The sequence below is a fragment of the Terasakiella pusilla DSM 6293 genome (genome assembly GCF_000688235.1).
Classification (GTDB): Bacteria; Pseudomonadota; Alphaproteobacteria; order Rhodospirillales; family Terasakiellaceae; genus Terasakiella; species Terasakiella pusilla.
Map to the genome: position 1 here is coordinate 1 of NZ_JHYO01000030.1, position 48,061 is coordinate 48,061.

The window sequence follows — 48,061 nt, forward strand, 5'->3', positions numbered from 1 at the left end:
TGAGAATAAGCTTGTCCAGCGTTAGTTCCGCAACCGCTTTCTTCAAGCGGGCGTTTTCCTGTTCTAAAGCTTTCATCTTTTTGGCCTGAGACGTTTTCATGCCGCCATATTGGTTGCGCCAACGATAATAGGTCTGTTCAGTCACACCGATTTTGCGAGCTGCGATAGCAATCGTATTGCCTTGGGCAATGATAACCTCGGCTTCTCGAAGCTTCGTGATGATCTGCTCAGGCGTTGGTCGTTTCAGTTTTCCCATGTCTTTTCTCCTTATCCATGGATTTGAATAAGCCAGAAAAACTAACATTTCGTGTGGATCACTTTTTGGGGGCTACGCCACCATGCCTATGTATGTCCCGTTTGGGATGATTATACATAATTGTATAGCTAATTTATTTACATAAATGTAGCGCAAATTTCTCCTGAGGTCTTAAAAAAGACGTTTTAGTGATAGAGGCTGCGTAATTTCTCACCATATTGAGCTTTGATGATGTGCCGACGGATTTTAAGGGTCGGCGTCATTTGCTCGTTTTCGATGGTGAAGGGATCGGATGTCAGCACGAATTTGCGCACTTTTTCAATGTTGGACAGGTGGCTGTTGACCCGACTAACCGCTTTGTTGATGTCTTTTATAAAGTCCGGGTTTTTGACAATTTCGGCATAGTCGGCAGGCAAGTCGCGTGCCTGTGCCCAATTCTGGCAAAATTCTTCATCCGGCACGATCAGGGCGACAAGGTGAGGGCGTTGGTCACCAAAGACCATGGATTGTGCGATTTCCGGTTCCAGACTGAGGAAGCCTTCAATCCGTTGCGGGGAAATATTGTCACCACCGGAATTGACGATGATATCTTTTTTACGATCGGTAATTTGCAGATACCCATCGTCATCCAGAAATCCGATATCACCCGTATGTAACCATCCATCCTTGATGGCTTCGTCAGTGGCTTTTTTATTGTGCCAGTACCCCAGCATCACCAAGTCACCGCGCACCAAAATCTCCCCGTCAGAGGCAATTTTGATCTCGGTATTCGCAAGGGCGGGGCCAACGGTATGCATTTTGATTTGTTTGGGGGAGTTAACGCTGATGACTGGTCCGCTTTCCGTTTGACCATAGCCTTGAAAGATATCAATCCCTAGCCCTTGGAAGAACAGGCCGACTTCTGTATTTAACGGACCACCGCCAGACACCATGGCTTTCAGGCGACCACCGAAGCGTTGTTTCACCTTGCGACGCACAAGTATATCCAGCAACTTGTTCTGGATCGTGCCTATCAGACCAAGCGGTTCCCCCAGATGGGCTTTGCTGCCCAGTTCCACGGTTTTATAAAACATTTTGGCTTTCAGGCCGCCTGCTTTTTCCACACCATTGAGGATACGCAGCCGCATCATTTCATAAAGGCGCGGAACAGCGGTCATGAGGGTTGGATGACATTCCGCCATGTTATTGACCAGTTTGTCGGCCCCTTCGGCATAGTAAATCTGCGCCCCCAACATTATGGGCCACATCAAGCCGGCTGTATGTTCATAAGAATGCGAAAGGGGCAGGAAAGAGAGAAAAACTTCGTCATCCAGCCCGATATCTTCCAGTACCTTTTTTGCGCCGAAGCAGTTGTGAAGGATGGAACGATGGGGCAGCAATACCCCCTTGGGCGTGCCACCTGTGCCGGAAGTATAGATGACGCAGGCGGCCTCATCGCGGCTGATCTCGCGCGCGGTTTCAACGATTTGATTGCCTGTCGTTGTGGCTGAGGCGATCAGCTCATCCCATTGATAGACCGGATGGGACAGTTCCTGGCGTAGGTCAAGGGGTTCAACAGACAAAACAAATTCAATGTCAGAGGCTTCGTGGGTTGCGGGCAAAAGCTGGCGGGCAAGGCGCTGGGTGGACACAATCGCCGCTTTGGCCTGCGAGTTGTTGAGGATATGCTTATGATCGCTCAATGTATTGGTTGTGTAGGTCGGCACCGTAATGGCACCCGCCGCCATGATGGCGAGGTCAGCCAACGCCCATTCTGATCTGTTTTCGGAGACAAGAACAACACGGTCGCCTTTATTGACGCCTTTTTCCTGTAACGCACAGGCGAGGGAAATGACCGTGGAGGCAGCATCTTGCCAGTTGATCGATTGATAGTTGCCATCAACTTTCTGCCAGAGAAAGGGTTTTGTCCCCAATCGCTCTGCCTGATCGAAAAACATGGTCACAAGATTTTCTGCCATTAGATTTCCCTTAACGCGGTTGACATCATTGTGTTGAACGGACAATTCTAGCCTCAAACCTGTTTAATCAGCAAAGTGAAAAGATAAAAAATGACAACACAATCAGCAGAAAACCTCCCTACATGGGATTTGACGCACCTTTACAGCGCACCGGACGGCGAAGATCTGAAAGCCGATCTGCAAAAAGGTCGCGCGATGGCGGAAAGTTTTGCGGCCACCTATCAAGGGAAACTGGCTGAACTGGACGGTAAAAATTTTGCACAGTCCTTAAAAGATTTTGAGGCGCTGGAAGATGTGCTCGGCCGCATTGTGAGCTATGCACAATTGCTGTATGCGGGGGACAATACGGATGGCAAAATCGCCCAGTTTTACCAAAATATGCAGGAAGAGATCACCAACCTGTCCAGCTTGATCCTGTTTTATACGTTGGAGATCAACAAGTTAGATGATGCGGTTCTGGAAGACCTGTTGAAAGACGAGGCGGCTGGGGCGTATCGTTCTTGGATCATGGATGTGCGCGTCCATCGCCCTTACCAACTAAGCGACGAGATGGAAAAGCTGTTGATGGAAAAATCCGTCAGCGGCAAACGTGCCTGGAACCGCCTGTTCGATGAAACCATGGCGGGCTTGCGTTTTCCCTTTCAGGGGGAAGAGGTTACGAATTCTGAAATCCTCGATAAAATGTCTTCCAGTGATGGGGCGGTTCGTAAAGAAGCCGCAAAATCTTTCGGCAAGGTCTTGGGGGATAATATCCGTTTGTTCTCCCTGATCACCAACACCTTGGCAAAAGACAAAGCGACGGAAGATCAATGGCGTGGGCTGGAACGTCCAATTTCGGCACGTAACCTGTCGAACCTTGTGGAAGACGAAGTGGTGGACGCGCTGATCACGTCGGTGAAAGAGTCCTATGGGGATTTGTCTCACCGTTATTATGCGCTAAAGGCCAAGTGGTTTGGCGTGGATCAAATGGATTATTGGGACCGCAACGCCCCCCTGCCGGAAGATGATGATCGCCAAATCCCGTGGTCGGAAGCACAAGAAACCGTGTTGAAAGCCTACGGCGCGTTTGATGGCAATATGGCTGATATTGCCAAACGCTTCTTTGAGGAAAGCTGGATTGATGTCCCTCCGCGTGCAGGTAAGGACAGCGGTGCGTTTGCCCATCCGGTGACACCCTCTGCACACCCTTATGTTTTGCTGAACTATCATGGCAAAACACGTGACGTCATGACCTTGGCGCACGAACTGGGCCATGGGGTGCATCAGGTCTTGGCGGCAAAACAAGGGGCCTTGATGGCTGACACGCCGCTGACCTTGGCAGAAACAGCTTCTGTTTTTGGGGAAATGCTGACCTTCCGTTCCATGCTGGATAACGAAACCGATGAGAAACGCCGCCGCATCATGTTGGCAGGCAAAGTCGAAGATATGCTCAACACGGTTGTGCGTCAGGTGGCTTTCTGTGATTTTGAACGCCGTGTGCATGACGAGCGTAAAAAAGGTGAACTTACCGCTGAACGTCTGGGCGAAATCTGGATGGAGGTTCAGAGCGAAAGCCTAGGCTCTGCCTTCCGTTTTGATGAGGAATATCAGCATTACTGGGCCTATATTCCGCACTTTATCCATACGCCGTTTTATGTCTACGCCTATGCCTTTGGCGATTGTCTGGTGAATTCCCTGTATGATGTGTTCCAAAACGGTCATGAAGGTTTCCAACAGAAGTATCTGGATATGTTAAGCGCGGGCGGCACCAAACGTCATAAGGAACTGCTGGCACCTTTTGGTCTGGATGCATCCGATCCTGACTTCTGGAAGCGCGGCTTGAAAGTGATTTCCGGCTTTATTGATGAGTTGGAAAACGTGCTTTAAAAGCTCATAAAAGAAAGGGGAACCAGACGGCTCCCCTTTTTCGTTTATCGTTATCCGTCCCAGAGGTTCTCCCCACCGGGTAGCGCGCGGCGCGCGCGGATGACATCTTCCGGGGCGATTTTAATTTCCTCGCAGAAATCCAGCAGGCTCCCTTCGTCTGAGAGCAGAAAGTCCAATATCCCTGCAAGAAAGGCCGGGTCACCGATTTGTTCTTTGAGATCATCTACCCCCATACCGCTTTGCGCCATGAGGGCGTTTAGGCAATAGTCATGGGCACCGATATAGGTGATCCCTTGAAGGGCGATAATCTCGGCTTGTTCTTGCTTCACGAATGGGCGCTTTCGTCGGTTTCCAGCTGATCTTGGTGCTGTTCACGGATCGACAGGACCTGCGGCAGAATTTCAAGGAAGATGGGCACAAGCTTTGGGTCAAAGTGGGACCCCGCATTGTCTTTAATGTATTCGATAGCTTCGTCAATCGACCATGCGTTTTTATATGGGCGCCATGAGGTGAGCGCATCAAACACATCACAGATGGCAGCGATGCGACCTTCGATGGGGATGTCTTCACCTTTTAAGCCATTGGGGTAGCCGCTGCCGTCCCATTTTTCATGGTGGCTTAGCGCAATGGTGCGGGCCAGCTGAACCATTTCAGACTCGTTATCCGCCAGAATATCGGCACCCAACTTAGCATGGCTTTGCATTGTTTCCCATTCTTCCGGTGTGAGTTTACCGGGCTTGAGGAGAATATTATCGGGGATGCCGATTTTACCCACATCATGCATGGGGCTGGCGTACAGGATCAGTTCTGCACGGCGCGCCGAGAAACCTGCTGCCAAGGCCAGGGCCTGACAGCTTTTGGACATGCGGATGACATGTTCGCCGGTTTCGTTGTCGCGATATTCGCCTGCGCGCCCCAGACAGCGGATGATATCAAGCTGGGATTTGCGTAATTCTGCAGTGGCTTCGTTGACTTTTTCTTCCAACAGGTGACTGTAGTCTTTCTGCTGTTTATAGAGGTAACGGATTTCCAGTGAATTATGGATACGTTGCAGCACTTCGGCATGTTGAAAGGGTTTGGTGACGAAATCACGCGCACCGAGATCAAGGGAGCGCAAACGTGTTTCCATATCCGTTTGGGCGGTCAGGACGAGGACGGGCAGATAGTCATCTGCGTCGTGCAGTTCCTTCAATTGTTCCATGACCTGAAAACCGTTGAGGCGTGGCATCTGGATATCCAGCAAAATCAGGTCATATTCATTTTCCTGATGAAGTGGCTTTACCTGCGTCGGGTCGGTGGTGCTGGAAACGTTGTGATAATCTTCCTGCTGGAGCAAGGCTTCCAGCAACAAAACATTTGAGGGGTTGTCGTCAACGACAAGTATGCGTGATTCTTTTAGTATTTTTACGTCAACAGCCATTATTAGGCTCCCCGCCATAGTCAACTTTCACAAGGTTAACATGTTTTTAGCATATCTCTATTCTGTTTGACAAAGAACTTTATGAGATTTTTCACTACTTTTGATTTAGGCAATGTGCTGATTAATTTAACTTTTGCGCCTATTTAGGGAGGGAACAAGAAGAGGAGTGCTTTCATCGGTCAGGGGAAATTCGATCCAGAACTCGCTGCCTTCGTCCTCAATACTGCTAAAGCCGATCTCACCGCCCATTAAATCACAGAGGTGTTTCGACAACGTCAGTCCAAGGCCCGTGCCTTCTATCCCTTCTGTATGGACACTCAGGCGGTTGAAGGGTTCAAAGACCCGTTTGCCTTCAGATTGGGAAATGCCGCGCCCGGTATCGCGTACCCGCAAGCGGGCGCGCTGATGGGGCGCTTCTTCACACAGGATAAAGATGCGGCCGTTGTCTTTATTGTATTTTACCGCATTTGATAGCAGATGCAGGACAATTTGTTGTAGTCTGGCGTGATCCACAATGATGTAAAGCGGTGTTTCAGATGTGGTCTCAAACGTGATGGAGATGTTCTTTTCGTCCGCATGGGATTGGGTCAATTGAATGCAATTATCAATAATGTCACGTAAATCGATGGTTTGCAGGGATAGGGTAATTTGCCCGTTTTCGATTGCAGATATATCGATTGCCTCGTTCACCAGTTTGAGCAAGTGGTCCCCTGCTTTAAACATATGATCAATAAAGGTGAGCTGTTGATCGTTCAGATTATCTGTGCGGTTTTGCTTCAGGATTTGGGCAAAGCCTAAAATCGCGTTGAGCGGAGTGCGCAGTTCATGGCTCATGATTGACAGGAACCGTGATTTGGCACGGCTTGTTTTTTCAATATCGTTAATGGCCTGATGCAAGGCAGCTTCGGCAGCGACACGGTCGGTGATGTCATCAAAGACGATCACTTTATGATTGCGACCCGTGTTATCTTCAATGTTGTTGACGTTATATTTGACGGGGAGGGGAAGACCGGATTTTGTGACCATTTCAGTTTCTCCACTGGCTTTGGTGGAGTGTAACAGGTCGAGAGCGTCCGTTTTGTCCAGCATGAGGTCGCTGAAAGGGGTTTGGACCAGTTCCGTTGCATCAAACCCCAGCAGGCGGGCGGCGGCCGGATTGATATATTCAATCAGATTATCTTCGTTCACTTCAAGGATACCAGCACCGGCGGAGCTGAGGATCAATTCATTATGTCTGCTGAGCTTTTCGATCTGGGCTTCGGCTTTGCGCAGTTTTGTCAGGTCGTGGACCCAACTGAAAATGCGTTCTTTTTCTTTAAGCTTGATAATTCGGGAGGTGACAAGAACGGGAAAGGCGCTCCCATCTTTGCGCTTTCCCCAAAAATGGAAGGTGGACGTTGTATTGGCAGCCTTGAGAGTCTTGATAAAAAAACTGCGGTCATTGATGTCGAAGTAAAAGTCCGTGGTGTGGATTGACTGCATGTCGTCTTTATCGTAGCCGAACATTTCGATCATGCGGGAGTTAATAAAACGGAGTGTCCCGTCCATATTCACCAGCATAGCCCCGACAGGGCTGAGTTCGAGAAAGCTTTTAAATTCCTGGTCTTTGTCCTGCAGGTCGACCTTGGCTTGATGGGCTTCGGTGACATCGCGGTAGGTGGACATGAAACCGCCTTCAGCCAGCGGTGTATCGGTGATGGACAGGACTTGACCGTTGGGACGTTTACGCAGGAAGGTGCGGGCCTTTATGTTGCGAGCATCATCAAGGCGTTCTTGTAATCGGGCAGCTTTATCGCCGGGACCGTATTCTTCCCGGTCAATGTTATATTCAACTAGGGCGGCAAAGGCCAGTCCGGGTTGGACGAGATCGGGCGGGTAGTCGTACAGATCGCGGAAGGTCTGATTGACATACGCCAAGGTCAGGTCTTTGTCAAAAATACAGATCCCTTGGTCAAGACTGTCAAGAGCTTGCACAAGAAAAGGGCTATTTTGCAAACTTAGGCTGTGCAATGGCGCGTTGGTCATGTCTGCCCACTTATATTACTTTGATCGTTTCCAAGAAGGTAATCAAGTTTATATAAATGGGCAAGTTTGAAGACAAAACAAGCCGGGTTAAATTAATTCACTGAGCTTAGGCCGGATCAATATATGTGCCTGATCGGACCTGTACATGCGCCGTTGACTCGCCATTGTTGTAACTGTAGGTCGTGTAGCCTTCGCCGGATTGGCTGATTTCCCATAGCTCTGAATCTGCGAATGTCAGGCTGTCATTATCACCGATGGTGATGGTCAGATGGTTTTCGTCGGTCATGTCCCTCACGCTGTCGCCAGACAGGATAAGATCGTTTGCGGACAGGTCGCTTAATAAATCGATTTTTTCAATGGAGCTAAGGGTCAGATTATCATTGATCAGATCAGGGTCGAAACCTGCTTCAATCAACAGCGTATCATATCCTTCACCACCATCAATTGTCAGGTTGCCAGACTGGATGGCAATGATGTCATCCCCGTAATAGTCAAAGGTATATTCAGGCACATTGACGGTTTGTGTTGTGGTTGCTGTATCCTGCCCATCGGTGGAGGTAACAGAGGCCGTCAGGTCGAAGTTGTCCTGATCCTCTGGCACACGCAAGGTGATACTTTCCAGACTTTTGCCAGACAGGATTGCCGTGCCGTCCGTGACAGAATAGGACTCGTTATCAACCAACAGGATGACACCATCGGGGATACCGGACAGGGTGACGTCAGACAAAGATTCTGATCCATCACTGTCGGCAGTGCTGGCATCCAAATTAACCGGGATATCAACATAGTTTGCCGATGCGGTCGGTTTTTCGAAGGTGACAGAGTTAATCAAGAAGTCATCGTCTTTTGAATCCGCGGAAAAGACGATACGGTCAAAACTTACGTTGTCATCCGCTGTGATGGTATAGGCCGGATCAATCTTGTCTGTGAGGCCGTCTTTGGTCCCGACACCTACAAGCTGATCACCTTTATATAAAGCATAGGCTGCTGTCTCACTTTGTGCGAGCCATGAGAAAGCGACATTTACTGACGTTATCGGGTTGTCAAAGTCGATCACTAACAGTTCTTTGAAGCCATCGTGACCAATTTCCTTTGTATCGCCGGAGGTTGCACCACTGACACCAAAGCCGATGGGGTCTTTATCATCGGTCTGCAGGGCGACGTTATCTACCGTTTCCGTCGGTGTTTGTTGGGACACGCCGGTGACAGTATAGCCATTGCCCGTTTGCGTGGCGTTATCGACGGTGATCGTCACTTGTGTCCCGCCTTCGATGGTTTTGGCCGACCCTGTACCTAAGGATAAAGTCAGGTTTGGGGCGTCTGCATCGGGTGTGACTGTCATAGTGACGGTGGCGGTTGTGGTTGCCCCATCGTCGTCTGTGACGATGTAGGAGAAGGTATCTTCCCCGCTGTAATCATCATCTGCGGTGTAGACGATCTGGTTGTCGACAATGGAGATATCGCCGATATATTCCCCAAAGATGCCCGTAATTGTGCCGCCATCAAGGAGGGTATCGTTGGCGAGGACATCGATGGTCAGGCTGTCACCTTCCACAACGCTTGCGGCATCATCCGTCAGACTGTTGTTCGCATCACTAAAGTAAATCCAAGCAGATGCGGATGTGCTGTCTGTTCCGTCGGTGACGCTAAAGGTAATGCTTTGACCACCGTCTTCGCTGGAGTTAATGATCCAGCGCCTTTCGCCGGTTTCGGGATCATCCGTTGTCGCTGTTACGGTGACAATATCATTGCTGATGATGCTTTCAATACTCAGGCTGTCGCCGTCAATATCACTGGCGTTGGACAGGAGCTGGCTTTCTGTGATGATATAGTCAGTGCCTTCTGTGCCAGATGGCAGCTCGGCCCCCCCGACATCAGGTGCGTCATTCACGGGATTGACCGTTAGGGTTGCGGTTGTGCTTTTGGACGTATTCCCGTCAGAAATGTCATAAGAGAAGACGACGTCACCATTGTAGTTATCGTCCGGCACATAATACCATGCTGGTTCTCTGGACTCGCCTTGCATGAGTTGGACAGAGCCGCCACCGGATAGAATGATCAGGTTTTCAATGGTCATGGGATCATTGTCAGGATCAGAAGCATTCCCGAGCAACTGGCTGAGCGTGATTTCAATCGGTGTATCTTCGTCGGTTGAAAGGGTCACGTCCGCATCGGGGATCGGAGTGTAGTTGATATCCTCAACCAGTTGGTCATTTTCGATCGCGTTTTTAGCCGTTTCAGCAAAATCGGTTGCTTCACGTTGGGTTTGTGATGTGACGGCAAACAGATCATCGCCCGTTTTCCCTGCGTCAATGGCAGCATCAATTTTACTATTGGACTGACTGATCTGTGCGGCAGCGGCATCCACGTTATCGGTGACTTTACTGGTGTCGATGACAACGCCAGTGTTTGCCGTAATCTGGTTAGCAGTGTCTGTAATGACGGATTTCAGGTCGTAAGGGTCGCTCAGGTCAAAGGTGACTTGAGGATCATTGTCGGCAGCAATGATTTTCTCAGCGATGGTTTTGAAGATCTCTTTCGCCGCATCGGAACTGTCGAGATCCGTCGAGGCCCCTTCCAGGATATAGCCAGCCTGAATAATGATGTTTTGAATTTGCACGCCGACAGCCGCTAGCTCAGAATAGATGGTGGTGTTGCTTCCACTTGTCGCAAGGGCAACCGGGTCATCTTCTAGCAGGTTGATACTTTCATCTAGCCCAAATATCGCCTTTAACTGGCTTTCGCTTACACCGTTTGCCATGAGGGTGGTCAGGGGCGAGATAACACTGGCGCCACCGCTTAACGGGGCTTGCAGGGAGCCATAGAAGGCTTCGCCTGTGGATTTATCTGTCCCGCCAACAACGGAAATGATGTAATCGGTTTCTGATGCGGGTATATCAACACTGAGGGTGAAGTTGCCGTTTTCATCAGTTAGGGTAACGGTATATTCCTCATTAGGATCAAGGACGCCGTCTTTATTAAAATCAACAAAGACTTTGGCATTTTGCAGATAGCCGTCAACAGCGACCCCGTTGTAAGAGACTTCGACGGGGGTAGGATCTGTGCCTAGGTCGTTTGGAGGGGTATCGTCATCATCTGACTGGGGTGGTGTGTCGCCAACTGTGGTGTCGGTGCCGGTACCGGAGGGTGAACCGCCGGTGTTGATATTGGTATAGTCGTTGGTGTTATTAGTGTCATTGCCGTCATTTACAGTAACGTTATCATCGTTATTGTAATTTTGGTTGCTGGCCGTATCGGTTTCTTCTTTATTCGGGTCATTTGTGTTCGCGCTATAACCGTTATACTCGGTTGCTTTTTGCAAGGCGGCGAGGGATTCTTCATGTGCTTGGCGTGCGGCTTCACGGGCAAGGCGCTCAGCTTCTTGGGCGCGTTCGGCCTCGGCCAGTGCCTGCAGGGCCAGTTGTTCGGCTTCCAGCGCTTGTTGATGTTCCAGTTCAGCTAAGCGTTGGGCTTTTAGGGCTTCATCAAGTAACGTTTCGTCGCCTTGGGCTTCTGCCAGCAGGCGTTCGGCTTCCAGTTGGGCAAGGCGGGCTTGTTCTTTAGCGAGGGCAGCTTGTTCTGCTGCTGCTTGGGCATCTTCGGTGGCGGCGGCAGCTTCCGCTTCGGCGATTTTCGCAGCTTCAGACAGGGCTTGTTCCAGCTCGCGGGCCTCGACGGCTTTTTCGATCAGGCTTTGGGGCAGGTTGCGAAGGGCATCACGTGTCAGTGTTTCAAGCTGACTTGGGGTAAATTCGATACGGGCGGGCAGACCGCCTGTGTTTTGATCCCAGCTCCAGCCCACATTTGCAATGTTGGTAGATCCAATGGGGGTGCCACTGGTGTCATAAATGACAATTTCGCCCGGTTGTTCGCCGTTTAGGGTGGTTTCAATCAGGTTGACGGCTTTAAATTCGCCGTCGACATATTCCACAAAGACCTTGGTGCCGCGGATGCCGATGGTCGCAACAGGGGTGGTGATGCTGACGGCATCCGGATTGATCTTGGCGATTTGTCCACTGATGAAACTTGCCGTTCCTTCCACCAACGAGATGACAGCGCTGCCTTCCTGCGTACCGGGATCATAAACCAGTTCATCCAGGACCAACTCGCCTTCTTCACCAAGGGAAAAGACGGACGTATCGGCAAGGGTGATGCCCACGCCGGATCCGGTCTCCGTCACGAGTACGTCCCCTTGATAAACCTTGTCCCCGACATTAAGAAGTTCCGTTGTGCCGTCCACGTGGGTGACGCTGACACTGCCTTCCAGATTATCGACGGTGCCGATCGGTTCGCCGACAAGCTGGGCTGTCGGTTGGTTGGGGGAGGCGATTTCAAGGCCGGGAATTTGAGCCTGTGCGAGTTGGTTGGTTGCGTTTGTATCGGGCATGTTTTCAAAAATGTTGCTGGTGATGGAGGTGCCATCTGGAAGGGTTAAGTCGGCGAGAGGGGAATTTTGGAAATAGTTATCTGAGACATAGGTGGTACCGTCAGGATCTTTGATTAGAAGATCTGAGCCATCACGCACAAAAACAGCGGACTGAAGATCAAGTCCGTCCGGTATGTTTACGTGGTCCGCGCTACCGTGCAGTGCCATTTCTGAATCTGGCATATTGCCGTTACCATCGTATCTCATAGACAATCCTCACATTGTCTATGTCCAACTTGCTGGCGCGAAGCTTATAGTTCTGAGTTGCCTCAAGCGAGGTCTGTTTCCGACCCATTGCTTCTCGTTCCTGTCAGTGTCGTTTGACATAGAAATAAACCGAATTTGGCTAACCGGTAGTATAAGGGATAAGTACTAAAGAAGGACGTAAAAAATTTGCCAGCTAAACCAAGGTGCTTATTTAACTGGTTTGGAACTGATGTAAAGCTCCGTAAAGGCCTGAAGGTTATAATTATTCTCAATTTGCATATTTGTGATTGCGGAACTTAAAGGTTAATCCATTTAGTGGCAATTTTATGCTGGGTTACGTATTTTTCCGTACGAATCGAATTGATAAAATTTTATGTATTTTGATTTTTGATGTTTTCTAAAAAGCTCACTTGTCTTTTGAAAAGGATAGGATACATCCTTCATTAATGATCGCTTGAGAAGCCGTTAGGCCAGAGGTACGCATGGAACTCGATCCCGCCTTATTGTCGCGCATTCAGTTTGCGGCAAATATTTCTTTCCACATCATGTTTCCGACCATTACGATCTCATTGGGTTGGATTTTGCTTTTCTTTAAACTGCGGTTTAATGCCACCGACAATCCGGTCTGGATGCAGGCTTATTTCTTTTTTACGAAAGTTTTTGCTCTTAGCTTTGCCATCGGGGTCGTCACTGGCCTGACCATGTCGTTCCAATTTGGCACCAACTGGCCGGGGTACATGGCAACTGTGGGCAATATCGCAGGCCCCTTGTTGGCGTATGAAATTTTGACGGCCTTTTTCCTTGAAGCGACCTTCTTGGGGATCATGTTGTTTGGTTTTCGTAAGGTGCCGAGCTGGGTTCATACCGGGGCGACCTTACTGGTGGCTGTTGGGACGACCATCTCGGCATTTTGGATTTTGGCCCTCAATAGCTGGATGCAGACCCCTGCTGGTTTTGAAATGATCGCCAATGATCAAGGTCAATTGCAGGCCCATGTCACCAGTTGGATGGACGTGATCTTTAACCCGTCCATGCCCTACCGACTAACCCACATGTTATTGGCGTCTGCGGCGACCGCTGCTTTTGTGGTGGCAGGCGTGTCGGCGTATCGGTTGTTAAAAGGGGATCAGGCGGAAAGTGTCAAAAAGACGCTCAAGACCGGCTTGATCTTGGCGTCTATCGTGTTGCCTTTGCAAGTGCTGGCAGGTCATGAACATGGCATCAACACCAAGGCCCATCAACCGGCAAAGCTGGCCGCGATGGAAGGCGCGTGGGAGACACATAAAGGTGCTCCCTTGGTGTTGTTTGGCTGGCCTGATGAAGACGCGCAGAAAAACCATTTCTCGATTGAAATACCGGCACTTGCGAGCCTGATCGTTACCCATAGTCTGGATGGTGAGATCAAAGGGCTAAAGGAATTTGATGTGCACCCGCCTGTGAAACCCGTCTTTTTCAGTTTCCGCATTATGGTGGGGCTGGGCTTTTTAATGTTGGGGACGGCATGGCTTGGCAGTTATTTTCTTTGGAAGAAGCAGACCATGCCAAACTGGTATCTGATCGGCCTGACAGGCATGACCTTTTCCGGGGTGTTCGCAACCCTTGCAGGCTGGTATGTGACGGAAATCGGGCGTCAACCGTGGCTGGTGCAAGGTGTCTTGTTGACCAAGGATGCAGTCGGACCTGTTGGCGGTGAAATGGTGCTGGGCACTTTGCTGGTTTACTTGTCGATTTACGTTTTCCTTGGGTTTGGATATGTAAAAACCATTTTCTATCTGGCGAAAAAAGCCAGCCTTGGCAATGATGCGGTGACAACACAGGGGGCAAAGACATGATGGACCATTTTTTGACAGATCAAAACTGGCTGCCTTACCTGTTCGCCCTGCTCATGGGGCTGACCATGTTGATTTATGTGGTGTTGGATGGGTATGACCTTGGGGTCGGCATGTTGACGATCAATAGAGGCGATGCCCATAAAGACCGTATGATTGCCTCCATCGGTCCCTTTTGGGATGCCAATGAAACATGGCTGGTGTTGGGGGTTGGCATTTTGCTGGTCGCTTTCCCGGTGGCGCACGGGATCATCTTGACGGAGCTTTATTTGCCTGTCGCCTTGATGATCTTTGGATTGATTTTTCGCGGGGTTGCGTTTGATTTTCGTGCGAAAGTCCCAGCGGAGCGTAAAGCGCGCTGGAACCGCTTTTTCTTCCTTGGTTCGCTGCTGACGACACTGGCACAAGGTTATATGTTGGGCAGTTATATCTTGGGGTTTGCAACCGGATTGGGGCCGTTTCTCTTTTCCATCCTGATCGCGCTGGTCTTATGTTCGGCCTATTGTCTGGTCGGGGCGTGCTGGTTGATCTTGAAGTGTGAAGGCGAGTTGCAGGAAAAGGCGGTTGTCTGGGCAAAGCGTCATTTATTTGGCGCGGTTGTGGGCTTGACGGCTATTTCGGCAGCGACCCCCTTGTTTAGCCCGCGCATTATGGAGAAATGGTTCAGCTATCCTGAAATTATATGGCTCGCCCCGTTACCGATCCTATCGGCGGTGTTGGTTATCGCGCTTTATATCAGTTTGCAAAAAACGCCACGCCCACAAGATCGTAAAAGCGGTTTGCCACTGGCCTTGACCATCGGGCTATTTATCCTCAGTTTCGTTGGGTTGGCGTATAGCTTTTTCCCGTATGTAATCCCGGATCAGATGACGATTTTGGATGCATCTACCTCGCCAGAAGCCTTGACCATTATGTTGTGGGGGGTGGCAATTGTCTTTCCGGTGCTGATTTCTTACACGGCTTTGTCTTATTATATTTTCCGTGGGAAGGCGCAGGACCTCAGCTACGATTAAACCACAGGGGCCCCGTATCCATAGCTATAGGGGACGGGGCCGGAAAAAGCGACGATATCACCGTCTTCAATTTCCCGACTGATGTTGAGGTCCCCGACGCGACCTGAGGAGATATCGCGTCCGTTAATCAGAATCAAAAACAGGTCTTTTCGCGGTAGGGAAAGGTCGCGTACCACATGATCTATGGTGGTGCCGACCGGGTAGGTTCGTTCAAGTTGGGCTGCAGGTGCGGTGAGTTCATCGCGACTGAATTGAACAGGCGAACGGTGATCTGAACGCTACGATCCTTTGAGTTGTGACCGATTTGTGCGGGGTGTTCCATTATCTTCCCTTCCTGCCTGAAAGCTGTGGCTTTAGGGTAAAAGAAAATTTGGCGCAAAAAATTGACTTTAGACAGGTTGCCTAAGCAGTATTGGGTATAGCTTCTACCAATTCTTTGTCGTGAGGTGAGGAGCCAAGCTGCTATACTCCCTCATCGACTGTTATTTAGGGGAAGTTGAATATGTTGCCTGCGCCATATAACCAATTGTTAGAGAAACTAAGCCGGACTTTCCCCAAGGAAAGATTGGTGACGGACCCTTTGCGCACATTGGCTTATGGTACGGATGGCAGCTTTTATCGCTTGATCCCTAAAATCGTCGTCGTTGTGGAAAGTGAAGACGATATCCAACAGTTGTTGACGCAGTGCCGTGCCCTTAAAACTCCTGTGACTTTTCGTGCGGCAGGCACCAGCTTGTCCGGTCAGGCGGTGACAGATAGTGTGCTGGCCCTGTTGGGGGATAATTGGAACGGCTTTCAGCTTTCAGTGGATCACAGCAAAGTCAGCTTGCAGCCCGGGGTGATCGGTGGACAGGCCAATGCCAAGCTCGCGGCCTTTGGGAAAAAGATCGGCCCCGATCCGGCCTCCATCAACGCAGCGAAGATTGGTGGTATTGCGGCGAATAACGCGTCCGGCATGTGCTGTGGGACCGCGCAAAACAGTTATCGCACCCTTTCCAGTATGCGCGTGATCCTGCGTGATGGCACCTTGTTGGATACGGGCAATGCAGCTTCGGTTGCTGCCTTTCGTGAGAGCCATGCTGAGTTGTTGCGTGAACTTGACCAACTTGCCAAAGCCACGCGGGAAAATACGGTTCTCCATGAGCGGATCGCGCAAAAATTTAAGATCAAAAATACCACGGGCTATAGCCTGAATGCCCTGATCGATTACACCGACCCCGTCGACATCCTGCAACATCTGATGATCGGATCTGAAGGGACGTTGGGCTTTATTGCCGAAGTGACGTTTGAGACCTGCATTGAACATGCCTTTAAAGCATCTGCCATGGTGTATTTCGAGACGTGTGAGATTGCGGCAAAAGCCGTGCAATGCCTAAAGAAAGCCCCTGTCGCCGCCGTGGAATTGGTGGACCGTGCGGGCTTGAAATCTGTGGAAAGTCAGGCGGGCATGCCAGACTTTTTAAAAGACTTACCATCCGACGCAACAGCCCTGCTGATTGAGGTGCGCGGAGAAACGCACGACGAACTCAGCGGTTTGATCGCTCAGGTGACAGGATCGATTACTCATATCGAGACCGTGCATCCGGTTGAATTTTCCGAAGATCCAGCGGTGTGCGCACGCTATTGGGGGATCCGTAAAGGCTTGTTCCCGTTGGTGGGGGCGATGCGCGAAACAGGCACAACGGTGATTATTGAAGATGTGGCCTTCCCGATTGAGCATCTGGCAGCAGGTGTGGTTGACCTGCACAAGCTGTTTAAAAAGTATCAGTATGACGAGGCCATTATCTTTGGGCATGCGTTGGAAGGGAACCTGCATTTCGTCTTTACGCAGGACTTTAACACGCAAGCTGAGATTGACCGCTATGCCGCCTTTATGGATGCCGTCTGTGACATGGTGGTCCATAAATATGATGGATCATTAAAGGCCGAACATGGCACGGGTCGCAACATGGCCCCGTTTGTGGAGATGGAATGGGGCGCGGATGCCTTTGCCTTGATGCAGCAGATTAAGGCGCTGTTTGACCCCGAAGGGCTGTTAAACCCCGGTGTGATTATCAATGACGACAAAGACGTCCATCTTAAAAACCTAAAGCCTTTGCCAGCGTCGGAAGAGATGGTGGATAAATGTATCGAGTGTGGTTTTTGTGAACCCAAATGCCCGTCCAAAGGGCTGACCCTGTCGCCGCGTCAACGCATTGTCGGCTGGCGCGAAATCTCGCGGCGCGAAGCCTTGGGCCAAACCACCAAGGGCTTGCGTGACCTTTATGACTATCAGGGGATGGAGACTTGCGCGGCCTGTGGCTTGTGCGCGACGGCCTGTCCGGTGGGGATTGAGACGGGTGCCTTGATCAAGATGCTGCGGGGGCGCCAATTGAGTACCGGTGCAGGTAAGCTGGGCCAGTGGTTTGCAGACCATTACGGCACCGCCATGAACGCAACCGCCCTGGGCTTAAAGGCCGCGAACCTTGCACACGGTGTGCTGGGGTCGAAAATGATGGGCACCGTGATGGAGGGGGCGCGCAAACTGTCGGGCGATCGTTTGCCGCGTTGGACACCTGCCATGCCGGATGGGGTGCGCTTTAAGCCGGAAAATACCCACAGTCGGGATAATATCGTGGTCTATCTGCCAAGCTGTGCCAGCCGGACCATGGGAGCCGCACGCGCGGATGATCAAAAGACACCGTTGCCCGTGGTCACACAGCAGGTGCTGGAACGCGCTGGTTTTAGCGTGCGTTTTCCTGAGGGGCTAAACGATCTCTGTTGTGGGCAACCGTTTGACAGCAAAGGGCTGGCAGAGGTCGCCGATCAAAAAGCGCGCACGTTGGAAGATCGCCTGATCGAGGCGACAGAAGGCGGCACATATCCGGTTGTGTTTGATACCTCGCCCTGTGCTTTTCGGATGAAGACACTTCAGGATGCCAAGGTGAGCGTGCAGGATATCACGGAATTTTTACATGATGCGGTTCTGGATAAATTGTCCCTAAAAAAAGTGGCGCGTAAGGTTGCACTGCACACAACCTGTTCGACACAAAAGATGGACTTGCAGGCAAAGCTTAAGCATCTGGTCGAACAATGCGCAGAGGACGTGGTGATCCCTGATCAGGTCGGGTGCTGCGGTTTTGCAGGGGATAAAGGCTTTAACACACCAGAGTTGAATAGCCATGCGCTGCGTCATTTAAATGACGCGCTGGAGGGGGTGACAGAAGGCTATTCCACATCTCGCACCTGCGAGATCGGACTGTCAGAAAAGTCAGGTTTTCCCTACCGTTCTGTCGTTTATTTGTTAGAGGAATGTTCCCGCTAAAAAACTATGGATATTGTTCGCCTTTGACGTTTGGAAGTTGCATGTTCTGTGGTAAGCTTTGTCCAGCCGATTGATCTTAAGCCTAAAAAATAAACGGCAGGGTCTGTTGGGGAGTCTTAAACAAAGGGACGACTAATATGCAAAAAGCGCTAAATATCAATGCAGACAAGTGCACAGGCTGTCTGCAATGCGAGGTTGCCTGTTCGTTTGAACATACGGGCACCTTCAATCCGTCAAAGTCACGGATCAAAGTCTTTAAATTCCACGATGAAGGTCGTTTTGTACCTTACACCTGCACCCAGTGCGCCGAAGCATGGTGCCTGCAGGCCTGTCCAGTGGAAGCCATTTCTTATGACGCAGAAACCGGGGCCAAGGTTGTGGCTGACAGTGCCTGTGTGGGCTGTAAGGTCTGTACTATCGCCTGTCCGTTTGGCACGGTCAACTATGTGCCGGATACGGGCAAGGTTGCGAAATGTGACCTCTGTGGGGGTGATCCGAAATGTGCGACAGCCTGTCCGACAGATGCCATCACTTATGTTGATGCATCCATGACAGGTCTTGAAAAAATGCGGGCATGGGCGGCAAAGACCGACGCAGGCCTGCAAGCAGAAGCATAGGAAAGGGAGCACTGTTATGTCTTGGACACGTAAACTATTGCGAGTGAACCTTTCTACAGGGACTTGCACTGCTGAAGACTTGAATATGGAATGGGCGCAGAAATATCTGGGCTCACGTGGTCTGGCGACCAAATATTTTATCGAAGAAACCGACCCGAAGGTGGACCCGCTGTCACCGGACAATAAACTGATCATGTCCACCGGACCTTTGACGGGGACCTGTGCGTCTACAGCTGGTCGTTATACGGTTGTGACCAAGGGGGCGTTGACGGGGGCGATTGCCTGTTCCAACTCCGGTGGTTTTTTTGGCAATGAATTGAAAAACGCCGGATGGGATATGATCATCTTTGAAGGCAAAGCCGAAAAGCCGGTCTACCTGAAACTGATCAACGAAAAGGCCGAGCTGGTGGATGCGTCCAAATATTGGGGCAAATCCTGCTGGGATACGGAAGAAGGCTTAAAGGCCGACTTGCAGGACCCGCAAGCGCGCGTGGCTTCCATTGGTGTGTCGGGCGAGCAGGGCGTTAAGTATGCCTGTATCGTCAACGATATGGACCGCGCCGCTGGTCGATCCGGCGTCGGCACCGTTATGGGGTCCAAAAACCTGAAAGCGGTTGTCCTGCGTGGGACGCGTGGGGTTCGGGTTGATGATCCGATCGCCTTTATGGATGCCACAAACGCCGGTAAAGCGGTGTTGGCAGAAAACCCGGTGACAGGCCAAGGCTTGCCCACCTACGGCACTCAAGTCTTGATGAACGTCATCAACGAAATGGGCGCCATGCCGACCCGCAACTTCCGTGATGTGCAGTTTGAAGGTGCCGCCAACATTTCCGGCGAAAAAATGCATGAAGTGCGCGCGGATGGCACCAAAAATCTGGTGACCAATGCGGCTTGTTATGGCTGCACCATTGCATGCCAGCGTGTCTCCACCGTTGAGCGCACCCATTATACTGTAAAAGATCGTCCGCAGTATCAAGGCGCCTCAGGTGGTCTGGAATATGAGGCCGCTTGGTCCTTGGGGTCGGAATGTGGTGTTGATGATATCGAAGCCCTGACTTTTGCCAACTTCATCTGTAACGAACAAGGCTATGATCCGATTTCGTTCGGGGCGACGGTTGGTGCTGCGATGGAACTGTTTGAAATGGGTGTGCTGACCCTTGAGCATACCGGCGGAATTGAGCTGAAGTTTGGCAACGCGAAAGCGCTGACCGACTGTGCGGAACTTGTCGGCAAGGCTGAAGGGTTTGGCGCAGAACTTGGCTTGGGCTCAGCACGCCTCTGTGAAAAGTATGGTCACCCGGAACTGTCTATGTCGGTTAAGAAGCAGGAATTCCCGGCCTATGATGCCCGTGGTATTCAGGGGATGGGCTTGACCTATGCGACCTCTAACCGTGGGGCCTGTCACTTGCGTTCTTACACCGTTTCTTCCGAAGTGCTGGGGATCCCGGAAAAGACCGATCCGCTGGCGACAGACGGCAAGGCGGGGCTGGTTATGGCATTTCAGGATGCAACGGCAGCGGTGGATTCTTCTGGTCTGTGTATCTTCACCACCTTTGCGTGGTCGCTGGAAGATATCGCCCCGCAGGTCAACGCGGCTTGTGAAGGCGACTGGACGGTAGAAAGCCTGCTGGAATGTGGCGAGCGCATCTGGAATATGGAACGTCAGTACAATCTGGCAGCAGGCTTTACGGGCAAGGATGACACTCTGCCAAAACGCCTGCTGAAAGATGCAGCCAAGACCGGCCCTGCGAAAGGGAAGGTGAGTGGTCTGGATAAGATGTTGCCGGAATATTATGAAATTCGCGGCTGGGATGCCAATGGCGTGCCAAAGGCGGAGACATTAAACCGACTTGGTCTGTCCTAAAGCGACTTATTAAGGCTCAAGAAAAAAGCGGCTCCTTGAAAAAGGAACCGCTTTTTTTGTGGTGTGTTTTTATTCTGCACTGACAGGTGCCGGACCGTCTTTGGGCAGGTCTGTGTTTTCATCCCAGTTTTCATGCTCCAGAGATTCTGCCTTGGCAACAACCCCTTTCGCAATCCGCTTGGTGAAATAGTAAATACGTTGCAGGCGTTCTACCGTTTCCATTTCGCGGGTATAGGTGTGATGACGGTTGTCCCCTTCTGCCAGCAGGCGTTTAGCCCCATGTTCAGAGATGGCTTTGGCTTCTTTAGTGATCGGAGCCTTCATGTCGATCACTTTCTGTGCCAAGTCGCGGTCTTCGTTTTGTAGGGCTTCAAGGGCAAGAAGAAGAGACTGGTCGACTTTTTCATGTAGTCCTTTTAACAGATGCATGGTTTGTGGACTGACGGTGACTTTTTCGCTGATCCGGCGTTTACCGATTTGCACCATATCCGTTTCAATCAAATCGCCGATATTTTCTAGGTGGTTGGCTGCTGACATCAAGCGCACCATTTCGCGCATGTCTTCTTCCCCTAACGGTTGGGCACCGACCTGACGGACATATTTGAGAATGGCCATGTGCAGCGTGTCCACATTGGCGTCCATTTCTGCAACCTTGTCCAGATTGCTATTGGTGCCGGTCAGGGTGGCCGGCAGGATCGCGGTCATCATTTTTTGAACATGTTTGCCCAGCTCGCCAATTTCGAGTCTTACGGCGTTCAGCGCGATAGGAGGCGTGCTGATCAGCGGCTCGTTCAGGTATTTAGGTTTGGCAGACAGGGTGCCGTCATCTTCTTCCAAGGGGACCAGTTTTTCCACAAGTCGGGCAAAGGGCGTCACAAACCAGATAAAGATCACCGCATTGGCGACGTTGAAGATCGTATGGGCATTCGCGATGTCGCGTGCAGTGCTACTGTCTTCGCCGCTGATTTGATGTACGACATTGGCAAGTTGGTCGACAAACCCGATCCACAGCAAGACACCAGCCACGTTAAACAGGACGTGGACAACGGCGGCCCGAATAGCTTCGCGCGGTTTGCCGATGGAGGCCAGCATTGCAGTGACACAAGTTCCAACGTTTGCCCCAAAGATGATGGCAATCCCGGCGGGTAAGGTTAAAAGACCTTGGGTCGCAAGGGCGATCACAATCCCCGTTGTTGCAGAAGAAGACTGGACAAGTGCCGTAAAAGCCGCACCGACCAACAGACCCAAAATCGGGTTTTCCATTGAGATCATGAGATCAAGGAACGGTTGGAAACTGCGCAAGGGCTGCATGGCATCGGACATGAGGTTCATGCCAAGGAAGACCATCCCCAAGCCCATAAGCATGTTACCATATTGTTTGAGTTTATCGTTTCGCCCGAAAAACAGCATGGCGAAACCAACCGCGACCATCACCATTGAAAAATGCGTGATTTTGAAGGCGATAATCTGTGCGGTGATGGTGGTGCCGACGTTGGCCCCCATAATGATCCCGATGGATTGGGTCAGCTTCATCAAGCCTGCGCTGATAAAGCCCACAACAAGGACTGTCGTCACGGATGAGGATTGAATAATGGCGGTGACAAACGCACCGGTAAACATCCCCATAAAACGGTTTGAGGTGAGCTTCCCCAAAATCGTTTTCATTTTTTCACCCGCGACGGCTTTTAAACCGCCGGAAAGTTGCTCCAGCCCAAAAAGAAAAAGCGCAAGGCCGCCCGCGAGCCCTGCGGATATGGTAAATAGGTCGAGTTCCCCACCATTTGCCATGTTTGTTCCACCTTATGTTATTGTTTTGTCATAAAACTGTAACTCAGATAGGGTTTATTTTCAAATTAAACCTCTGATCATACCGTTGCAGACGCAAGCTTGCCAAAAGCCGGGATAGGGGATAGACAAGTTATATCTTTCAAAAGGATAATTGTCTTGAGCGCATTTTTCGCAGATCCATTTTTTACATTTCAGATTATTGCTGCTTTGACCCTGACGGGCATTATTGCCGGTATTTTAGCCGGCTTGTTAGGTGTTGGTGGCGGTATTGTTATCGTGCCTGTTCTTTTCTTTTTGTTTCAGAAGTTTGGGACAACCAGTGACATGTCCATGTTTGTTGCTGTCGGAACGTCCTTGGCGACCATTATTGCAACGTCCGTTTCTTCGGTTCGGTCCCATCATAAAAAAGGGGCTGTGGACTGGGGCTTGTTGCGCCGCTGGGCACCGGGTGTGGTGATCGGGGTGATTGCAGGGACCATCCTGGCTTCTTTCTTAAAGGGGCAGGTGCTGACAATTATGTTTGCCATCCTTGCGTTTGCCATTTCATTACGGATGTTTTTCAGTTCGGTCCGCACTCATCTGGCGGAAAGTCTGCCGGGGCAACCGCTTGAATTTATTTATTCCTTTATCATCGGCAGCTTGTCGGTCATGGTCGGGATTGGTGGCGGTAGTATTTGTGTGCCGATCCTGAATGCCTATAACTTCCCTATGCGAAAGGCGGTGGCCTGTGCGTCGGGGATCGGTTTGGTTATTGCGTTGCCGGGTGCGATTGGTTTCGCCATTACCGGTTGGGGGGCAGAAGGCTTGCCACCGGGGAGTTTTGGCTATGTCAACATGCTGGGCTTTGGCTTGATTGTGCCGTTAACCGTGTTGTTTGCCCCTGTGGGTGCCAAGATTGCACATGCGGTAAACCCTGATTATTTGAAGAAAGGCTTTGCGCTGTTTCTGTTTATCACCAGCATTAAAATGATGTTGGGGGCCTTTTAAAAGATCGTCAAAAACCTTTGAAAGACATATCTTTTTGAGCTAACGTACAAGTTAAATTTTTAGCGAGTATTTCTCGAATAATTCGATAAGGAGTTACCTCATGGGGGATAAGTTTCGGTTAGTGACACGAAGCGATTTTGATGGGCTGGTCTGCGCTGTGTTGCTTAAAAAAATGGATCTGATTGACGAGATCACATTTGTGCACCCCAAAGATATGCAGGACGGTAAAGTCGCTATTACGGATCGGGATATTACGACCAACCTTCCTTATGTAGAAGGCGTGCATTTGGCGTTTGATCACCATTTGAGTGAAACTTTGCGTGTCGCCGATAATCCCACCAACCATATCATTGCCCCCGAAGCACCGTCCGCAGCACGGGTGGTCTGGCGTTATTATGGCGGGCATGGGGAATTTCCGGCAAGCTGGGATGAAATGATGGAAGCGGTGGATAAAGGCGATGCTGCGCGCTTCAATCGTGACGAGATTCTCCATTCCGAAGACTGGGTGCTGCTGAACTTCTTGATGGATGCGCGCACAGGGTTGGGGCGTTTTCGCGATTTTCGAATTTCCAACTATCAACTGATGATGGATTTGATTGACTGTTGCGCCAGTATGTCCATCAAAGAAATTTTGGAACTTCCAGACGTTAAAGAACGCGTCGACATGTATAAAGAGCATGAGCCGAAATTCATCGATCAACTCAAATCTTGTACAGAAGTACATGGTAATGTCGCCGTGCTTGATCTGCGTAATCAAGACGTTATCTACACCGGCAACCGCTTTATGATTTACGCCTTGTTCCCCGACACGAATATCTCCATCCATGTGATGTGGGGGCTGAAGAAGCAGAATACAGTTTTTGCCTGCGGTAAATCGATTCTGAACAAAACATCAGGCACCAACGTTGGCGAGTTGATGTTGAACTATGGCGGGGGCGGTCACCAGAATGCGGGGACCTGCCAAGTGCCCAACGATCAAGCGGTTGAAACGCTGGGGGCTTTGGTTAAGCAAATGAATGAGGACGGCTGAATCGTTATGATTTGAACGAAGCAGGCTCCTGCGGTCAGGCGAGGGGCCTGTTTCTATTTCAAAAGTTGAGTTCTTGTCGTATTTCCCCCATATTGTAAGAAAATATATTGTGAAAGCCGTCGCCTTATGAATTTCTGGCCTAGATTACCCTCTCTTCTCATGATGATTCTGACCCTTGCGGTTGGAACCATCTTTTTGCCGTCCTTAAGCGGCTGTACCCTTGATAACGGCCCTGTTGGCCGGTTTGTCTCGTCACTCACAGGCGCCCATGGTTTGCCTAAAGAAACAGTGGCAGAGCTGGAAAGGTTCCAGCAGGCGTATTATGACAAGGCGACGGAAGGTGAAGCGGTTCGCGATGACGAGTTTAAGCAATTTGTTGATGCGTTTAAGGTCGTACGCCGCAGTTATGTTAAGGAAGTTTCCGATCAGGACTTGATCACTTTCGCGATTGAAGGTTTGAACGCAGAAGATACGTCCTGGCTGGAAGAAGATGACGGTACGCCAAAAGGCAAGGCATCTGCTCACAAGGTGATCGAGGTTGCCTTGGATGCGATGATGGCCAAGCTTGACCCACATTCGTCATATATGACGAATGAAGAATATCAGGAACTGATGGTCGATACTTCCGGTGAATTTGGCGGGCTGGGGATTGAGGTTCAGCAGGGGGAGGGCTTTTTGAAAGTCGTTTCTCCGATTGAGGGGACGCCGGCTGATGAGGCTGGATTAAAACCCAACGATCATATCACCCACATTGAAGGGGAATCGATCAAAGAATGGACCTTGACGCGTACCGTGCGTCGCTTGCGCGGGAAACCGGGGACCGCCGTGACCGTGACGGTAGACCGTGAAGGGAGAACACCGTTTGATGTGCTGATTGTTCGCGATATCATTCAGGTGCGCGCTGTGCGTTATGCGCTTTATGACGGGTATCTACATCTGCGGGTCAGTGCTTTTTCCGAACGTTTGGAAAGTGATGTGATCGAAGCTTTTGCGCGCTCGCGGGAAGAACTGGGCGGCGCACTTAAAGGGGTTGTTCTTGATCTGCGCAATAATCCGGGCGGGTTATTGAACCAAGCGGTTGCCCTGAGCGATATCTTTTTGAATGAATCGAGTGTTGTGTCCATCCGCGGGCGTTCGGCCAAGGATGTGCGCACCTATGGGGCGACAGACGGAGAGCTGGCAGAGGGATTGCCGGTTGTTGTTTTGGTCAACGGGGGCTCAGCATCCGCGTCCGAAATCGTATCCGGGGCGTTACAGGATCACAATCGTGCGATTTTGATGGGCCGACGGACCTTTGGGAAAGGGTCCGTACAAACCATTATGCCTTTGATGCGCGAAGGGGCTGTGCGTTTGACCACGGCGCTTTATTATCTGCCGTCCGGGCGCACCATTCAGCAGGTCGGCGTGGCGCCTGATATACGCCTTGATTTGCCGGAAAAAACAGAGGAAGAAAAGAAAGCGGAAGCTGAGGCTTTGGAAGAGTTTTCTAAATTCGATGCCCCGAAGGAAGCTGATTTGCCAAATGTGTTAAGTGCACGGATTTTGGCGCAGGATAAGCTGCATAACAAAGATGGCGTGTTGGGGACGACTTCCATTGAAGCCTGCCCGCAAACCGGCCCGCGTGAAGATCGGGAACTAGGTTGCGCACTTGAATTTTTAAAGGCCGGGTCTGCAAAAAAGTTTCTGGCAGCAGTGAGTGTGAAATAACCACGGGCTTTTCGATTTTACGACAATTTTATATAAATGTAGTAAAAATTGTTCGCTCTTTCACCCAAATGGGTGAAGTCAAAGGAATAGGTATAAGGCAATATCTTCTCAGTTCTCCAATATGGGGTTCTGAGTACGACGTAGTTTCTCGGCGGACTTGGGGTGATAAGCGTTTGTCTTATCACCCTTTTTTTTGTTTTATTTTTTGACCAACTGGTTTAGTTTAAAAAAATAGATTTTTCACCTATATGGGTGAAGGCATATGCAAAAGTATAGGGCATTATGTTTTCAGTTCTCCAATATGGGGTTCTGAGTACGACGTAGTTTCTCGGCGGACTTGGGGTGATAAAGCTTTGTTTTTATCACCCTTTTTTTTATGAAAATGTAAGTCTGATGATAAATACTGCGTCACAGCGGCTGTTTTGATTAAGGGCGGTGTCATAAGGGTATGGGTGGATTTCGTTTCGGCGTTTTTGCGCAATTGATCGCCAGTTTTGTGTTGGCTGTGTTGTTTACAGTCGGCGCCGCCGTCATCGGTATCCTGTCTATCCAAAAATTTAATGATGGCATTGAAGAAGTCGCCTTGTCTCGTCTGCCGGCGATGACACTTGCGTATCAATTGGGTCAACAAAGTGAAGCAATCGTTGCTAGCGCGCCCATGATGGTTCGGGTCACATCCCAAGCGCAACGCGAAACCATATCTTTCAGGATCGCAGATCGGGTGCGCTGGTTGCAGGAAATTGTGATTTCGTTGCGTCAATATGATGTGGACGAAAACATCCTTGAGGTCATCAATGTGACCCGCCAGCAATTGCTGGAAAATTTCGCGCGCTTGGATGGGTTGGTGAAACAACGTATCCATATTAGCGAAGCAAAAACACAGCGAAACCATGAACTACAGGCGTTGATCAACCATGATGTTGATATGCTGGATCTGGTAAGTGAAGAAACCCATACCGAAATTGATCGTTTGACAGAAAAACTGTTGATCTTCCAAACGGAAAAAGAAGAATCCCGCGAAGAAGTTCTTCATCAGCAGTTGTTATATGGTTTTGAAGCGTTACGCCTTCGCGAAGGGGTGTTGGACGCTCCGCATCAGCAAAGCATTCATGAACATTTGCGTTCTATTGCCTTGGGTGATCAGGGCGTGATTGCGCTGCAAGGCCAGTATCGTGATGTCACGAAACGGATTTCGGGGATTTTGGCGATCAACGAACGTTTGTCCAGCCGGTTCGTCTATTCGGTCAATGACTTGATCCGACGCATGAAGGAAGGCATTGAGCATGATAGCCAGGAATTTCAGAAACTGGTGGAAAGCCGGACCCGTATTCTGACCTTGACCGTGGTTGGATGTGTTCTGTTGGTTGGTATGTTCGGCTGGGTCTTTATTCGACACATCTTAAAGCGCCTGAATAGGTTGAAACGTTCCATGCGTATCCATGCTGAAGGGGGCGAGGCGGAAATTCCCCTTGATGGCGAAGATGAGATTGCCGATATGGGGCATGCGCTCAAATATCTGGTGGATGAGATTGATCATCGGGAAAAAGAAATCCGCCTGAATGAGGCACGTTTTCGTGATATTGCCGAGGCAACGTCTGACTGGTTTTGGGAGACGGATTCGAATGCACGTTACTCACTTGTTTCGGATCGTTTTTTCGAGATCACAGGTTTTAAGCGCCAAGACCTGATGGGGAAGACCCGTCTGGAATTTTGTGCCATGAGTGGGCAAGATCGCGAAGACCCGGAAAAATGGTCGCTTCATTTAGATGATTTGAACCATCAACGTAGCTTTCGCGATTTTTCCTATGCCTTAAAATGCCCGAACGGGGGCTGGCGTCATATTAAAATCAGCGGCAAACCGGTCTTTGATACGGATGGCACGTTTATGGGATATCGCGGTACGGGGTCCGATATCACGGCAGAGACACAGGCACGCAGTCGCCTGATGGCGGCAAACGAAATTATGCCGGGAGCCTTTGCGTTATGGGACCACGAAAACCGCCTGGTCATGTGTAACCGAAAATATTACCAGTTCTATCGCGTGATAAATGACCGGATCCGTCCGGGCGTCACGTTTGAAGAACTTGCGATGCTGATGGAAGAGCGAGACGGCATCAAGGATGCGTCGGGATATGCCGAACGCCGCCGCGAGTTTAGACGAAACCCGATGGGCGTCTTTATGGAGGCCCTGTCGAATGATCGGTATTTACAGGTCAGCGAAGCACCAACGCTGGATGGCGGGATGGTATCGCTGGTGGTTGATATTACGGACCGGATCGAAACAGAGCGCCGGTTGGAAGCCGCACGACTGGATTCTGAAAATGCCAATAAGGCAAAGTCCAAGTTTTTGGCGGCGGCAAGTCACGATTTGCGACAGCCTTTACATGCGATTGGCATGTTCCTATCCGCCCTTGAAGATCGCCGCCGCAAAGATACGGCGGAAGAAGCCGAGGGCGATCTGCGGATCATCAACAATATTTCTGATAGTCTGGAAGCGTTGCGCAGCCTGTTAAATGCGCTGCTTGATATCTCCAAGCTGGATGCGGGCGTTATGAAGGCGGAACCTTGTACCATCCAGCTGCGCCCGTTGTTTGACAGGTTGATCAAGCAATATGAAGCGCGCGCCAGTGAAAAGGGGCTGAAGCTCAAGTGTTTTTGTCCGAATTTGGCGGTCCGTAGTGACCCGGTCCTGTTGGAACGTGTGTTGTCCAATTTGATTTCCAATGCTGTGCGCTATACCTCGGATGGGGGTATCTTGATTGGGGCGAGACGTCGTGGATTGATGGTTCAGGTTCAGGTGACGGATACGGGTGTGGGGGTTCCTGAAGACCGCATCAAGGATATTTTTGTCGAGTTTCAGCAGTTGGAAAATCCTGCACGTGATCGTCGTCGCGGTCTTGGGCTTGGATTGGCGATTGTGGATCGTGTACTTGCCTTGCTGGATCACCGCATGGACGTAAAATCTGTGGTGAATCGGGGGTCCACCTTTGCCTTGTTGATTCCCAGCGATCAGGTCCATGAAGAAGACCGTACAGAAAAGCCGCTGGAAGTCGCCCTGATGGGGGGAGAAGTGCCTTTGGTCATGGTGATTGATGACGAACCGGATATTCTGGAGGGGATGGAACAGTTGATTCTCGGCTGGAAGTATAATGTCATTGCGGCGCGATCTTCCTCCGGGGCGTTGGAAGCTTTGAAAGAGACAACGCAAATTCCAAGCTTAATTCTTGCCGATTATCGATTGAATGAGGAACTTACGGGGGCAGATTGCATCCGGTTGATCCAAAAAACGCTGGGACAGGATATTCCGGCGGCAATTATCACAGGGGATACGGCACCAGATCGCATTCAGGAAGCCAAGGCCAGCGGTTTTATCTTACTGCATAAACCCTTGCGTCCTGCAAAGTTGCGACAGCTTATTCGCAGTGTGCAAGCGAAAACCTTTGGTGCTGGGTAAAAAAGGTGTTCTGCTAACGTGCAGCATTTGATATCCTTTTGTAGAATAAATAATAAAATCTGGAAGCTCTGAAACCATGAAAACTACTTTTGTCGTCGCCGACGACCATCCGCTCGTGCTCGAAGGGGTGAAAGGGGTCTTACGTGCAATGGACCCTGACGCCGATATTTTACAAGCTACCAGCTATCCTGACTTGCTGAATGTCTTGTCAGAAGACCTCGATTTTTCATTGGTGATTGCGGATCTGAACATGCCCGGTATGGCAGGGTTGGACGGTATCCGCGCGGTCCAGTTAAAGCGACCGGAAGTGCCGATGGTGATTATCTCTGCAACGGAAAGCCAAAAAGCGATTAACAAGACGCTGGAATGCGGTGTTGCGGGGTATATGTTCAAGTCTTTTAGTCAGCAACAGATGCAGGATGCGCTGGAGGCTGTTTTGCAGGGCGAAACATTTGTGCCGCAACCAGGCGCGCAAATGTTTAGCAGCGATGAATTTGAAGACAAGAAAAAGCCGGACTTTGGGGCCGCAGCCTTGAACCGCCTTCCTATGGGGGTGGTGATCGTGGATAAAGGTGCCAATGTAGTGTTTATGAACAACGCCGCGTCTGACATTTTTGCCCTGAACGATGGCGTCGATGTGGGGCCAAGTGGTGTCTTTAGAACTGCAAAAGTCGCAGAAACCAAGATGTTGCACAGCATGATCGCAGATGCCGCTGTTGATTTGGGCCGTGCAAATGAGGAAGATCGCGAAGGCGGGGCTTTGACGGTGTCGCGTCCTTCTTATCGTCGTTCGTTCTCTTTGCTGGTGGTGCCATTGCCGGATGAGGATGTCACCAGCGACAGCGGCAATGTGGCGGTCTTTATCAATGATCCTGAAAAACATAACGAACCACCAACCAATGTGTTGGCGCGCCTTTATGGATTGACGGAAGCTGAAGCGCGGTTGCTGCAGGCCTTGATCGTCGGTAAAAAACTGGAAACGGTATCTGAAGAATTCGGGGTGTCCATGAACACCGTGCGCTCACATCTCAAACAGGTTTTTCGTAAGACGGGGACAAATCGTCAGCCGGAATTGGTTAGTTTGGTGATGAACAGTTCGGCTTACCTTGCGTCAAATCCGGTGCAGGTAGAAGATGATTATGAAGATTGACTGATCGCGTAAACGGTTTGATGTTGTAAAAACACCGGAACAGGGTAAGTTGCCCCCTTGCATAGATGGTGATGACGAAATAGCTATAAGATGACCGAATGTTTTTCGGTTGTGAGCTATAGATAAAACACAGGGAAGACCCATGGATAAACAGACACAAACCGAACTTGAAGCCGCCGCCTTTCGTGGGCTTGTGGCGCATTTGCAAAACCGTAGCGATGTGCAGAATATTGATATCATGAACCTTGCCGGCTTTTGCCGCAACTGTTTGGCAAAATGGTACAAATCCGCCGCCAATGAAAAAGGTGTCGAGCTGTCTATGGATGAAGCCAAGGAAGTGATCTATGGCATGCCTTATGATGAATATAAAGCCAAGCATCAGGAAAAGGCGAGTGCCGAACAGCTGGAGAAATTTGCAGACACCAGCGGCCATGCGGTGATTGAAGGGCTGTAAACTTTATGGGGGGCTTTGGGGCACAGGACGACAGGGTTGCAGACAGCGTTCAGATTGGTCTGACGGCGGTGATTGTTGCCGTGACAGACGATGAACCGCGCGTGCTGGTGGTTCGCCGTGTGGATCACGCGCTTGCGTCCACGGAAGATGGCGTCGCGCGCGAAGGTGATGTGCTGGATGACGATAGCCTTGAAGCGCTGCCTTATGGTCCCTTTTATCCCGGTCGCCACCGCACCCTTGATGCAGGCTTGCGCGGTTGGGTGGAAGAACAGACCCAGCTGGATCTTGGGTATGTGGAACAGCTTTACACCTTTGGTGATCGCGGACGTGACCCGCGCGAACAAGAACTGGGCGCGCGTGTCTTGTCCATCGGGTATCTGGCCCTTGCCCAAGAAGCCAAACCGTCTGGGGCAGGGGAAGCCCTGTGGCAAAATTGGTATCGCTATTTCCCGTGGGAAGATTGGCGCAAGGGTAAGCCAGCGATTCTGACGCAAGAATTGGAACCGGGGCTGGAGGAATGGGCAACCCAAGCCGACACCCCCTCAGAAGTGCGCGAGAGATTTGCCCGTATTGATGCGACCTTCGGGTCTGAAGAAGTGCGTTGGAACGAAGATCGTGTGCTGGAACGTTACGAGCTGCTCTATGAAGCGGGGATCGTTACGGAATCGCAGCGCGATCATGGCCTCACGGTCGTGATGTCTGATTACAGTCACCCCATGGTCTTGGATCATCGCCGTATCATGGCAACCGCGATGGGCCGTTTGCGTGGGAAGTTGAAATATCGCCCCGTTGTGTTTGAACTGGTCCCGCCGACCTTTACTTTGTTTGAATTGCAAAAAGCCGTGGAAGCCATTTCGGGGAACTTGTTGCATAAACAAAACTTCCGCCGTTTGGTGGAAAAAAGTGGCCTCGTGGAAGGCACCGGACAGTTTGAAAGCCGCACAGGCGGACGCCCCGCCGAAACCTATCGCTACGTGCGCGATATCCTGACAGAGCGCCTCACGGCAGGACCGCGCTTGCCTATGGGGAAGCGTTAAGCGCAAGCCATGGCGAGTTGTCAAAAAAGTGACATAATTAAGCGTTTGAAAAACAACGTATTAGGGTGCTGTTTCTAAAAACTGCAATATTTAGCTTGACCTATACTCATAGGGAGCATAGCTTATGCTCAAATGGAGGTTAAACAGTGCCTCCGAAATTTTTTGCCTAATATATACTCAAGTTGAGTATAAGGAGCTAGTAAAATGACAGTCGCAGCCCAGCCCCTGGTAGATGAATTTGAATATACGCCAGAGGTCGCAGAACGTATGGCACCTGTTTTTGAACGGGTGAAAGATCACATCACCGCTGAAGAATGGCCTGTGATTGCCCCTTATGTGGATGAGATCATCCGCCTGAAAAAAGAAAAGAACGCGGTTATTCTGGCGCACAACTACCAGACCCGCGATATTTTCCACTGTGTGTCCGACATCGTCGGCGACAGTCTGGCTTTGGCGATTAAGGCAAAAGAAGTAGAAGCCGACGTGATGGTTGTCTGTGGCGTTCACTTTATGGCGGAGACGGCAAAGCTGTTGAACCCATCTAAAAAAGTGTTGATCCCGGACCCTGAAGCAGGCTGTTCCTTGGCTGAAAGCATCACGGCAGCAGATGTGCGCCAGTTGCGCAAAGACAATCCGGGCGTGCCGATCTGTACCTACGTCAACACCTCTGCGGATGTAAAGTCCGAAGTTGATATCTGCTGTACCTCAGCAAATGCGAAAAAGATCGTTGAATCTTTGGGCAGCGATAAAGTCCTGTTGATCCCCGATCAGTTTTTGGCGGCAAACGTTGCCAAGACAACCGATGTGGAAATTCTGACATGGGCCGGTCAATGTGAAGTTCATGAACTTTACAAAAAAGAAGATATCCAGCAAATCCGTAAAGACCACCCAGAATGTGTGGTGCTTGCGCACCCAGAGTGTCCGCCGGAAGTGTTGGACGAAGCCGATTTCTCCGGTTCCACAACCGGTATGGCAGACTATGTGAAAGAGAAAAAGCCCGAGCTGGTGGCCTTGATCACAGAATGTTCTATGTCCGACAACATTCGTGCGGACTGTCCGGATAGTGAGTTCATCATGTCTTGCACCATGTGCCCGCACATGAAGAAAATCACACTGGAAAAAATCGTTAACTGCCTGCGTGACTTGTCCAACGAAGTGTTTGTGGATGAAGATATCGCGAAACCCGCACGGGCTTCCATTGAAGCGATGATCGCAGCAAGCTGATAAAAAAGGTCAGGTGTGTTATGAAACGCCTAACGACAGATGTATTGGTTATCGGGGCAGGGGCGGCTGGCTTGGTCAGCGCCCTTGAACTGGAAGGGCGTGACGTTATCGTCATCGCAAAGGCACCTGTGGGGCAAGGCTCCAGTAGTTCTTGGGCGCAAGGCGGCATCGCTGCCGCTGTTGGCAAAGATGATCACCCAGACCATCACAAGCGCGATACATTGGATGTCGGCGTGGACCTGTCTTGTGAGGCCGCTGCCCATGTGATCACTCATGAAGGACCAGAACTGATTGAGGCTTTGATCAACTGGGGCGTCAACTTTGATCGCACACCAGAAGGTGAGCTGTCTTTGGGCCGCGAAGCTGCACACTCTTTTCGCCGGATTCTCCATGCAGAAGGCGACAGCACAGGCAAAGAAATTATGCGGGCCTTGGGCCAAGCCGTAGTGCGCGCCCCGCACATCCGCTTGATGCAAGATGGCACGGCTTATGAACTCATGGTCACAGATGGTCGTGTTGTCGGCGCTTTTGTTCGTCAGGAAGATGGACAGAATGTGGCGGTGACTGCAAAAGCGGTGATCATGGCAACAGGTGGTTTGGGCAGCTTGTTTGGTTACACCACCAACCCCGTTGAATCTTGTGGCGAAGGGCTTGCCATGGCGGCCTTGGCAGGTGCGCGTATGGCAGACCTTGAGTTCGTGCAGTTTCACCCAACCGCAATTGATGTGGGCGTCAAACCCATGCCGCTGGCAACTGAAGCTTTGCGCGGGGAAGGGGCACATTTGATCGATGGGCGCGGCGTGCGGTTTATGCCGTCTGTCCATAAGGATGCAGAACTGGCCCCACGCGATGTGGTGGCACGCGCCATTTGGCGACGCATCAAGGCGGGCGATAAAGTGTATCTGGATTGTCGCGATGCCGTTGGTGATGCTTTTAAAGATCGTTTCCCCACCGTTTGGGCCTATTGCCATGACGCCGGGCTTGATCCGGCAACGCAACCTATACCGGTCACACCGGCAGCCCACTATCACATGGGCGGCATCGATGTGGATTTGGAAGGACAGACCAGCTTAGACGGCTTGTGGGCTGTGGGCGAGGCTGCCTGTACGGGCGTCCATGGGGCAAACCGACTGGCGAGTAATTCACTTTTGGAAGCGGTGGTCTTTGGTCGTCGCGTGGCGTTGAATATCCTTGAGGCTGAATTGCCCGATCCGCAGGGGACGGATGACCATATGCCGCAACAGGCGGGCGCGTTGGACCTGAGCGACCAGCTGGCTACAGTCATGTACGGCGCTGCGAATGTGGAACGCACGGAAGCAGGCTTATTTGAGGCCTTGTGCCAAATTGCAGTGTGGGAAGAGAAGCTTGCCAGCTTTACCCCCGCCTTTAGAAACCGTCTTATCACAGCAAAGATGATCCTAGCCTGCGCTTTGGAACGTCGTGAAAGTCGAGGCGGGCACTTCCGCAGTGATTACCCCGATACGGATGCAAAGCAGGCACACCGCACCAAAACAACACTTAAAGAAATCGACGCATTTATTCGTGGCCTCAATCTTGGGGCAACCATTAAAGGAACTATTCAGTCATGTCAGACGCCGGCGTAAAAGTTGAACCGCTTTCTCCCATCCTGATCGAACCTGCTGTGCGCGCAGCTTTGGCGGAAGATTTGGGCCGTGGTGGGGATTTAACCACCGATATTGTGATTGATGATGATGCATGGGTAAAAGCGTCCATCAACGCGCGTCAGGTCGGGGCTTTGTCCGGCATTGATTTTGCGGAAATGGCGTTTGGTTTGCTTGATCCCCGTGTGGATATGGAAGTGTTTATCGCTGACGGGGGCCGCGTGGCACCGGGTGATACGGTTGCTGTGCTGGAAGGTCCGGCCCGTGCGATCCTGACGGGGGAACGTGTGGCGTTGAACTATCTCGGTCATTTGTCCGGCATTGCGTCAGAAACCCGCAAGATCGTCGATGCGGTGGCGGGGACCAAGGCCCGCATCACCTGCACCCGTAAAACCACGCCGGGCCTGCGTGCCTTTGAAAAATATGCGGTGCGCTGTGGTGGGGGCTTTAACCATCGCTTTGGTCTGGATGACGGGCTGATGATCAAGGACAACCATATTGCGGCCTGTGGCGGCATCACCCAAGCGGTGGATCGCGCCAAAGCCAAGCTGGGCCATATGGTCAAGATCGAGCTGGAAGTCGATACACTGGAACAGTTGGAAGAAGGCTTGAAAGCTGGTGCGGACGTGATCCTGTTGGATAACATGGGGCCGGACTTGTTGCGTGAAGCGGTCAAAATGATCGATGGTCGCGCGGTTGCCGAAGCCTCCGGTGGCGTGACGTTGGAAACAGCGCCAGCGATTGCTGCCTCCGGTGTGGATGTGATCTCTATCGGCTGGCTGACCCACAGCGCGCCGTGTCTTGACCTTGGTCTTGATTTTTAGAGTTATTTTAATATAAGCAGCTGTTGATTTTGGGCGCTCATAAGTTATATCTACGCGGTAACCTTTTATCGGAGATCATTTATGAGCGACCTACCTTTTGAAATCGGCGTCGAAACCTTGCAAAAATATCGCGAGACTGGTGTGGATCACATCGTCCTTGATGTGCGCGAACCGGCGGAGATTGCGTCGCATGCCTATGAAGGCGCGCTTGAAATCCCGATGAACGAAATTCCGCAAAGCCTGACAGAAATCCCCGACGACAAAACAGTTGTTGTCCTGTGCCATATTGGCGGGCGATCCATGCAGGTCACAGGTTGGCTGCGTCAACAAGGCTATGACAACATCACCAACCTGCGCGGTGGCATTGAAGCTTGGGCGGCGCTTAACCGTTAAAGACGGGCGGTGTTGATGAACCCGTCAACATCGCTTTCTTTTGTATTAAAGGCGGTGACGAGCCGGATTAAAGGCGACGTTGGGTCTTGCCAACGATAGAACCCGTATCCGGCCTTTTCCAGTCTCTCCAGACTTTCTTGGGGCAAGCTGATGAAAATTTCGTTGGCTTCCACCGGATAATAAAGTTCGCTGCCGGGGATAGAGTCCAGACCTTCTTTCAGTTTTTGGGCCATTGCATTGGCGTGAAGGGCATTTTTCAGCCACAGGTCATTGCTTAAAAAGGCATCCCATTGGGCGGCAAGGTAGCGCATTTTTGAAAACAGATGGCCGCCGCGTTTGCGCTTAAAGCTGACATCCTTTGCCAAGGCGGTGTTGAAAAAGATAATGGCTTCCGCAGACATGGCCCCATTTTTGGTGGCCCCGAAACTTAAGACATCAACGCCGGCCTTCCAGGTCATTTCGGCGGGGCTGCAGCCGATGGTGCAAAGCGCGTTGGTAAAGCGCGCTCCATCCATATGAAGGTGCAGGTTATATTCCTTGGCGACATCCCCGATCTGATGAATTTCCCCCAGACCATAGATGGTTCCGGCCTCGCTTGCTTGTGAGATACTAATCGCAGCGGGTTGCGTGTGATGAACGGCAAAGGAGGTTGCGGCAAGGGCGGAGTCTAGTTCCCCTGCATGCAGTTTGCCATTGGCACCGGGCAGGGTGACGAGTTTCGCCCCGCCTGTAAAAAATTCTGGCGCGCCACATTCATCGCAATTGATGTGGGAGTCACGATGGCAATAGATGCTGCCGTGGGGCGGGCTGAGGGCCGCCAAGGCAATAGCGTTTGCGGCGGTGCCTGTCGGGACCAGCAGTACGTGGGTTTCACAGTCAAACAGGTCGTTGAAGCGGTTTTGAACTTTCTCTGTCAGGGCATCGTTGCCGTAAGGCATGGCGCACTCTTCGTTCGCTGCACACAGGGCTTCAAGTATTTCTGGCGAGACACCGGCTGTGTTGTCGCTGGCAAAGTTCATGGTAGCCACTCCTATCAGGTTGTTTTGTTATAGCTTAACCTGAATAGGAATCTCTTCAAAGTCCTGTTTTGCCTCAAAAAATCGAAAAGCTTTAACCTCGTCCAACGTGGCGATGACCCAGATCAGCTCTGGCTCATAGACCATAGCTTTGTCGGTGTCGGACGGGTAGGGTACGCCGTTGGGGTGAGAATGGTAAAACCCCATCATGCTGCGCTCCCCGGTTTCGCGGATCAGTTTAAAGCGCACGCGGGCGTCAATTTCAAAGCTGTTGGTTTTATCCCCGTTTGAAACATTGTCTGACGGCAGGAGACGTTCGACAACATCGTCCTGCCCGACAATCAGGCCGCAGCATTCTTCGGGGTGGGCCTGTCTGGCGTGGGCCAGTATAAAGTCTATCTGTTCTTGTCGAAAGATCATTGCGCGGGATGAAGTGACAGACCGCCCAGTTTCGCACCAGTGTTGATATCCAGTATCATCAGCTTATTGATGCCCGCGTCGTTGATCAGGCGCAGGACCAGACGCTGCGAATCCAAGTCGGTTTCAACAACTTTGTAGCCTTGCGGGATTTCCAGACGCATATCGCCAAATGCTTTGACGGGGGCCGGGGCAGCCACGTTGGTTTGCGGCTGGCTGGATTTATTGCCAACAAGCGGAACTTCCACATCTTTTATGGCTTCTTCGATGCCGGGTGCGTTCTTTGAGAGGTCAAAAAATTTAAAATCGGGGTTGTCAGCTTTCTGTATAAGGCCGTAAACCAAAGCGACTAATCCTAATACGATTAACAGGCCCATGCCGATGACGATAGAAACGAGTACAGTTCTCATCTTTTAACTCTTGCTTTGGTTTAAATATATCCGATGACCGATCAATATACAGTCACTGCTCAGGACCGGGATAATGGTGTCCGTCTTGATAAGCTACTTTCCAAGGGAGACAGCGGTTTATCGCGTTCTCGCCTGAAAGCCCTTATCGAAGAAGGATGCGTCTCCCAATCCGGCGAGACAATAACGGACGCTTCGTTCAGGGTCAAACCCGGACAGGTGTTTTCTGTCGATATTCCTGAAGCCAGAGAATATGAGCCAAAAGCCGAAAATATCCCGCTGGAGGTCGTTTATGAAGATGATGACCTGCTGGTTCTGAACAAACCGGCGGGTATGGTTGTCCATCCGGCCGCGGGCAACTATGACGGAACCCTTGTAAACGCTTTGCTTTATCACTGTGGGGATAGTCTGTCGGGGATCGGCGGGGTTAAGCGGCCAGGGATCGTACATCGTCTGGATAAGGAAACCAGCGGTCTGATGGTGGTTGCCAAAAACGATATTGCGCACGTTTCCCTGTCGGAACAGTTCGCCGCCCATAGTCTGGAGCGGGCGTATCTGGCGGTGGTCTGGGGTGTGCCGGACCCGAAAATGGGACGGATTGAAGGCAATATTGGCAGAAGTCCCTCGAATCGTAAGAAAATGGCGGTTGTCGGCAGGGGAGGGAAAACGGCTTTCACCAATTATAAATTGATACAGAATGTGGGGTATTACGCCTCATTAGTTGAATGTCGCCTTGAAACGGGCCGAACACACCAAATTCGTGTCCATATGTCGACCAAGGGAAATACTGTAGTTGGGGATGCCCTTTATGGACGTACACCACCGCGTTTGTTGCGCGCGCTAAATGACGTGCAAAAGCAGGCATTTAACGGCTTTAAGAGGCATGGTTTACATGCATATATCCTAGGGTTTTTGCACCCGCGAACAGGCGAAGAAATGTATTTTGAAAACGAATTACCTTCTGAAATCAATGAGTTGTGTGAATTTCTGAAAAAAGTTTAGAAAGTATTATGCCTGAGGGAAATAGTTGGTTACTATAAAGGTGAGGGGATTAAATACTAGGAGGGCACCCATGACGAATAGTTGAATAACTATTCGTGTAACCCAGATCCGATAGGGGGATGGCACATGGCTAGCAGTACCTTAGGCTTAACATTCACACCGGAACAAAACTTATCCCGGTACCTGAGTGAAATACGAAAGTTCCCGATGCTGAGCGTCGAGGAAGAATATAGTCTCGCAGTAAATTGGCGCGAACGTGAAGATCATGACGCAGCGCATAAGCTTGTTACAAGTCACCTGCGACTGGTTGCAAAGATCGCGATGGGATATCGCGGTTATGGTTTACCGGTCGGGGAGCTGATTTCCGAAGGTAATATCGGCATGATGCAGGCTGTAAAACGGTTTGACCCTGAACGTGGGTTCAGGCTGGCAACTTATGCGATGTGGTGGATCCGCGCTTCCATTCAGGAATATATCTTACACTCTTGGTCGTTGGTCAAAATGGGGACCACGGCTGCCCAGAAAAAATTGTTCTTCAACCTGCGCAAACTCAAAGGCCAGATGAAGGCGATTGAAGAAGGCGACTTGCATCCTGAGCATGTCCGCAAAATCGCTGAAAAACTGAACGTGCCGGAAGATGAGGTCATTCAGATGAACCGACGTCTGTCCAGCAACGATCACAGTCTCAATTCCCCCCTGCGCATGGACGGGGAAGGTGAATGGATCGACTGGTTGGTCGATGAACGCCGCGATCAGGAAAAAGAACTGGCCCATCGTGAAGAGATGGATAACCGTCGGGTCATGATGGAAAGTGGTTTAAAAACCCTGAATGAGCGGGAACGCCACATCCTTGTAGAGCGTCGCCTAAAAGACAACCCATCGACGCTTGAAGATTTGTCACAGGAATATGGTGTCTCGCGCGAACGTATTCGTCAGATTGAAGTCCGTGCATTTGAAAAACTGCAAAAATCTATGAAAAATGCACTGATGGAACAACGCATGAAAGAGCGCGAAATGCGAGATAACTTCTGATGATTTTGATATCTCTAAACTAAAAAGGCACTTTGGGGTGCCTTTTTTATTTGCGTGATTTCGCAGCCCCCGGGGCTTTTGGTTCACCGGACGGGGCTGCGGGTTCTTCATCCATATCGTGGGGAACACTGGCAGACTCGCCGGTGACTTCTTCCCCCCATTCGGCCAGCAGCTTCTTTTGTCGGGCGCGCAGGATGGCCACCCGTCGCTGTGCGATAAAGGTCATGGCTGTGGTCACAATCGGCGGCGTGATGATGTAGAAAATCCATCCCAGCGCTGCACAGCCGTACATGGTGAACAGGGAAAATACATCCGTTAGACTATCCACCGCCATGGACATGCTGTTACTGCCCATCCATAAATCCAGCAGAAAGGGAAAGACACCGGCAAAGTTCATGGCCAGCACGCTGTAAAAAGCAAAGCGTTGGGCGCTGCGGTCAATCAGCAAGGCCACAAAGGTCGGCAGCATACCAAAGACCACCAGAACCAGCGACGCCATAGAAACCAATAACAGGATCATGGCCGCAAATAAGGCGATAAAACCGAGCAGCATCAAGCCTCCGCTGGCGCCAACGGGTTTCTTTTTTACAATAACAGGTCTGGGTCTTGGTCTTGGTTTGGCCATGCTACATTCCTACCACAATGTACCGATAAAGGTAACGGTGATGATCAGCAGGGAAATGACAATAGAGGTCATGGCAGCTGCCTGTTGTCCGATGCGGGTCGAGTTTTTTTGTAAAGCGCTAGAGCCGCTTTCGATGTCTTTAATCTCGTTTTCCGCATCTTGAAACTCTTTGCTGGCTTCGTCAAAATCCATCTGGTCTTGGGCGCGTTGTTCTGCGTTATCCAGCAAGTTAAACAGGTCAGCCAAATTGCCTTTACGGATCAGTTTGGGAACTTCTTTTTCCAGCTCTTCCCGGATGGATTTGCTGTGAAAGGCTTTGATGGCCGGTCCCATATGGGCGCCGACCCAACTGGTGAAGCCCAGCAAGTTCCCGGACTTGGTGCGCCATTGTACCAATGCAAGCAGGCTCAACATGCCAAGGGTGGCAATTTCCACACGTTCATCCCCGACGGCCTTGACGTGGGGATCGATGTTCTGGTTGAGGCGCGCGGCGATGAAAGCCACGATATGACGGTCTATCGGGCGTGTTGTCTTGTCGATTTTTGCCGACACACGTTCAAGGGCAGGCATCAGCTCTTTGATTGTTGTGACATACTCTTCGACAAGGATCGGGCTTTGACAGGCCAGCGTCGGGTTGGTTTCGTAGAGGCATCGTTCCACGCCATAGCCGATTTTGCGATCCTGTGTAAAGTCGAGCAGCTGATCGAAGTTCTTTTCAAGGGCGACATAGACGGGGTTATAGGTATCTTGCGCATCAAACCAGGCACGCGGCAAGCCCCGCGAGATGACCTCAACAGGGGTGTTGGCGTTACCTTTTTGCAGGACGCTGTTGGCAAAGGCTGTACCGAATCCGTCGGGCATAAACCAGCAGTCTTTATATCTGACCGGCAGGGAGGGATCGAGGATGGTGCTGATCCTCGCTGCCATGATATCTTTATCACCGCCTTGTGTTTGTGCCATATGGATGGCGTTGGAGGCGGCGGAGGACATGTCAGAATTTTCGAGGTCACGTTTTAACCATGTTTCCAACAGATTGTCTTTGACCAGTTTTTCAACATGGCTGGGCATGCGCGAAACGGCGAGGGACAGTGTTTTGGTGTTAAAGTGGTCCCGTCCTGCATATTCAATCGGACGCTTGGCTTTTGGGGCGGCTTTCTTCTGCATCGGTGTCAGGCGTCGCCCGTTGATCCAAAGGTCAAGCTGCTCCAGCCCCCAGCGTTCGTGTTCGTCATCGGATAACATGCCGCGCAAGGCTTCCAGCATGTTGACGGGGACGGGTTCCTGTCCGATCAGGGTCGCGTAGGACCCGTCGAGCATCTTGGAAAACAGGATATCATCATCTGTTCGAAAATGCGGGACTGGATTGCCGCCAACAAGGGCAAACAAGGTGGTGACGCCAAGTGCGTACATATCATCAGAGACATCGCCCGCGCCGCGTCCTGATGGTGGGGCGGTGCCGCGCTCGACGGTTTCAAATAGAGTGGGTTGATCGTAACCGGGCGGTACGGTCGTGCAGTCCCCCAATACAAGACGATCGTTTGATCCATCCATAAAGTAAAGGTTGGATGGGCGAATTTGTCGGTGGGACACGCCGCGTGTTGCAAATTCCTGAAGGCCGTGGCAAATCGGTTCAATGATCTTGCGCACCATTTCGTGCTGGTTGATCTTGCCAAGGTGGTCCAGTAAGCGGCCGCCGGCCGGACGTTCGTAGATCACAGCAACGGTGCGTTGGTTCATGAGGGGCCAATGAACGACACCCCAGTCTACCAAAGGCATGGCCCCGCGAATATTCGCCCCTTTCAGGACATCCATCACCCCTGTACGCGCCCCCAGATAGGGCGGGGCGATCAAGGCAAAGAGCTTGCGTTCGGTATTGCGTTTATCTTCGGCGTGATAGGCCTTGGCGGAAGGAGTGCTAAGCTCAGGGAGTGGCTGGCCCGGAAAGATCTGGAAACGGTCCAACATCGCAGGCGGCATCGCTTTCTGTTTTTCCTGTGCTTGCTGTTGGGCCGCCTGTGCTTGCCCTTGATCCTGCTCGGCCATTTATGCCCTACGATTGCCTAAGTTTTTTAAATCTGTCTTTGTACGATTTGCACACTGGTGACGATAGTATATCGAATTGGACAATAATCATATAAAACAATGATTAAAAGGAAATGAATATCAATAAAAAACCCCTTACCGTTAAGTAAGGGGTTTTTCAGTCGTTCTTGTGAAACGATTAGCCTTTGAACGGGTCTGTCACCAAGATTGTGTCGTCACGTTCCGGGCTGGTTGAACAAACGGCAACCGGTGTTTCGATCAGTTCTTCAATACGTTTAATGTATTTGACGCAAGTTGCCGGAAGATCAGCCCAAGTCCGTGCGCCTTCGGTGCTTTCGGACCAGCCTCCCATCACTTCGTAAATCGGTGTTACACGTTCTTGCTCAGCCGGGTTTGACGGCAGGTGTTTGATGATTTTGCCATCGAGTTCGTAGCCCGTGCAGATTTTCAGCTCGTCCATCCCGTCAAGGACGTCAAGTTTCATCAGGGCGATCCCTGTGATGCCGTTCACTTTAACGGCTTGGCGTACCAAGACAGCGTCAAACCAGCCGCAACGGCGCTCACGCCCTGTGACCGTGCCAAACTCGTGTCCGCGCTCACCCAGGCCACGACCAATTTCGTCAAACAGTTCTGTCGGGAAAGGACCGGAACCAACACGTGTGGTGTAGGCTTTGGTAATCCCCAGAATGTAGGAAAGTGCGCCCGGCCCCATACCAGAACCCGCAGAAGCCTGACCGGCAACTGTGTTGGAGGAGGTCACGAACGGGACTGTCCCATGGTCGATATCCAGCAGAGTGCCTTGTGCGCCTTCAAACAGGATACGTTCGCCACGTGCTGTGGCGTCGTCCAGCAATTGCCAAACAATTTGGGAATAAGGTATCAGTTGCGGTGCCATTTCAAGCAATGGTGTGAGAATTTCTTCTACACTCCATTCTTTTTTGCCAAGACCACGCAGGATCGCATTGTGGTGTTCCAGCAGTTTTTCAACTTTCGCACCCAAAGTTTCCGGGTCGGCCAGATCACCGAAGCGGATTGCACGACGCCCGACTTTGTCTTCGTAAGCCGGACCGATGCCGCGACCTGTGGTGCCGATTTTGGCTTTGCCCAAGGCTTCTTCGCGCACTTGATCAAGTAGCTGGTGAACAGGCAGGATCAGGCAAGCATTTTCAGCGATTGCGAGGGTTTGTGGGTTGATTTCAACGCCTTGGCCACGGATGGTGTCCATTTCTCTAAGCAGGGCAGCCGGGTCGATAACAACACCGTTGCCGATCACTGACAGCTTGCCGCCCCGAACGATCCCGGAAGGCAGAAGGCTGAGTTTGTATTTCACACCGTCGATAACAAGCGTATGACCGGCGTTATGACCGCCTTGGAAGCGCACGACCACATCGGCACGTTCCGAGAGCCAGTCTACGATCTTGCCTTTGCCTTCGTCCCCCCATTGGGAACCGACTACAACTACGTTTGTCATTGCTAAAATCTCCATACTGGTCGCAGGTTTTCAAACCTAGAGCGACACAATGTTTCCGTCTTTGAAAATATGGCTACAGCCCAGTCTGGCTGCTTCGCCAGCCGGGTCTTTTGATTGTTCGAGGGCGTTCACACAGACGTGACCTTTTTGACGCAGGTCCGTAATCTGTTGAACATCGGTTCCAAACGGAACGAAAATCTTGTCTTTTGCCGTCGGTGCGGGCAAGGCGCGCATCAGACTGTCGATATAGAAGGTAAAGCCGCTGGCCGTCTCGCCTGATCCGGCGATGTAACGGCCACCGCGTCCAAGTTCGCCGCGCGCGCCTTTGGCGTAAAATGTATAAGTCACGCCACTGTGATATTCATAACCGCGGTTTTCAACAGCATCGATGGTGATGTTGAGGTCCGGGGCCTGTGCGCTGACTTGGTCAAAGACACTCATCAGGGCTGTACGCAGATCGTCTGCTTCCCCCTTCAGATCGAGCTTTTTCAACGCTTCAATCGCGGGTTTGGCGGGTCCGGCGCTATCCAGCAGCTTGGCAAACAGGTCTGCTTCTTTACCACCCAAGGCTTTTACGCTTGCCGCATCCTTGCGATCAAGGGCCGTACGCAGTTCTTCTTGAGTGTCAGAATCGATGTTCATGCTTTCGCACAGGGCCGGGACCAGACGGGGCAGGCCGAGATCAACGCTTAGACGTTCCGCACCGGCTTTGGTCAAAGCATCCATGGCAAGCAAAATCACTTCGCAATCACCGGCGTGGCTGTCGGCGCCGATCAGTTCGACACCCGCTTGGGCAAACTGACGTTCGGGACGTAATTGTGACCCTTTGACGCGCAAAACCTGACCTGTGTAGCTTAAACGCAATGGGCGCGGTTCTTTGACAAGGCGGGTTGTGGCGATGCGTTCCACCTGAACGGTCATGTCCGGTCGAATGCCCAGCATGCGTTGGGACATGGGGTCCATGACGCGGAAGGTCTGGCCCGCAATCGCGGCACCGCTGCCTTGCAGCAGGTTGTCTTCAAATTCGATGAGGGGTGGTTTTACCCGATCGTAGCCATAAGTGGCGAAACTGGACATGAGATGGTCTACAACCGAAGCCTCATATTCAGCATCAATCGGTAATACATCTTCAAGGCCTGTTGGCAGTAACGCTCTGTCAGTCATTAAATCCATCCGCTTATGGCGTGCGAGTAAAAAATCCAAACGCGGCTTTCTAGCCGGAATCCCCTTCAACGGCAAATGATAAAATAGAATCTGTCTGATTTTTTGGGTTTGTATCGTTTTATCGGCAGCAGGAGGCCTGAAATAATTATGGGCTGTCGCATTTTGTAAGCGACAGCCCTTATTATTGTGGCCTCAACCTGTCAAACTTGCCTTTTGTGTCGGCAAGTGCACTGTATTCGTGCAATGGCCCCTAGGTCAAGGCTAAAAAGTTGCTGCAATGCAGCAAAAATGACATTTGTCAATTTGTATTAAAGTCTTTAGAAAACACAGATATATGAAATCAAAAGGATAGAGGCAGCCGCATGACAGATGAGGCAATGAAGTGTGTTGAAATCAGCGAAGCCGGGGGGCCTGACGTGCTTAAAGTCGCGACGCGCCCGTGCCCTGAACTGGCTTCTGGCGAGGTGATGATCAAGGTGCATGCGGCGGGGGTAAATCGACCCGATGTCATTCAACGCAAAGGCTTATATCCGCCACCGCCAGGGGCATCCGACCTGCCGGGGCTGGAAGTTGCCGGCGTGATTGTGGCCCTGTCTGAGGGAGTGACGGGACTTGCGATTGGGGACCGTGTATGCGCCCTGACAAACGGCGGCGGCTATGCTGAATATTGCAACGTACCGGCAGAACAGTGCCTGACGATTCCGGCTTCTCTTTCCATGGCAGAAGCAGCTGCCGTGCCGGAAACATTTTTTACCGTCTGGTTTAACCTTTTTTTACAAGGTGGGTTAAAAGCGGGACAAACTTTGTTGGTGCATGGGGGGTCAAGTGGGATCGGGACGACCGCGATTCAGGTGGCATCGCAACTGGGGGCAACTGTTTACACGACCGCGGGTAATCAGGAAAAATGCCAAGCCTGTCTCGATTTAGGGGCGACGGCTGCTTTTAATTATAAAGAGACAGACTTTGTCACGGACGTGAAGGAAGCCACGGAAGGTAAAGGCGTTGATATGATTTTGGATATGGTGGGCGGTGATTATATCGCACGCAATATCAAATGTTTGGCGCGTAAAGGTCGCCTGATCAATATCGCATATTTACAAGGCAGCACTGCGGAAGTGAATTTTATGACGGTGATGATGAAGCAATTGACCATCACCGGGTCGACCCTGCGTCAGCAACCTTTGGCGATTAAGGCCGAGATTGCCCGTCAATTAAAAGAGACAGTCTGGCCTTTATTGGAAAGTGGTGCGCTGAAACCTGTCCTTTTCAAGACTTTTGGTATGGAGGAGGCTCCCGCAGCACATGAATTGATGGAGAGCAGTGCACATATCGGTAAAATTGTTCTAAATGTTGAAAGTTAAGCGTGTGAATTGCGAAGGTGTTTGACCTGAGCGAAAAACGGACTATATAGTAAGGAAAATGGGTCGATTGTGATCGATCAGGTTCTATTCATAAATTCTAGCATAAGGATCAACAAGATGGCGCTGCCTCTTATGCCAAAGGCGACGGCCGTTTGGCTTGTCGAAAATACGGCACTGAGCTTTATTCAAATCGCCGATTTCTGTGGTTTGCACGAGCTTGAAATTCAAGCGATTGCGGACGGTGATGTCGGTATGGGGATGCAGGGGCTCAGCCCGCTTGCAAACGGTCAGCTCACACAACAAGAGCTGGATCGTTGCGCTGCAGACCCGAAAGCGCGCCTGAAACTGGCTAAGTCTACCAACCCTGTGCCTACAGCGCGCGGCAAAGGCGCACGTTATACGCCTGTGTCAAAACGTCAGGATCGTCCGGACGGGATCGCTTGGTTGTTGAAAAATCACCCGGAATTGCAAGACGTGCAGATTGCGAAACTATTGGGGACAACAAAACCGACCATTAAAGCGATTCGCGATAAAACGCACTGGAATTCTGCTAACATTACAGCACGCAACCCAGTCACACTGGGATTGTGTACAGAAGCTGATCTGGAAAAGCTGGCGGTTATTGCACGTGGTCGTGCAAAGAAGCTGGAAAAGGCTGAAGATAGAGCTGCAGAAGCTTTGTTGTCAGATAGCAGCGAAGACTGATTTATCCCGATAGCGGATACGAAAAAGGCGCTTTCTGTTAAAGAGAGCGCCTCAGATTGCTGACAAAGGTCTCGCCTTGGCGAGGCCTTTGTGATTCAATGAGGAATGCTTAAAAAACGCGGTCCTCAACAAACGGAACTTGAGATGGTCAGTCTGGATAGTCTGGTTCCGTCCAACCATCTTTTGCGCAAAATTGATGCGCATATTGATTTCAGTTTCATTCACGACAAAGTGGCGCCTTTATATTGCGCCGATAATGGTCGACCTCCGCTTGATCCGACTATGTTGTTTAAGGCTTTACTGGTCGGTTATCTCTTTGGCATTCGCTCCGAGCGTCAGTTGGTGCGCGAGATTGAGGTCAAT

Annotated in this window: 37 protein-coding genes; 22 read left to right on the forward strand and 15 right to left on the reverse strand. The window is 51.0% G+C overall.

Annotated features, from left to right (window positions below; translation table 11 throughout):
• Both Q397_RS0116600 and Q397_RS0116605 read right to left on the reverse strand, forming a co-directional pair.
• On the reverse strand, positions 1-256 hold a 256-nt coding region (locus Q397_RS0116600; protein ID WP_028880371.1), incomplete at its 3' end, for a transposase.
• Positions 257-441: 185 nt separating this feature from the next.
• Positions 442-2,214 carry an AMP-dependent synthetase/ligase gene (locus tag Q397_RS0116605; RefSeq protein ID WP_028880372.1) on the reverse strand — a complete coding sequence of 591 codons (1,773 nt, stop codon included), beginning with the start codon at positions 2,212-2,214 and terminating at the stop codon, positions 442-444.
• A 90-nt stretch (positions 2,215-2,304) separates the two neighbouring features.
• On the opposite strand from Q397_RS0116605, the gene Q397_RS0116610 reads away from it, so the two are divergent.
• Positions 2,305-4,080: a M3 family oligoendopeptidase gene (locus Q397_RS0116610; protein WP_028880373.1), complete on the forward strand. Its 1,776-nt coding sequence runs from the start codon at positions 2,305-2,307 to the stop codon at positions 4,078-4,080.
• Between the two features lie 50 nt (positions 4,081-4,130).
• Here Q397_RS0116610 and Q397_RS0116615 read toward each other — a convergent pair whose 3' ends face one another.
• From Q397_RS0116615 to Q397_RS0116630, 4 genes are all read right to left on the reverse strand, one after another.
• A complete protein-coding gene (locus tag Q397_RS0116615) occupies positions 4,131-4,409 on the reverse strand; it encodes a DUF3572 domain-containing protein (RefSeq protein ID WP_028880374.1) in 279 nt (92 codons plus the stop codon).
• Positions 4,406-5,500: an HD domain-containing phosphohydrolase gene (locus tag Q397_RS0116620; protein WP_028880375.1), complete on the reverse strand. Its 1,095-nt coding sequence runs from the start codon at positions 5,498-5,500 to the stop codon at positions 4,406-4,408. The genes Q397_RS0116615 and Q397_RS0116620 overlap by 4 nt, the downstream gene beginning before the upstream one ends.
• Before the next feature lie 126 nt (positions 5,501-5,626).
• Positions 5,627-7,525 (reverse strand): PAS-domain containing protein, encoded by a 1,899-nt coding sequence (locus Q397_RS24425; RefSeq protein WP_028880376.1) that lies wholly within the window; start codon positions 7,523-7,525, stop codon positions 5,627-5,629.
• Between the two features lie 106 nt (positions 7,526-7,631).
• Positions 7,632-12,158: a cadherin-like domain-containing protein gene (locus Q397_RS0116630; RefSeq protein WP_028880377.1), complete on the reverse strand. Its 4,527-nt coding sequence runs from the start codon at positions 12,156-12,158 to the stop codon at positions 7,632-7,634.
• A gap of 482 nt (positions 12,159-12,640) precedes the next feature.
• Between Q397_RS0116630 and Q397_RS0116640 the strand changes: the two genes are divergently transcribed.
• Together Q397_RS0116640 and Q397_RS0116645 are read left to right on the forward strand one after the other, a co-directional pair.
• Positions 12,641-13,990 carry a cytochrome ubiquinol oxidase subunit I gene (locus Q397_RS0116640; protein WP_028880378.1) on the forward strand — a complete coding sequence of 450 codons (1,350 nt, stop codon included), beginning with the start codon at positions 12,641-12,643 and terminating at the stop codon, positions 13,988-13,990.
• A complete protein-coding gene (locus tag Q397_RS0116645; protein ID WP_240475097.1) occupies positions 13,987-15,000 on the forward strand; it encodes a cytochrome d ubiquinol oxidase subunit II in 1,014 nt (337 codons plus the stop codon). Before Q397_RS0116640 ends, Q397_RS0116645 begins: the two co-directional genes overlap by 4 nt.
• On the opposite strand, the gene Q397_RS25065 is transcribed toward Q397_RS0116645, so the two are convergent.
• Positions 14,997-15,137, reverse strand: a complete 141-nt coding sequence (locus tag Q397_RS25065; RefSeq protein WP_156950758.1) for a hypothetical protein — start codon at positions 15,135-15,137, stop codon at positions 14,997-14,999. The two genes, Q397_RS0116645 and Q397_RS25065, sit on opposite strands and share 4 nt — an antisense overlap.
• 365 nt (positions 15,138-15,502) lie before the next feature.
• Here Q397_RS25065 and Q397_RS0116655 point away from each other — a divergent pair, with 365 nt between their 5' ends.
• From Q397_RS0116655 to Q397_RS0116665, 3 genes are all read left to right on the forward strand, one after another.
• Complete coding sequence (locus Q397_RS0116655; protein ID WP_028880380.1) at positions 15,503-18,304, forward strand: FAD-binding and (Fe-S)-binding domain-containing protein; 2,802 nt, start codon at positions 15,503-15,505, stop codon at positions 18,302-18,304.
• Between the two features lie 137 nt (positions 18,305-18,441).
• The gene (locus tag Q397_RS0116660) at positions 18,442-18,921 is read left to right on the forward strand and encodes a 4Fe-4S dicluster domain-containing protein (protein WP_028880381.1); all 480 of its coding nucleotides are present in this window, start codon (positions 18,442-18,444) and stop codon (positions 18,919-18,921) included.
• A gap of 16 nt (positions 18,922-18,937) precedes the next feature.
• Complete coding sequence (locus Q397_RS0116665) at positions 18,938-20,785, forward strand: aldehyde ferredoxin oxidoreductase family protein (protein ID WP_028880382.1); 1,848 nt, start codon at positions 18,938-18,940, stop codon at positions 20,783-20,785.
• A 69-nt stretch (positions 20,786-20,854) separates the two neighbouring features.
• Here Q397_RS0116665 and Q397_RS23095 read toward each other — a convergent pair whose 3' ends face one another.
• On the reverse strand, positions 20,855-22,573 hold the full coding sequence (locus Q397_RS23095) for a Na/Pi cotransporter family protein (protein ID WP_051610224.1): 1,719 nt from the start codon (positions 22,571-22,573) through the stop codon (positions 20,855-20,857).
• Positions 22,574-22,729: 156 nt separating this feature from the next.
• Between Q397_RS23095 and Q397_RS0116675 the strand changes: the two genes are divergently transcribed.
• The 11 genes from Q397_RS0116675 to Q397_RS0116725 all read left to right on the forward strand — a co-directional run bounded on the left by Q397_RS0116675 (position 22,730) and on the right by Q397_RS0116725 (position 36,455).
• On the forward strand, positions 22,730-23,560 hold the full coding sequence (locus Q397_RS0116675; RefSeq protein WP_205618852.1) for a sulfite exporter TauE/SafE family protein: 831 nt from the start codon (positions 22,730-22,732) through the stop codon (positions 23,558-23,560).
• Positions 23,561-23,660: 100 nt separating this feature from the next.
• The gene (locus Q397_RS0116680) at positions 23,661-24,590 is read left to right on the forward strand and encodes a DHH family phosphoesterase (RefSeq protein WP_028880384.1); all 930 of its coding nucleotides are present in this window, start codon (positions 23,661-23,663) and stop codon (positions 24,588-24,590) included.
• A 159-nt stretch (positions 24,591-24,749) separates the two neighbouring features.
• Entirely contained in the window at positions 24,750-26,297 is a 1,548-nt protein-coding gene (locus Q397_RS23100; RefSeq protein ID WP_051610225.1) for a S41 family peptidase, read from the forward strand.
• A 448-nt stretch (positions 26,298-26,745) separates the two neighbouring features.
• Positions 26,746-29,751, forward strand: coding sequence for an ATP-binding protein (locus Q397_RS24430; RefSeq protein WP_051610227.1), 3,006 nt, complete (start codon positions 26,746-26,748; stop codon positions 29,749-29,751).
• Between the two features lie 76 nt (positions 29,752-29,827).
• Entirely contained in the window at positions 29,828-30,901 is a 1,074-nt protein-coding gene (locus Q397_RS24435; protein WP_051610229.1) for a response regulator, read from the forward strand.
• Between the two features lie 142 nt (positions 30,902-31,043).
• Positions 31,044-31,355 carry a DUF1244 domain-containing protein gene (locus tag Q397_RS0116700; protein ID WP_028880385.1) on the forward strand — a complete coding sequence of 104 codons (312 nt, stop codon included), beginning with the start codon at positions 31,044-31,046 and terminating at the stop codon, positions 31,353-31,355.
• 5 nt (positions 31,356-31,360) lie between these two features.
• The gene (locus Q397_RS0116705; protein ID WP_028880386.1) at positions 31,361-32,392 is read left to right on the forward strand and encodes an NUDIX hydrolase; all 1,032 of its coding nucleotides are present in this window, start codon (positions 31,361-31,363) and stop codon (positions 32,390-32,392) included.
• 204 nt (positions 32,393-32,596) lie between these two features.
• Positions 32,597-33,616, forward strand: coding sequence for a quinolinate synthase NadA (nadA, locus tag Q397_RS0116710; protein WP_028880387.1), 1,020 nt, complete (start codon positions 32,597-32,599; stop codon positions 33,614-33,616).
• A 20-nt stretch (positions 33,617-33,636) separates the two neighbouring features.
• A complete protein-coding gene (locus Q397_RS23115; protein WP_038014471.1) occupies positions 33,637-35,220 on the forward strand; it encodes an L-aspartate oxidase in 1,584 nt (527 codons plus the stop codon).
• On the forward strand, positions 35,202-36,062 hold the full coding sequence (gene nadC, locus Q397_RS0116720; protein ID WP_038014474.1) for a carboxylating nicotinate-nucleotide diphosphorylase: 861 nt from the start codon (positions 35,202-35,204) through the stop codon (positions 36,060-36,062). Before Q397_RS23115 ends, nadC begins: the two co-directional genes overlap by 19 nt.
• Before the next feature lie 81 nt (positions 36,063-36,143).
• On the forward strand, positions 36,144-36,455 hold the full coding sequence (locus Q397_RS0116725; protein ID WP_028880389.1) for a rhodanese-like domain-containing protein: 312 nt from the start codon (positions 36,144-36,146) through the stop codon (positions 36,453-36,455).
• On the opposite strand, the gene Q397_RS0116730 is transcribed toward Q397_RS0116725, so the two are convergent.
• Genes Q397_RS0116730 through Q397_RS0116740 form a run of 3 tightly spaced genes read right to left on the reverse strand, consistent with a single transcriptional unit; the run spans position 36,452 to position 38,298 of the window.
• Positions 36,452-37,474, reverse strand: coding sequence for a threonine aldolase family protein (locus Q397_RS0116730; RefSeq protein ID WP_028880390.1), 1,023 nt, complete (start codon positions 37,472-37,474; stop codon positions 36,452-36,454). The two genes, Q397_RS0116725 and Q397_RS0116730, sit on opposite strands and share 4 nt — an antisense overlap.
• 27 nt (positions 37,475-37,501) lie before the next feature.
• The gene (locus tag Q397_RS0116735) at positions 37,502-37,891 is read right to left on the reverse strand and encodes a M67 family metallopeptidase (protein WP_028880391.1); all 390 of its coding nucleotides are present in this window, start codon (positions 37,889-37,891) and stop codon (positions 37,502-37,504) included.
• Positions 37,888-38,298, reverse strand: coding sequence for a hypothetical protein (locus tag Q397_RS0116740; RefSeq protein WP_156950759.1), 411 nt, complete (start codon positions 38,296-38,298; stop codon positions 37,888-37,890). The genes Q397_RS0116735 and Q397_RS0116740 overlap by 4 nt, the downstream gene beginning before the upstream one ends.
• Positions 38,299-38,331: 33 nt before the next feature.
• Between Q397_RS0116740 and Q397_RS0116745 the strand changes: the two genes are divergently transcribed.
• A complete protein-coding gene (locus Q397_RS0116745) occupies positions 38,332-39,297 on the forward strand; it encodes an RluA family pseudouridine synthase (RefSeq protein WP_028880393.1) in 966 nt (321 codons plus the stop codon).
• Positions 39,298-39,423: 126 nt separating this feature from the next.
• Positions 39,424-40,329: an RNA polymerase sigma factor RpoH gene (rpoH, locus tag Q397_RS0116750; RefSeq protein ID WP_028880394.1), complete on the forward strand. Its 906-nt coding sequence runs from the start codon at positions 39,424-39,426 to the stop codon at positions 40,327-40,329.
• A gap of 46 nt (positions 40,330-40,375) precedes the next feature.
• On the opposite strand, the gene Q397_RS23120 is transcribed toward rpoH, so the two are convergent.
• The 4 genes from Q397_RS23120 to Q397_RS0116770 all read right to left on the reverse strand — a co-directional run bounded on the left by Q397_RS23120 (position 40,376) and on the right by Q397_RS0116770 (position 45,632).
• Positions 40,376-40,954, reverse strand: coding sequence for an acyl-CoA synthetase (locus Q397_RS23120; RefSeq protein WP_156950760.1), 579 nt, complete (start codon positions 40,952-40,954; stop codon positions 40,376-40,378).
• 9 nt (positions 40,955-40,963) lie between these two features.
• Positions 40,964-42,997: a protein kinase family protein gene (locus Q397_RS23125; protein ID WP_051610234.1), complete on the reverse strand. Its 2,034-nt coding sequence runs from the start codon at positions 42,995-42,997 to the stop codon at positions 40,964-40,966.
• 178 nt (positions 42,998-43,175) lie between these two features.
• Complete coding sequence (locus Q397_RS0116765) at positions 43,176-44,468, reverse strand: adenylosuccinate synthase (protein ID WP_028880395.1); 1,293 nt, start codon at positions 44,466-44,468, stop codon at positions 43,176-43,178.
• Positions 44,469-44,504: 36 nt separating this feature from the next.
• Positions 44,505-45,632, reverse strand: coding sequence for an ATP phosphoribosyltransferase regulatory subunit (locus Q397_RS0116770; protein WP_028880396.1), 1,128 nt, complete (start codon positions 45,630-45,632; stop codon positions 44,505-44,507).
• A 362-nt stretch (positions 45,633-45,994) separates the two neighbouring features.
• Between Q397_RS0116770 and Q397_RS0116775 the strand changes: the two genes are divergently transcribed.
• The 3 genes from Q397_RS0116775 to Q397_RS0116785 all read left to right on the forward strand — a co-directional run.
• Positions 45,995-46,993, forward strand: coding sequence for an NAD(P)H-quinone oxidoreductase (locus Q397_RS0116775; protein WP_028880397.1), 999 nt, complete (start codon positions 45,995-45,997; stop codon positions 46,991-46,993).
• A gap of 117 nt (positions 46,994-47,110) precedes the next feature.
• On the forward strand, positions 47,111-47,698 hold the full coding sequence (locus Q397_RS0116780) for a DUF1013 domain-containing protein (protein ID WP_028880398.1): 588 nt from the start codon (positions 47,111-47,113) through the stop codon (positions 47,696-47,698).
• Positions 47,699-47,803: 105 nt separating this feature from the next.
• On the forward strand, positions 47,804-48,061 hold a 258-nt coding region (locus Q397_RS0116785), incomplete at its 3' end, for a transposase (RefSeq protein WP_028880399.1).

Excerpts from the sequence above, each read along its gene's own strand:
- Q397_RS0116605 (WP_028880372.1), bottom strand. The coding sequence starts at position 2,214 with ATGGCAGAAAATCTTGTGACCATGTTTTTCGATCAGGCAGAGCGATTG.
- Q397_RS0116610 (WP_028880373.1), top strand. The coding sequence starts at position 2,305 with ATGACAACACAATCAGCAGAAAACCTCCCTACATGGGATTTGACGCAC.
- Q397_RS0116620 (WP_028880375.1), bottom strand. The coding sequence starts at position 5,500 with ATGGCTGTTGACGTAAAAATACTAAAAGAATCACGCATACTTGTCGTT.
- Q397_RS24425 (WP_028880376.1), bottom strand. The coding sequence starts at position 7,525 with ATGACCAACGCGCCATTGCACAGCCTAAGTTTGCAAAATAGCCCTTTT.
- Q397_RS0116630 (WP_028880377.1), bottom strand. The coding sequence starts at position 12,158 with ATGAGATACGATGGTAACGGCAATATGCCAGATTCAGAAATGGCACTG.
- Q397_RS0116640 (WP_028880378.1), top strand. The coding sequence starts at position 12,641 with ATGGAACTCGATCCCGCCTTATTGTCGCGCATTCAGTTTGCGGCAAAT.
- Q397_RS0116645 (WP_240475097.1), top strand. The coding sequence starts at position 13,987 with ATGATGGACCATTTTTTGACAGATCAAAACTGGCTGCCTTACCTGTTC.
- Q397_RS0116655 (WP_028880380.1), top strand. The coding sequence starts at position 15,503 with ATGTTGCCTGCGCCATATAACCAATTGTTAGAGAAACTAAGCCGGACT.
- Q397_RS0116660 (WP_028880381.1), top strand. The coding sequence starts at position 18,442 with ATGCAAAAAGCGCTAAATATCAATGCAGACAAGTGCACAGGCTGTCTG.
- Q397_RS0116665 (WP_028880382.1), top strand. The coding sequence starts at position 18,938 with ATGTCTTGGACACGTAAACTATTGCGAGTGAACCTTTCTACAGGGACT.
- Q397_RS23095 (WP_051610224.1), bottom strand. The coding sequence starts at position 22,573 with ATGGCAAATGGTGGGGAACTCGACCTATTTACCATATCCGCAGGGCTC.
- Q397_RS0116680 (WP_028880384.1), top strand. The coding sequence starts at position 23,661 with ATGGGGGATAAGTTTCGGTTAGTGACACGAAGCGATTTTGATGGGCTG.
- Q397_RS23100 (WP_051610225.1), top strand. The coding sequence starts at position 24,750 with ATGATGATTCTGACCCTTGCGGTTGGAACCATCTTTTTGCCGTCCTTA.
- Q397_RS24430 (WP_051610227.1), top strand. The coding sequence starts at position 26,746 with ATGGGTGGATTTCGTTTCGGCGTTTTTGCGCAATTGATCGCCAGTTTT.
- Q397_RS24435 (WP_051610229.1), top strand. The coding sequence starts at position 29,828 with ATGAAAACTACTTTTGTCGTCGCCGACGACCATCCGCTCGTGCTCGAA.
- Q397_RS0116700 (WP_028880385.1), top strand. The coding sequence starts at position 31,044 with ATGGATAAACAGACACAAACCGAACTTGAAGCCGCCGCCTTTCGTGGG.
- Q397_RS0116705 (WP_028880386.1), top strand. The coding sequence starts at position 31,361 with ATGGGGGGCTTTGGGGCACAGGACGACAGGGTTGCAGACAGCGTTCAG.
- nadA (WP_028880387.1), top strand. The coding sequence starts at position 32,597 with ATGACAGTCGCAGCCCAGCCCCTGGTAGATGAATTTGAATATACGCCA.
- Q397_RS23115 (WP_038014471.1), top strand. The coding sequence starts at position 33,637 with ATGAAACGCCTAACGACAGATGTATTGGTTATCGGGGCAGGGGCGGCT.
- nadC (WP_038014474.1), top strand. The coding sequence starts at position 35,202 with ATGTCAGACGCCGGCGTAAAAGTTGAACCGCTTTCTCCCATCCTGATC.
- Q397_RS0116725 (WP_028880389.1), top strand. The coding sequence starts at position 36,144 with ATGAGCGACCTACCTTTTGAAATCGGCGTCGAAACCTTGCAAAAATAT.
- Q397_RS0116730 (WP_028880390.1), bottom strand. The coding sequence starts at position 37,474 with ATGAACTTTGCCAGCGACAACACAGCCGGTGTCTCGCCAGAAATACTT.
- Q397_RS0116735 (WP_028880391.1), bottom strand. The coding sequence starts at position 37,891 with ATGATCTTTCGACAAGAACAGATAGACTTTATACTGGCCCACGCCAGA.
- Q397_RS0116740 (WP_156950759.1), bottom strand. The coding sequence starts at position 38,298 with ATGAGAACTGTACTCGTTTCTATCGTCATCGGCATGGGCCTGTTAATC.
- Q397_RS0116745 (WP_028880393.1), top strand. The coding sequence starts at position 38,332 with ATGACCGATCAATATACAGTCACTGCTCAGGACCGGGATAATGGTGTC.
- rpoH (WP_028880394.1), top strand. The coding sequence starts at position 39,424 with ATGGCTAGCAGTACCTTAGGCTTAACATTCACACCGGAACAAAACTTA.
- Q397_RS23120 (WP_156950760.1), bottom strand. The coding sequence starts at position 40,954 with ATGGCCAAACCAAGACCAAGACCCAGACCTGTTATTGTAAAAAAGAAA.
- Q397_RS23125 (WP_051610234.1), bottom strand. The coding sequence starts at position 42,997 with ATGGCCGAGCAGGATCAAGGGCAAGCACAGGCGGCCCAACAGCAAGCA.
- Q397_RS0116765 (WP_028880395.1), bottom strand. The coding sequence starts at position 44,468 with ATGACAAACGTAGTTGTAGTCGGTTCCCAATGGGGGGACGAAGGCAAA.
- Q397_RS0116770 (WP_028880396.1), bottom strand. The coding sequence starts at position 45,632 with ATGACTGACAGAGCGTTACTGCCAACAGGCCTTGAAGATGTATTACCG.
- Q397_RS0116775 (WP_028880397.1), top strand. The coding sequence starts at position 45,995 with ATGACAGATGAGGCAATGAAGTGTGTTGAAATCAGCGAAGCCGGGGGG.
- Q397_RS0116780 (WP_028880398.1), top strand. The coding sequence starts at position 47,111 with ATGGCGCTGCCTCTTATGCCAAAGGCGACGGCCGTTTGGCTTGTCGAA.